Below are 56,531 nucleotides of genomic sequence, written 5' to 3' on the forward strand. Positions count from 1 at the left end.
CTGCTGGATCCCCTGGCTGCACAGGCGCCGCGCCGCCTGCTGGATGTCCAGCAAGGGGGTGGCGGTCACCAGATGGATCACCATGCCATCAGCGCGGTGAGAGAGCAGTGCCCCCTCCCCCCACTCGGCCGGCGCAAACTCTCGGCTCAACCAGACGTTCATGCGCCCACCTCCTGCAACCAGCGGGCAATGGTACGCAGACCGTGGCCCTTGGCACCGGTCGCCCACAGATCGTTGCCCGATTTTTGATAGGAGGCGGCCAAGTCCAGGTGTACCCAGCCCTTGCCTTCGTCACGCACGAAGCGCGACAGGAAGGCGGCTGCCGTGGTGGCACCGGCGGTGCCTTCGGCGGATGCCACGTTGCCCAGCTCGGCAAAGGCAGAGGTGAGCTGGCCCGCGTGCCAGGGCTCCAGCGGCAGCGCCCAGGCCTGCTCGTTTTCGGCTTTGGCGGCCGCCAGCGCGCGCGCCTGCTCGGCTTCATCGAGGGCAAACACGGCGTTGTAGTCGCGACCCAGCGCAGTCTTGGCGGCGCCGGTCAGGGTAGCGGCGTCGAGGATGTAGGCTGCCCCGCTTTCGCTGGCGGCCAGCAGGCCATCGGCCAGCACCAGACGGCCTTCCGCGTCGGTGTTCTGGATCTCGACCGAGATGCCGTTGCGATAGGTGAGGATGTCGCCGAGCTTGAAGGCGTGGCCGGAGACCAGGTTCTCGGCGCAGCAGAGGATCAGCTTGACCCGTTTGTCGAGGCCACGGCTGATGGCCAGCGCCAGCGAGCCGGTCACCATGGCGGCACCACCCATGTCGGATTTCATCGGCAGCATGTTGTCGGAGGACTTCATGGAGTAGCCACCGGAATCGAAGGTGATCCCCTTGCCCACCAGCGCTGCCAGCACGGGAGCGTTGGCATCCCCGGTCGGGTTGTAGTCGAGCTCGAGCAGCACCGGCTCGCGCTCGCTGCCACGGCCTACCGACCAGATCCCGATGTGACCGGCCTCCTGCAGCGCCTCCCCGGCGGTAATGCGGGCGGTCACCTTGTCACCGGCGAGGCTGCGAATGAGCAGCAGGGCGGACTCCGCCAGGCTCATGGGATAGATCTCCTGCGGGCAGCCGTTGGTCACCTCGCGCACCCAGCGAGCAGCCTTGAGCAGGGCTTCCAGCTCACGAGCCTCCTGCGCTGACTGCTCACCAAAGTCGAGCTCGCGCACGCCCTTGGCGGCATAAAAGCCCTGGGCGAAGGCGTAGCGACGCTCCCGATCCCAGCCCTCACCCACCAGCTTGACGCGCTTGATGCCGCTCGACTCGAGGCGTCTGGCAGCGCGCTGGATGGCGCGCAGCGCCTCCTTCTCCTGGCCGCCGCTGCCCAGATGGAGATGGGCTTCGTCGCCGTTGAAACTGAGCAGGGCACCCTCGCCCCAGTGGGCGGCGGCAGCCTGGGAAGACAACCGTACGTTCATCATGTCAGCCATGTTCTCTTGCTTCCTTTTTATTGGCACTTTCATCAACGAATAGGGAGATCGCGGGCACAAAAAAGGCCGCGCCCTCAAGGGTCACGGCCTTCACCATATCATTACTGCACCACGAGATGCTGCACGCGCAATTCACTCATGTGTAATTAAGAGGTCATCAGTGGCGCTCAGACGCCAGATTCAGGGTGTACTTGGGCAGTTCCACCACCAGATCCTCGTCCGCCAGTCTGGCCTGGCAACTGAGACGGGATTCCGGCTCCAGTCCCCACGCCTTGTCCAGCATGTCGTCTTCCAGCTCGTCGCTCGGCTCGAGGGAGTCAAACCCTTCCCGCACCACACAGTGGCAGGTGGTGCAGGCGCAGGACTTCTCGCAGGCGTGCTCGATCTCGATGCCGTTGCGCAGCGCGATGTCCAGAATGGTTTCACCGGTCGCGCCTTCGAGGGCCGCGCCGTCCGGACAGAGCTCGGGATGGGGCAGAATAATCAGTTTTGGCATATTACACCTTGTTGACGTTTTGTCCGGTCAGCACCTTGCGGATGGAGGCATCCATCCGGCGGGCTGCAAATTCACCACTGGCAGCGTCCGCCGCCTCGATGGCCTCTTTGATCTGGTTGGTGGTACCCGTGCTGCGCATGGTCAGCAGATGGGCGATGGCAGCATCCAGCTCGGCCCGCTCGGCGGCGCTCAACAGCGCCTCGCCATCGGCGGCCAGGGCGGCGTTGAGGCTCTCGACCACCCGGTCGGCCTCGACCTGCTGCTCCGCCAGCATGCGGGCGTCCATGTCCTGCTGGGCATTGGCGATGGAGGCGCTCAGCATGTTGAGGATGTCATCCTCACCCAGCCCGTAGGAGGGCTTGACCTGGATCTCGGCCTGCACGCCGGAGGATTTCTCCATGGCGCTGACCGACAGCAGACCGTCCGCATCCACCTGGAAGGTGACGCGGATATGGGCCGCCCCCGCCGCCATGGGCGGAATGCCAGTCAGGGTGAAGCGGGCCAAGGATCGGCAATCAGCCACCAGCTCGCGTTCGCCCTGCACCACGTGGATCGCCATCGCAGTCTGGCCATCCTTGAAGGTGGTGAACTCCTGGGCGCGGGCCACCGGAATGGTGGTGTTGCGCGGGATCACCTTCTCGGCGAGGCCGCCCATGGTCTCAAGACCAAGAGAGAGCGGAATGACGTCCAGCAGCAGCATCTCGGCATCGGGCTTGTTGCCTACCAGGATGTCGGCCTGGATGGCGGCACCGATGGCCACCACCTTGTCCGGGTCGATGCTGGTCAATGGCGTACGTTGGAAGAACTCGCCCACCAGCTCGCGCACCAGCGGCACCCGGGTGGAGCCGCCGACCATCACCACTTCCAACACATCCTCCTGTTCGAGACCCGCATCGCGCAGGGCGCGGCGACAGGCCAGCAGGGTGCGCTTGACCAGCGGCTGGATCAGCTCGTCAAACTGGCTGCGGGTGACAGAGCCCTGCCAGCCGGCAAAGGCGCAGGCAACGGCATCGGCATCGGTGAGGCCGTGCTTGACGGCGGCGGCGGCGTCCAGCAGCTCGCGCTGGGTACGGGCATCGAGCTGACCGGACAACCCGGCTTGCTCTTTGAGCCAGTCCGCCAGCAGGTGATCGAAATCATCGCCACCGAGGGCCGAGTCGCCGCCGGTGGCCATCACCTCAAACACCCCGCGATGCAGACGCAGAATGGAGATGTCGAAGGTACCGCCACCCAGGTCATAGACGGCGACCACCCCTTCCTGACCGGAGTCGAGGCCATAGGCGATGGCGGCGGCGGTCGGTTCATTGAGCAGGCGCAGCACGTGCAGACCGGCCAGTCTGGCCGCATCCTTGGTGCCCTGACGCTGGGCGTCGTCGAAATAGGCGGGCACTGTGATCACCACGCCGTCAAGATCGCCACCGAGGGCGGCGGCGCCCCGCTCGGCCAGTTTTTTCAGGATCTCGGCCGAGACCTGCACCGGGTTGACCAACCCCTGACGGGTCTGCAGCTGCGGCATGCCGTTGTCGGCCGCCACGAATTCGTAGGGCTGCTGGCGGGTATCGATGTCGGCCAGCGCCTTGCCCATCATCCGCTTGGCGGAGACGATGGTGTTGTGGGGATCGAGGGCGGCCTCGCGCTTGGCATCGAAGCCGACCCGGATGGTATCGGCCTGGTAATGCACGACGGAGGGCAGCAGATCACGCCCCTGCTCGTCGCAGAGGGTGTCGGCCTGACCGCTGCGCACGGCGGCGACCAGCGAGTTGGTGGTGCCAAGGTCGATGCCGACGGCACGCTTGTGCTGATGAGGTGCGGCGCTCTGGCCGGGCTCGGCGATTTGCAGTAATGCCATGGGTAATCAAACTTCCAGCGTTAAAGGATCAAGACTCGAACAGGGAGTCTTCGAATCGTTCCAGCTCCTCGAGGAGCTTGTCGACAAACTTGAGCTTGCGAACGCAGTCAGCGGCCTTCTGATCATCGCCGGTGGCGAGGCTCAGGGTCAGCTGTTGCATCAACTGCTGGTGATCATGCCTGATCTCCTGGCGAAAATCCTTGATGGCCCGCTCAGGGTCGGCTGCGCCTTTCAGATCGGCCAGCCGCTCGCGCCACTCCAGTTGCTGCATCAGGAAGGCGGGATCTTGCAGCGTCTGCTGCTCGCCGCGGATATCGGTACCACGCAGGGAGAGCAGGTACTCGGCTCGGCGCAGGGGCGCCTTGAGGGTAGTGAAGGCATCGTTGATCTGGGCGGCACGTTGCACCGCGGCCAGCTGTTCCCGCTCGGGAGCCGTGGCAAAACGATCGGGATGGAACTGGGTTTGCAACTGACGGTAGGTATCCGCCAACTGACGGGTATCGAGCTCGAAGCCTTCCACCAGCCCAAACAGCTCGAAATGATTCATGCAGACCTCTTAGACCCTGATGCGACCGCCGTCCTGCTCGCCCTCGGCAAACGGGACGGCGTGGTTGAACTGGCCGTGGCCGGCCGGTTCAACGCATGCGCAATCAGGTGTAGCAAACATCTCAGACACTGAAGCTTTCGCCGCAACCACACTCGCCCTTGGCGTTGGGGTTGTTGAACTGGAAGCCCTCGTTGAGGCCCTCCTTGACGAAGTCCAGCTGGGTACCATCCAGGTGGATCAGGCTCTTGGCATCGACGATGATCTTGACGCCGTCCTGCTCGAATACCTGATCTTCATCCGCCAGCTCGTCGACAAATTCGAGCACGTAGGCAAGACCGGAACAGCCGGTGGTCTTGACGCCGAGGCGCAGGCCGATGCCCTTGCCCCGGTTGGCCAGAAAAGAGGAAACCCGTGCCGCTGCGGCATCTGTCATGGTAATGGCCATACTGCGCTCCTGACCTTAGAGACCTTTCTTCTGCTTGTAATCGGCAATGGCGGCCTTGATGGCATCCTCGGCCAGAATGGAGCAGTGGATCTTCACCGGCGGCAGCGCCAGCTCTTCGGCGATGTCGGTGTTCTTGATGCCGGCTGCTTCGTCCAGGGTCTTGCCCTTGACCCACTCGGTCACCAGGGAGCTGGAGGCGATGGCGGAGCCACAACCATAGGTCTTGAACTTGGCATCTTCGATGATGCCGTCGTCGCTGATCTTCAGCTGCAGCTTCATCACGTCACCACAGGCCGGCGCACCGACCATGCCGGTAGCGATGCTGGGATCGTTCTTGTCGAAGCCACCTACGTTACGGGGGTTCTCGTAGTGGTCGATTACTTTTTCACTGTAAGCCATATCTAACTCCTGCTAATTCCGTTGTTCACCAAACACTTGCTCTCTTGGCAAGGATCAGTGATGAGCCCATTCGACCGTGTTCAGATCGACGCCGTCCTTGTACATCTCCCACAGGGGAGACATCTCGCGCAGACGACCGATGGAGTCACGGATAAGCTTGATTGCGTAATCAATCTCTTCTTCGGTGGTGAAGCGACCCATGCTGAAACGGATGGAGCTGTGCGCCAGCTCGTCGTTCAGGCCCAGGGCGCGCAGCACGTAGGAGGGCTCCAGGCTGGCCGAGGTACAGGCAGAGCCGGAGGAGACAGCCAGATCCTTCAGCGCCATGATGAGGGATTCCCCTTCCACATAGGCGAAGCTGACGTTGAGGTTGCCCGGCACGCGCTGTTCCAGGTCACCGTTGATGTAGACCTCTTCGATATCCTTGATGCCGTCCCACAGACGCTGACGCAGGGCCATGATGCGTTGACCTTCGCTCACCATCTCTTCTTTGGCGATGCGGAAGGCTTCGCCCATGCCGACGATCTGGTGGGTCGGCAGGGTGCCGGAACGCATGCCGCGCTCGTGGCCACCACCGTGCATCTGGGCTTCCAGGCGCACACGCGGCTTGCGGCGCACGTAGAGGGCACCAATGCCTTTCGGGCCATATACCTTGTGAGCAGACATGGAGAGCAGGTCAACCTTGAGCGCTTCCACGTCCACCGGAATTTTACCCACGCTCTGTACTGCATCCACGTGCAGCAGGATCTTGCGGGAGCGGCACAGCTCGCCGATGGCAGCAATGTTCTGCACCACGCCGATCTCGTTGTTGACGTGCATGATGCTGACCAGGATGGTGTCATCGCGCAGGGCGCCTTCGATCTGTTCCAGAGTGAACAGGCCGTTGGGCATCGGCTCGAGGTAGGTCACCTCATAGCCTTCGCGCTCCAGCTGGCGGCAGGTATCCAGTACCGCCTTGTGCTCGGTCTTGGAGGTAACGATGTGCTTGCCCTTGCCGGCGTAGAAGTGGGCGACGCCCTTGATGGCCAGGTTGTTGGACTCGGTGGCGCCGGAGGTGAAGACGATCTCGCGCGGGTCGGCACCGATCAGCTCTGCCACTTGATTACGGGCCAGGTCAACCGCCTCTTCGGCTTGCCAGCCGAAACGGTGGGAACGGGAAGCTGGATTGCCGAACAGGCCATCCATGGTGAGACACTGCATCATTTTTTCTGCGACACGCGGGTCCACCGGACAGGTTGCCGAATAATCAAGGTAAATAGGCAGTTTCATGTTTTTCTCCGTTACAGCCTGGGTCATACATCGACCGGCTGTGGAAAGCACGTTTGTTTATAGTTGGACTTTCAAGCTCACATCGCCGCGTTCTGCCCGATCAACCAGGGACAACACGGTTTTCATCTGTTCGTCTTGCTTGCCGGCAATGCGGCGCACATCCGCCTGATCAACCAGCTCGGCCAGGGTGATATCCCCCAGGAAGCTGGAGATCCGCTCGCTCAGGTCACGCCACAAGGAGTGAGTAAGACACTGGGTGCCGCCGTGGCAACCACCCTTGCCGAGGCACTTGGTGGCATCCACCGATTCATCCACCGCGGTGATCACCTGACCGACCGAGATAGCATTCGGGGCCAGACCGAGGCGATAGCCGCCACCTGGGCCACGCACGCTGCTTACCAGGCCATGCTTGCGCAGGCGGGCAAACAGTTGCTCCAGATAGGACAAGGAGATGCCCTGGCGTTCTGAAATATCAGCCAGGGGCACGGGCCCCTGCTCTGCATGCAACGCCACGTCGAGCATGGCAGTCACAGCGTAACGTCCTTTTGAGGTCAGTCTCATATGCCTTACCGTCTTGCGAACCAATCAATATGGGCATATGGTCACATACCCGACTAAATCAGTCAAGTATATGGTTGAGTAATTCAGTCGGGTTTAATCCTGCGGCCTGGGTTTTTGCACCGAGGTCAGAATGCCGCGCAGAATGTTGAGTTCCACCGCCTCCGGACGCGCCCGGTTGAACAGGCGACGCAGCTTGTTCATCACCTGCCCCGGGTGGTCATCGGTGATGAAACCGGTCTTGAGCAGCGTCTGTTCCAGATGCTGATAGAAGCCTTCCAGTTGCTCGGCACTGGGATACTCCACTGTCATTTCGCTGTCGACGGCTTGCTCTTGCTGCTGAAGCCAGTGCATTCGCACCTCATAGCAGAGGGTCTGCACCGCCATGGCCAGATTGAGAGAGCTGTACTCGGGATTGGCCGGGATGGCCACATGGTAGTGGCACTTTTGCAACTCGTCGTTGGTGAGGCCGGTACGTTCACGGCCAAACACCAGCGCCACCGGATGCTGCATCCCCTCGGCCACCAGCTTCTCGCCCGCTTCGCGGGGATCCAGCATGGGCCAGCTCAGGGTGCGGGAACGGGCACTGGTACCGATCACCAGGCCGCAATCGGCGATGGCTTCATCCAGCGTCGCCACGACACGGGCATTGGCCAGGATGTCGCTGGCACCGGCAGCCAATGCATTGGCATTGCCATCGGGCAGGGCTTGCGGATCAACCAGCACCATCTGACTCAAGCCCATGGTCTTCATGGCGCGTGCCGCAGACCCCATGTTGCCGGTGTGAGAGGTGTTTACCAACACGATACGAATCTGATCCAACATGCCCAGTCAATCTTCAGTCAAAAATGGCGCGCAATTGTAACATAGCCAATCGCTATTTTGGCACCGTAAATGGCGCTCCATTTCACAACTATCGCGCCGGTTTGTAGAACAAAGCGGCATGAGGTGGGCACAAGGGCGGGCTAAACTTGGAGGATGGGAAGGTGAAAGAGGGGAGACCACATGTGCCCGCGCTGGCTTTATGAGAAGCTGCCGGCCTGCTATCTGCTGGCAGCCATCGGCATCATCGCGCTCAGCCACTCCCCGCTGCTCTGGCTGGCGGGGGGCCTGCTGTTTGTCGCCGGGGCCGCCAGCTGGATGATGCGCTCCAGCTATCGGCGCACCGATCTGGTCATCTTCCCAAACAAGGTCTGGCTGCAACCGGAGTGGCTCTACGAGGCCCAACCTTTCCTCTGGCTGGTGCTGGGTCTGCTGTTGTCACGCCAGCAAGGTGCCGGTGCCCTGCTGGCGCTGCTGCCCTGCCTCTGGGCCCTGCGCTGCCTGTGGGCCCGCAACCACTATCGCCATCATGCCGAAGGGCTCGCCTCACAGCTGAGACGCCACCCCACCCGCCGTCGCAGAATGCGCCTATTGCGCTGAGCTGGCCCCGGCCTGCTCGATAAAGGTGGCGAGATCCATCAGCGGATAGCGCACCAGGCTCGGCAACCCGTCCAGATCCAGGCTGTCCATCAGGTTTTTCACCTCCAGTCCCAGCTCGGTATTGCCTTCAATCTTCAGCTTGCGCTGGAAGAAGAGGGAATCGGGGTCTTCCTTGCGACCGGCGATCAGGATGAGATCGTTGCTGCTGCCGCTAAAGCAGACATCGGCCTGTTCACAGTGATGGGCCACCACCAGCTTGCCCTCCTGCTCGCTGATGAACCAGCACAGCTCGAGATCCGATACCTCGACCTTGAGCCACTTGCCGGCCAGAAATGCAAAGTCGCCATCGGCGATGGCCTCCCTGAAGACGCTGGCGAGCAGGCGCTCCATCAGATGCTGTTGCAGGGCAAAGGGCACCAGCTTGAGGGGATGGCGCAAGAAGCGGGGGGCCTGTTCGACCAGGCGATGCTGCAGTTGTTTGAACACGATAAACTCCCAATTTTTTGCGCATTCAAACACAGGGTCGGCGCCATGATCCTGTTGGAAATCAAACTTGTGCCCACTTACCTCAAGAAAGGTAAAGCCACACAAAGCTGCCTCAGGTCAAAAAGTGGAAGGACGCCGGTGAATACAATCGGGCCACTTTTTTGCATTTTTGCCCTCTCGGAGCGTACCGATGGAATTACTCTGTCCGGCAGGCAGTCTGCCGGCACTGAAAACAGCCGTGGATAACGGGGCCGATGCCGTCTATATCGGCTTCAAGGATGACACCAACGCCCGCCATTTCGCCGGGCTCAACTTCACCGACAGCAAGCTGGAGAAAGCGGTCGACTACGTGCATCAACATGGCCGCAAGCTGCACATCGCCATCAACACCTTCGCCCACCCGGGCTCCGATGCCCGCTGGCAGCAGGCGGTGGACAAGGGCGCCGCACTGGGAGCCGATGCTCTGATCATCGCCGATCTCGCCGTGCTCGATTATGCCAGCCGCCGCTACCCGGATCTGGAGCTGCACGTCTCGGTGCAGGCCAGTGCCACCAACGCCGCCGCCATCCGCTTCTACCAGCAGCACTTCAACGTCGGTCGGGTGGTGTTGCCCCGCGTCCTCTCCATGCATCAGGTGAGGCAGCTGGCCCGCGAGACCGACGTCGGCCTCGAGGTGTTCGCCTTCGGCAGCCTCTGCATCATGGCGGAGGGGCGCTGCTACCTCTCCTCCTACATGACCGGCGAGAGCCCCAATACCGTCGGCGCCTGCTCACCGGCCAAGTTCGTGCGCTGGGAGGAGACCCCGAGCGGCCTCGAGTCTCGCCTCAACGAGGTGCTGATCGACCGTTACGGCCCGGGGGAAAACGCCGGCTACCCGACCCTGTGCAAGGGCCGCTTCGAGGTGGATGGCCAGACCTACCACGCGCTGGAGGAGCCCACCAGCCTCAACACCCTTGGCCTCTTGCCCGAGCTGTTCCAGACCGGTATCCAGTCGGTCAAGATCGAAGGACGCCAACGCAGCCCCGCCTACGTGGAGCAGGTCACCCGGGTCTGGCGCGCCGCCATCGACGCCTATCAAGCCAACCCGGAAGCCTATCAGGTCAAGGCCGACTGGGATGCCCAGCTCGCCCGCGTCTCCGAGGGGAGCCAGACCACCCTCGGCGCCTATCATCGCCAATGGCAATAAGGAGCCCTGTTCATGAAATTCTCTCTCGGCCCCCTGCTCTTCTACTGGCCCAAGGCCGACACCCATGGCTTCTATCAGGCGGCCGCCCAAAGCCAGGCCGACATCGTCTATCTGGGGGAAACCGTCTGCAGCAAGCGCCGCGAACTGAAAGTGGATGACTGGATTGCCCTCGCCCGCCAGGTGGCCGGCTCAGGCAAGCAGGCGGTGCTCTCCACGCTGGCGCTCATCTCCGCCCCCTCCGAGCTCAAGGAGGTCAAGCGGCTGGTCGACAACGGTGAGCTGATGATCGAGGCCAACGATCTGGGGGCAGTCCAGCTCGCCAGCGAAGCCGGGCTGCCGTTCGTCTGCGGCCCCGCCATCAACGCCTACAACGCCGACGTGCTGCGCATGCTGCTCAAACAGGGGATGCAGCGCTGGGTGATGCCGGTGGAGCTGTCCCGCGACTGGCTGGTGCAGCTCAATCAGGATCTGGGCAGTGCCCGCCAGCAGTTCGAGGTGGAGGTGTTCGCCTACGGCCACCTGCCGCTCGCCTACTCGGCGCGCTGCTTCACCGCCCGCTCCCTCGACCGGCCCAAGGACAACTGCGAACTGGCCTGCATCGACTACCCCACCGGTAGGCTTGCCAGCAGTCGCGAGGGGCAGAAGGTGTTCAACCTCAACGGCATCCAGACCCAGTCCGGTTACTGCTACAACCTGGGCAACGATCTGGCCGGCATGGAGGGTTTGGTGGATGTGGTACGGCTCTCCCCCGAGGGGTTGGATACCCTGACGATGCTGGATCGCTTCAAGGCCAACGAACGGGGTCAGGCCCCCCTGCCCCTGCAGCAGGAGCGGGACTGCAACGGCTACTGGCGCCAAATCCCCGGCATGATGCTGGCGCAGTAATTACGGCCTTACTGGCGGGCGGGCACGGTGGTCACTGGCCGATGCCGATGCCGATGCCGATGCAATGGCACCGTAAAGCCTGACACCCAAACAGCAAAAAGGCCTCGCTATGAGGCCTTTTCTATATCGTTCAAAGCAGCGACAACCAGCAGGATCAGGATGCCTGCTTGCTGCTCTTGCCCTGAGCACTCTGGGCGCCGGGCGGCAGGGGTTTGCGCGCCATCAGCTCCAGCTCGAGCAGGGCATATCTGTGCTCGATGAAGTCATACACGTTGTTGGCCAGCGCCAGCTTGAAGTAGCTGATGGCCTCCTTGCGGTTGCCCCTGGCCAGCTCGAACTTACCGAGGTAGAAGTAGGTTTCGCACAGGCGCTCGGCGAGCTCCCGGTTGTCCTTCACCCCTTTCACCACGTTGCCCATCAACTGGGTGGCGTTGAGTTCGCCGGTATAGAGGCGTACCAGATCCCAGTTCCAGGCGTCGTCGTCATACTTGTTGAGCCGCTCGCGCATCCGGCTCATGGCGGCCGGCGCATTGAGCTTCTGCTCGGCCAGATAGAGCCAGATCACCCGGTAGGGATCTTCCGGCTGCGCCTCGTAGAAGCGCTTCATATCGGCCGCGGCCAGCTCGGGGCGATTGCCGTAATAGAGCGCAATACCGCGGTTCAGATAGGCATAGTCATAATCGGGAGCCAGCTCGAGGGCGGAATCAAATGCCTCGTAGGCTTCGTCATAATTCTGCTGTTGCACCAGATAGACGCCGATGAAGTTGTAGGCTTCGGCGAAATCCGGCTTCTCCCGCAGGGCGCGGTTGAAATCCAGCCGCGCCAGAGAGCGCAAGCCTACCCGGTCAAACACGACAGCACGCTCATAAAACAGTTCGGCCCGTTGCTCGGTGGTCAATTCCATCTCACTAAGCATCTGCCCGAGTCGCGCCAACGCCAACTCGCTCTGGTAAGAGACCTGCAGGGGGGTCGCCAATACCAGTGAAGCGGGTTGCGGCTTGGGAACTTGAGGCGTTTGAACCTGACTGCTACTGCTGCAACCCCACATGGGGAGCAGCAACAGGATACCAAGGAGGTATCCAATCCCTTTCCTGACGTTCAATGAACACTCCGACGCTTACGCTTGACCCGGCATATGGTAAAGGTCAGCCGACACTTTGTCATGTGGCTGAGCCTCTCTCCCTCAAATAAATCAGGATTCGACAGGGTATCCGGCATCACACCAGCCCCGAAAGCCACCATCCACGCTGACCACCCGGCCGTAGCCCATCTTCTGCAGGTTCTCCGCCACCAGAATGGAGCGAAAACCGCCACCACAATAGAGGTAGAGCTCGGTGTCGGGATCCGGATAACGAGTCTCGATATCCCGCTCGATCACCCCGCGCCCGAGGTAGGTCGCGCCCGGCAGATGGCCCCTGGCCCACTCGCTCTCTTCCCGCACGTCGACCAGGTGAAAGGTACGCCCCTCCTCCTGCCAGCGCTTGATCTGGTGCACGTCGGTCTCCTGCACATGGGGGCGAATGGCCTCTACCAGCGCCAGAAAACGGGGATTGTGTTGCATGGCTTGCTCCTTGCCTCTTGGCCAATGGCCGTGGGTGAAACCGTCATAATGGCTCACCCGGATGATAAGAGAAAGGGCGCCTCGTGGCGCCCTTGTCATTTACGGCAGGATCTCTTGCTGATCCGCCCCCTCTTTCTCCACCTGGGTCGGCAGCATGTGCTCCCGCTTGACCCCGAAGAACATGGCGAACGAGCTCGCCACATAGATGGAGGAGTAGGTACCAAACGCCACACCGATCACCATGGCCACCGAGAAACCGTGGATCAGCGGACCGCCCTTGAGCAGCAGCGCCAGCACCACCACGAAGGTCAGGCCGGAGGTGATGATGGTCCGGCTCAGAGTCTCGGTCATGGAGAGATCCAGGATGTACTCGGTATCCCCCTTGCGCACCTTGCGAAAGTTCTCCCGCAGGCGGTCGAACACCACTATGGTGTCGTTCAGGGAGTAACCCACGAGCGTCATCAAGGCCGCCAGCACGGTCAGGTCGAATTCGTACTGGAAGTAGGCGAAGACGCCCAGGGTGATCACCACGTCGTGCACCAAGGAGAGGATGCCGCCCATGGCCAGACGCCACTCGAAGCGTACCGCCACGTAGATCATGATGCAGATGATGGAGGCCAGCATGGCCAGCGCACCGTCCGTCGCCAGCTCGTCACCCACGGAGGGGCCGACGAACTCCACGCGCTTGAGCACGGCGCCCTGATCGATCACCTTGGCGGCCGCCAGCACCTCGTTGCCCTGCTGCTCCACCTTGACCCCCTCTTTCGGGGTCAGGCGCACCAGCACGTCACGGCTGGAGCCGAAGTGTTGCAGGGTCGCCCCTTCAATCTTCTGCTCGTCCAGCACCTCATGCATCTTCTCCAGGCTCACCGACTGCTGGAAGCCCACCTCGATGGTGGTGCCGCCGGTAAAGTCCAGACCCCAGTTCAGACCCCGATCGAACAGGAAGAACAGGGAGATAACCATCAGCAGAGTAGAGAAGACCACACCCGGCTTGGCAAAGCGCATGAAGGGGATGGGCTTTTCAAAATGTAGAATCTGAAACATGTCTCTTCCTTAGATCGGCAGCTTGTCGAGGCGCCGACCACCCCAGGCCAGGTTGATGATGGCGCGGGATACCGTGATGGCGGTAAACATGGACGCACTCAGACCAATCCCCAGCGTCAGGGCGAAGCCCTTGATGGCGCCGGTACCGATACCGAACAGGATCACACAGGTGATAAGCGAGGTGATGTTGGAGTCGGCGATGGTCGAGAATGCCCGATCAAAGCCCAGATGGATCGCCTGCTGCACGCCGCGGCCGTTGCGGATCTCTTCACGAATGCGCTCGTAGATCAGCACGTTGGCGTCCACCGCCATGCCCAGCGTCAGCACGATACCGGCGATGCCCGGCAGGGTCATGGTGGCCCCCGGGATCATCGACATGATGCCGACGATCAGCACCAGGTTCATCGAGAGAGCAATGTTGGCCACCCAACCGAAGGCACGGTAGTAGATCCCCATGAACAGCACGATCACCAGCATGGCCCAGCCGATGGCTTCCATACCGCTGTCGATGTTCTGCTGACCCAGGCTCGGGCCAATGGTGCGCTCTTCCACGATCTGGATCGGGGCGATCAGCGCACCGGCACGCAGCAGCAGCGCCAGGTTGTGGGCTTCGTTGGCGTTGTCGATGCCGGTGATGCGGAACTGGCTGCCAAGGCGCGACTGGATGGTGGCGACGTTGATCACCTCCTCCTGCTTGCGGAACTTGCGCTTGCCGTCCGGACCCGGCTGACCGACCGGCTTGTATTCGATGAATACGGTGGCCATGCCCTTACCGACGTTGTCCTTGGTAAAGTTGGCCATCTTGTTGCCACCCTGGCCATCGAGCTTGATGTTGACCTGGGGACGGCTGTATTCGTCGAAACCGGACTGGGCACCCACGATGTGGTCACCGGTCAGGATGATGCGCTTTTGCAGCACCACCGGACGACCGTTGCGATCGTTGTAGACCTTGGAGCTCGGCGGTACGCGACCGTCGGCTGCAGCCTGGATGTCGGCGGTCTCATCGACCATGTGGAATTCCAGGGTCGCGGTCGCGCCCAGGATCTCCTTGGCACGGGCGGTGTCCTGAATACCAGGCAGTTCCACCACGATGCGCTCGGCACCCTGCTGTTGTACCAGCGGCTCGGCTACACCCAGTTCGTTCACCCGGTTGCGGATGATGGTGATGTTCTGCTCGAGGGCGTACTTCTTCACCTCCTTGACCTTGGCTTCACTTAAGGAGGCCAGCAGGACGAACTCGTCCCCCTTTTGCTCGGTGGTGAAGGTGAGATCCGGGTTCTGACGACGCAGGAAGGAGACCGCCTTGCTCTGATCGGCTTCGTCGCGGAAGACCACCTGTACCTGATCACCGACCCGGCGCACGCCGGAGTAACGGATCTTCTGGGTACGCAGCTCGGAGCGGAAATCCTGCACCATCTGCTCCTGCTGCTTGGCCAGCGCTTCGGCCATGTCCACTTCCATCAGGAAGTGCACGCCGCCACGCAGGTCCAGACCCAGCTTGAGCGGGTTGGCACCAATGGCTTCGAGCCAGGCAGGGGTGGAAGGCGCCAGGTTGAGTGCGGTGATGAAGTTGTCACCCAGCTTGTTGGCGACCAGATCGCGCGCCTTGAGCTGCTCTTCGGTGTTCTTGAAACGAATCAGAATGAAGCCGTGTTCGAACGCCGCATGCTTGACCGGGATCTTCGCCTCATCGAGAGTCGCTTTCACCAGGTCAAGGGTATCAAGCTTGACTTCGGCACCCCGGCTGGCAGAGATCTGCAAGGCCGGGTCTTCGCCGTAAAGATTGGGGGCTGCATATAGAAAACCGATGGCGATCACCACGATCACCATCAGGTATTTCCACAGCGGATAGCGATTTAACACGCTGTGCTCCTCGGGAGATTAGAGGGACTGGATAGAACCCTTGGGCAGAACGGCAGAGACGAAATCACGCTTGATGGTGACCTGGGTCTGATCGTTCAGGGACAGCACAATGTATTCGCTGTCGGCGGAAACCTTGGCGATCTTGCCGACCAGGCCGCCGGAAGTGAGCACTTCGTCACCCTTGGAGAGGGAACTCATCAGGTTGCGGTGATCCTTGGCACGTTTGGCCTGGGGACGATAGATCATGAAGTAGAAGATGAGACCGAACACGGCCAGCATGATGATCATTTCCATACCACCACCCTGTGCCGCCGGAGCCGCGCCTTCTGCATATGCCTTGGAGATAATGCTCATTTAACAACCTCTTATTGATGTAAATTTGATAACTAGCTTATAAATCGTTGTTATTTCACGTCATTTTCAGCTAACGGAGGCACGGGCTTCCCTTGCCGACGGTAAAACTCAGTTACAAAGTCGTCTAATTTACCCTGCTCGATCGCGTCCCGCAAACCCTGCATCACACGCTGGTAATAACGCAGGTTGTGAATGGTGTTCAGACGGGCACCGAGGATCTCGTTGCACTTGTCCAGATGGTACAGATAACTGCGGGTGTAGTTCTTGCAGGTGTAGCAATCGCAATCGGCATCCAGGGTGCTGGTATCCTCGCGATACTTGGCGTTGCGGATCTTGACCACCCCGTCGGTGGTGAACAGGTGGCCGTTGCGGGCGTTGCGGGTCGGCATCACGCAGTCGAACATGTCGATACCGCGGCGCACCCCTTCCACCAGATCTTCCGGCTTGCCCACCCCCATCAGGTAGCGTGGCTTGTCGGCCGGAATTTTCGGGCAGACGTGCTCGAGGATGCGATGCATGTCTTCCTTGGGCTCACCCACCGCCAGACCGCCGACCGCGTAACCGTCGAAACCGATCTCCAAGAGACCGTCCAGCGACACATCCCGCAGATCTTCGTACACGGAACCCTGGATGATGCCGAACAGGGCGTTCTTGTTGCCGAGCGCATCGAACTTGTCGCGCGAACGCTTACCCCAGCGCAGGGACATCTCCATGGACTTGCGCGCCTCTTCGTAAGTGGCCGGGTACGGCGTGCACTCATCGAAGATCATCACGATGTCGGAGCCCAGATCGTACTGGATCTCCATGGATTTCTCGGGGTCGAGGAAGATCTTCTCGCCGTTGATGGGGTGACGGAAGTGCACCCCCGCCTCGGTGATCTTGCGGATATGCCCCAGGCTGAACACCTGGAAACCGCCGGAGTCGGTCAGGATCGGGCCCTGCCAGTTCATGAAGTCATGCAGATCGCCGTGGGCGCGCATCACTTCCTGGCCCGGACGCAGCCAAAGGTGGAAAGTGTTGCCAAGCAGGATCTGGGCACCAGTTTCACGTACCTCTTCCGGGGTCATCCCCTTGACGGTGCCGTAGGTGCCGACCGGCATGAAGGCCGGGGTCTGCACGGTGCCGCGCTCGAATACCAGCTGACCGCGACGGGCACGGCCGTCGGTGGTTTTCAGTTCAAATTTCATTGCTACCTCGGTTTCAGTCAGAGAAACAGTCTGACAAATAGTAGGGCCGCACCGGCCCGGTACAAGAAGCCGGCCGGGATCCTGACGATCAGGTCCTGAACGGCTTCTGAAGGGCAGCCGCTTAAGCTGCTGCCCGGCGACGGGTGACGAACATGGCGTCCCCGTAGCTGAAGAAACGATACTGCTCGGCCACGGCGGCCTGATAGGCAGCCATCACGTTGTCATAGCCGGCAAAGGCGCTGACCAGCATGATCAGGGTCGACTCGGGCAGATGGAAGTTGGTGACCATGGCATCGACCACCTGGAACTGGTAACCCGGGAAGATGAAGATGTCGGTGTCGCTGAAAAACGGCGCCAGCGGCTTGCCCTGGGCCAGGGTTACCTTGGCCGCGCTCTCGAGCGAACGTACCGAGGTAGTCCCCACCGCAATCACCCGGCCGCCGCGGGCACGGGTCGCCGCGATGGCGTCCACCACCTCCTGCGGCACTTCGGCATATTCCGAGTGCATGTGGTGATCTTCAATCTTGTCCACCCGCACCGGCTGGAAGGTGCCCGCCCCCACGTGCAGGGTGACGAAGGCCGTTTCCACGCCCTTGGCACGAATTTTCTCCAGCAGCGGCTCGTCGAAGTGCAGGCCGGCGGTCGGCGCCGCCACGGCGCCCGGCTTCTGGTTGTAGACGGTCTGGTAGCGCTCCTTGTCGGCATCCTCGTCGGGACGATCGATATAGGGAGGCAGCGGCATGTGGCCGATGGCTTCCAGGATCTCCAGCACCGGGCGCGGGTCCAGGAAGTGGATCTCGAACAGGGCGTCGTGGCGGGCGCGCATCTCGGCCTCGACGGGCACGCCGTCGGCACCGGCATCCAGGATCAGGCGGGTGCCTGGCTTGGGCGACTTGGATGAGCGTACGTGCGCCAGCACGCTGTGCTCGTCCAGGATGCGTTCCACCAGCACCTCCAGCTTGCCGCCGCTGGCCTTCTGGCCAAACATGCGCGCAGGGATGACCCGGGTATTGTTGAACACCAGCAGATCACCGGGGTTGAGCTGGTCCAGCACATCGACAAATTGACCGTGGCGCAGGGCGCCGGTTTGACCGTCGAGCTGCAGCAGACGACTGGCGGTACGCTCCGCCATCGGATAGCGGGCAATCAGCTCGTCTGGCAGATCAAAATGAAAATCGGATACTTGCATCTTTCACCTCGGGGGAATCGGCGGCTAGTCTAGTTATCCCCCTCTTGCAAGGCAACCCAAAAGACCAAAAACCCAAGAGAGACAAGGGATAGCGAGCAATTATGTGAAGCAGGGCCAGTTAAGAAACCTTTAAGGTTTTGTATTGACCCTGATCATGTTTTGCCGAAGGGGGCTGGGCTAGGGTGAAAGCAGATACACAAGGAGGCCCACCATGATGACCCTATCCGAGATCATGACTGAACACCCCTTCACCCTGGGTCCGGAAAACAGCGTCAAACAGGCGATGGACCTGATGCAGCAGGAGCGGATCCGCCATATTCCCATCGTTGACGACCACCATCATCTGCTGGGCCTGGTCACCCTCTCCGATATCCTGGCCACCCGCGAATCCAAGCTGCTGCTGATCAATCCGGAGCGGGAGGCGGAGTTCACCGACAGCGTCCAGCTCGACGAGATCATGACCCGCCAGGTGGCGAGCGTGGATCCCCATGCCGGCATCAAGGAGGCGGCCCTCTATCTGCAGCGCCACAAATATGGCTGCCTGCCGGTACTCAAAGGGCACAAGCTGGTAGGCATAGTCACCGAGTCGGACTTCATTGCCGTGGCCATCAATCTGCTGGAGCTGATGGAAGAGCAGGAGCCATCTGATGACTTTTGATCTGCGCAGCATGTAATTAAATTACAATAAAAGCGTTTTCAGCCTGAATTATCGGCATAAATAGTGAAACACTTTCATTTTGACTGAAAAATTACACCATTATCTTGCTTTGTGATCTGCATCACACTATCATGACCGCCATGCAATAGTTGCCGAGGGGGAGACGAGGGATTGTGCACCCATCCTCTTCCTCTCATTTGTCTGCAAGTTTGCACACCCCGTAGTTAGTCTTTGCTGTAAAGCTTTTGTTTATATAGCCATTCCTTGTTTGATGACCCGGCCTTGTCCTTGCGACGACGCCGGGATTTTTTTATCCGCGTTGTACCCCTCCCCTTCACCTGGCACGCTCGCGCCGCCCGTTCGCTCACCCCCGACGCCCCTCTGCGCCACGACTTGACGGCCCTCTCCCCTCTCCCCTTGAAAAGCCGAGGTCGCGCACAGATGTTGAATCTCGACAAGGAGTTATCTCTGCATGCTGGCGATATTCATGTTAGGTACAGCAGAGGTGTTTTATCTAATAAGTCGATTTAAGTGATTCAAAATTGCGGCTTTGACCGATTAGGAAAAGCCCCTATGATGAACCCATCGAAAGTTAAACGCCTCGTCTGGCACGACTCTTCACTACCGGACGAGCACATGTACATCACCAAGGAGCAAATACATGTCTACCTACATCAACACTGAAATCAAGCCGTTCAACGCTACCGCCTACCACAATGGCAAATTTGTTCAGGTGTCTGACGCTGACCTGAAAGGCAAGTGGTCCGTGGTGTTCTTCTACCCGGCTGATTTCACCTTCGTCTGCCCGACCGAGCTGGGCGACCTGGCCGACAACTACGCCGAATTCCAGAAGCTGGGCGTCGAGATCTACGCCGTCTCCACCGACACCCACTTCACCCACAAGGCCTGGCACGACACTTCTGACACCATCCAGAAGATCCAGTACCCGATGATCGGCGACCCCACCGGCACCATCACCCGCAACTTCGGCGTGATGATCGAAGAAGCTGGTCTGGCTGACCGCGGTACCTTCGTCATCGACCCGCAGGGCATCATCCAGATCGTTGAAATCAACGCTGGCGGCATCGGCCGTGACGCCCTGGAACTGCTGCGCAAGGTCAAGGCTGCCCAGTACGTTGCCGCTCACCCGGGTGAAGTGTGCCCGGCCAAGTGGAAAGAAGGCGACGCCACCCTGGCCCCGTCCCTGGATCTGGTAGGCAAAATCTAAGCCTCCCCGCTCTGAAGACCGGCCCGTTCAAGGGCCGGTTTTGTTTACGGACCTCAGAAAAGGCGCCGGTCTGCTTTCTGGCCTGACAAAACGCCGACCCGCATTCAACAAGAAGGAATTCGACCATGTTAGATACCAACCTCAAACAACAACTCAACGGTTACTTGCAGTACATCGTCAATCCCATCGAGATCAGCGTGTCCGGCAACGACAGCGACAAATCCGCCGAACTGCTGGCATTGGCCAGCGAGATCGCCGAGATGTCCCCCAAAATTACCCAGACCTCTGGCACCAATGCCCACAAGCCTTCCATGAGCGTCGCGCCGAAGGGCCAGGCCCCGCGCGTTCATTTTGCCGGCATCCCCATGGGTCATGAATTCACCTCCCTGGTGCTTGCCCTGCTGCAAAGCGGCGGTCACCCCTCCAAGGCCGATGCGGCTGTGCAGGAGCAGATCCGCAATCTGAAGGGCGAGTTCCACTTCGAGACCTATATTTCGCTCTCTTGCCACAACTGCCCGGACGTGGTGCAGGCGCTCAACCTGATGGCGACCCTGAACCCCGGCATCACTCACACCATGATCGACGGCGCCCTGTTCCAGGACGAGGTCAACGAACGTCAGATCATGGCAGTACCGAACGTCTACCTGAACGGTCAGCCGTTCAGCCAGGGCCGCATTTCGCTCGAAGAGATCGTCGCCAAGCTCGACACCGGCGCCGCCGAGCGCAAGGCCGCTGAACTGAGTGAAAAAGCTCCCTACGACGTGCTGGTTGTCGGTGGTGGCCCGGCCGGTGCCGCAGCGGCCATCTATGCCGCTCGCAAAGGCATTCGCACCGCCATCGTCGCCGAGCGTTTCGGTGGCCAGGTGATGGACACCGTCGGCATCGAGAACTTCATCTCAGTGCCCTACACCGAAGGCCCCAAGCTGGCCGCGAGCCTGGAGCAGCACGTCAAGCAGTACGGCGTGGAAGTGATCACCGAGCAGCGCGCCGCCGCCATCAGCCGTGATGGCTACGTCAACGTGGATCTCGCCTCTGGCGCCACCTTGAAGAGCCGCGCCGTGATCCTGGCGACCGGTGCCCGCTGGCGCGATCTGAACGTACCGGGCGAGCTCGAGTACCGCACCAAGGGCGTGGCTTACTGCCCGCACTGTGACGGCCCCTTCTTCAAGGGCAAGCGGGTTGCGGTGATCGGTGGCGGCAACTCCGGCATCGAGGCGGCCATCGATCTGGCTGGCATCGTCGAACACGTCACCGTAGTGGAGTTCGCCGATACCCTGCGTGCCGACGAGGTGCTGCAGAAGAAGGCCCGCTCCATGAGCAACATCGATATCATCATGAGCGCCCGCACCACCGAGGTGATCGGTGACGGCAGCAAGGTGGTGGGCATGGATTACGAAGATCGCACCACCGGCGAGATCAAGCACCTGGCGGTGGCCGGCATCTTCGTGCAGATCGGTCTGGTACCGAACACCGAGTTCCTGAAAGGGAGCGAGGTGGCCCTGACCCGCTTTGGCGAGATCGAGATCGACACCAAGGGCGCCACCTCCCTGCCCGGTGTCTACGCCGCAGGGGACGCCACCACAGTGCCGTTCAAGCAGATCATCATCTCCATGGGCGCAGGGGCGACCGCCGCGCTGGGGGCGTTTGATTACCTCATTCGCAACCCGGCGCCAGAAGCCGCTGCGACCAAGGCCGATGCCGTGACCGCCTGATAGCGACCAGATGGACAAAAAGCCGACTCACAGAGTCGGCTTTTTTTATTGGTGCGAAAAGGCTCAGCCGGCTTTCGACGGTTGGCCCTCATCCGGCCCGGGCGTGGCGTAGCTGGCGGGCACCACCTCCCCGTCCAGATCCGTTCTCGGTTCCAGCTCCGCCGTCATGGGGGTATTGGGCGGCACCGGGATGAAGACCTGGTGCTCGGCCAAGGGGATGGGTGCCCGCTGCCGCCTGCGCCAGCCGAGATAACCCGCCAGCAGCAGACCGCAGAGGGCAAAGTAGACGAACAGCCCCTCTGGCCCGAACTGCGCCATGACAAACGGTGCCAGCAGCGGCCCGGTCATGGCCCCCAGGCTGTAAGCGAGCAGCAGCCCCTGATTGGCCCCCAGCACCTGATCCGGGCGCAGCTCGTCACAGGCGTGACTGAGGCTCAGGGGATAGATGGAGAACGCCATCCCTCCCAGCAGGAACACCAGCCCCCCCTCGGCGGGGCCACGCCAGGCATCCGGCAGCAGCACCATCAACAGGGCCAGCAGCGCCAAAATGGCGCCGAGCAGCAGGATCACCCCTCGCCTGTCGTAGCGATCGGAGAGGCGACCGATGGGGTACTGCAGGCACATGCCCCCCAGGATCACCAGCGCCATCATGTCCGCCACCTGGGAGAGGGACGAGCCGCTGTCGGTGAAATAGAGCGGCAACAGGCCATAGATGGCCCCCAGCACCAGACCGGAGGTAAAGCTGCTGCCCATCCCCGCCGGAGTGAGCCGCACCAGCTCCAAGACGCCGACCGGCTGGGGCGCCACCATGGCCGGGGTCGCCACTCGGGAGATGGCCAGCGGGATCACCGACAGGGTCGCCGCCATGGCGCACAGGGCGAACGGGGTCAGCACCATGGGATCCACCCACTTGAGCAGCAGCTGTCCCAGCGCCAGGGAGCCGTAGAGCAGGATCATGTAGAGGGACATCAGCCGGCCCCGGTTGGCCGGGGTACTGGAGACCAGCATCCAGGACTCCAGCACCACGAACAGGCCGCCGGTGGCAAAGCCACCCACCAGCCGCAGCGCCGCCCAGCTGAGCGGCTCCACCACCATGCCGTGCAGCAGAAACAGAAAGCAGAGCAGGGAGGCATAGGCCGCATAGGCCCGGATGTGGCCCACCCGGATGATGAGGCGGGCATTGACGAAGGCCCCCAGCACCAGACCGCCGAAGTAGGCGGCCGAGACCAGGCCGATGGCCTGGGCCGATACCTGCTCGGCAGAGAGGCGCACAGTCAGCAGGGTGTTGAACATGCCGTGACCCAGAATGAAGATCACCAGACTGGTCAGGGGTGAGAGGAACCTTGCGAGTGTCATGGGGTCTCCCTGGTTGGCGCAATTGTGAGCAAAACAGCCATGGTACCGTTTGCTTCCCGCTCGCTTCAACCCTGCGGGATCAGTCAACTCATGACACGCAGGGCCCGCGCCGGACAACTAGAATGGGAATACAGTCCACTCACCCCAGCCCCAGCAAACAGGAACGCCTTCATGTCTGCGAGCCTATCCAAGTACCCGATCGCCCCCGAGCTCGAGATCCCGGACTCCCTGCGTCTCTCCTGGCAGAAGACCGTCAACCTGATGGCTGAGCTGTTTCACGTGCCGGCCGGGCTCATCATGCGGGTACACCCTCGCGAGATAGAAGTGTTCATCACCAGCCAGACGCCGGACAACTGCTATCCGGCCGGGGCCCGCGAACACCTCGACTCCGGCCTCTATTGCGAGCGGGTCATGGATACCCGCCAGGAGCTTCTGGTGCCCAATGCCCTCAAGGATCCCGAATGGCAGCACAATCCTGACATCAAAGTCGGCATGATCTCCTATTGCGGTCTGCCGCTCTGCTGGCCCGATGGCAGACTCTTCGGCACCATCTGCGTGCTGAGCCGGGAGGAGAACGACTACGGCGGCCTCTACCGGCAACTGCTCCTGCAGTTTCGTGATTCGGTGCAGCAGGGCATGCACACCCTCTACGACAATATTCGTCTGCAGGAGACGCAAGAAGAGCTGGAACAGCACAAGTCGCAGTTGACCCACACCCTCGACAGTCTGAAAAAAACCCAGGAGGAGCTCATCCACACCGAAACCCTGGCGGCGCTGGGAGCCATGGTGGCCGGCATCTCCCATGAGCTGAACACCCCCATCGGCAACGCCCTGATCGCCACCACGGCCCTGCAGGAGAAAACCCGGCAGCTGGCCGCCCAGCTGGGGGCTCAGACTATCCGTCGCACCACGCTGGAGGAGTTTGTGCACGCCAGCCAGGAGATGAGCGAGCTGGCCCTGCAGGCCATCACCCAGTCGGCCAAGCTGATCAGCAGCTTCAAGCAGGTGGCCATCGAGCAGACCTCGGAGAGCCGGCGCAGCTTCGATCTCAGGCGCCTCATCGACGACAACCTGGCCAACCTCAAGGCCGGTCCCGGGTTTGATCAGATCGTGCTGCACAATCTCATCGACGAGGAGCTGCTCTGCGACAGCTACCCGGGCCCCCTCAGCCAGGTGCTGCTCAACCTGATCCACAACGCCCTCCTCCATGGCATCGGGGATCGCCAGGATGGACGCATCGAGATCCGGGCCCATCAGGACCAACAATCCATCCACCTGGAGGTGCTGGACAACGGTCGCGGCATGGCGCCCAACGTACTGGCCCACATCTTCGATCCCTTCTTTACCACCACCTTGGGCAAGGGGGGCTCCGGACTGGGGCTCTCCATCTGCCGCCGCATCGCCACCTCGGTGCTGGGTGGCGGCCTGACGGCTCGCTCGGCGCCGGGCAAAGGCAGCTGCTTTACCCTCTCCTTTCCCCGCATCGCCCCTGGCCGCGTCTGAGAGGCAGAACTCAGCCCCTCTCGCCGAGTGAATCGAGTTGCGATGCCGGCCAACACAAGGGCGGCGGTGAGGTCTATCCTTGCAGATGTCCACCAGTGAGGTAATCAAGATGAAACCAGCCCTGTTTCTGTTAACCCTGCTCTTTACCGGCAGCGTGCTCGCCTTTCACTGTCCCGCCGACATGAAGAAGATTGACGATGCCCTGGCCAAGTCCCCGCCGCTGAGCACCGAGCAACTGGCACAGGTGAAGAAACTGCGTGCCGAAGGCGAAGCACTGCACAATGCGGGCAAGCATCAGGAATCCGTCGATACTCTGGCCAAGGCGATGGCCATGCTGGGCCTGAACAAGGGTTAGCCCGGCGGCAACCCACTGGCAGCGAGCCGATTGCACTGCCCCCTTGCGGCCCCTCGTCCCCGATGCGAGGGGCCGCTTTTATCTGACCCGGCTACACACGACCGCTGTAGAGCAGGGTGTTGTAGTTGAAGGCAATCACACCGTTGACGGCGTGGCGCTCAAATTCCCGGGCAATCAGCGCCGTCAACTCGGTATGGGCCTGCGAACCGGCCACCGGGGCATAGGAGGAGGAGTTTAGCCGCCCCAGCACCCCGTCGAGATCGAACAGCTGACGGTTGGCGAAGCGCTCGAGCCGGTAATCTCCCTCGAAGAAGGCGGCAAAATCCACCTCCCCCAGGTTGCGATGATTGACCTCCTCATAGTCCCCCGAATAGGTGCGCAGCCCCGCCTCGTAGGCCTTGAGAAACGGGGTGTCAGTCAGCCTGTCGTTCCAGATAAGGGCCACTTTGCCACCTGGCTTTAGCAGCCGCCGACACTCCTGCTTGAAGGCAGGACGATCGAACCAGTGAAACGCCTGGGCCACCGTGATGAGATCCACACAGCCATCCGGCAGACCGGTGACCTCGGCCCGGCCGTCAGACCAGCCGACATTGGCAACCCCGGCCAGCAACTGCTGCGCCGCCTCGCGCATCTCCTGATTCGGCTCCACTGCCCAGACCCGCGCCACCCGAGGGGCCAGCAGCGCCGTCAGGATGCCGGTGCCCGCTCCTATGTCGGCCACCTGGCTAGCGGGTCCCATGGCCAGCTCATCGGCCAGAAAGTCCAGCATGGCCGGCGGGTAGCCGGGGCGGTATTTTACATAAGCCTCAACGCGAGCTGAAAATCGTTCGGTATTGTCCATTCCTCTCTCCTGCCATGTCGCCACCTGATGGCGCTGCTCGCCAGCGCCTCCATACCGATGCACCTCGTGGTCATCCGGTCGCCGCGGGCACAGATCCGCGCGGTCCCCCTCTGAGCAGGCGGCACATCATCTATCTGACCAGATTGACCTGTCATGGCGCCGGAATAAAGAGGCGCCTCACCCTTTTCCTGTCACGCCTGCCACGCACAGCTCGATCACGCAGGTCTGCTCGGCGACATGAGATCGCCATCACACTCTGCACACGACACAACTGACATTCAGGTTATTAGTCGGCGGTTAAGTAATAAGCTGGGGGCTTGCCGCGTCATTCTTCGCATGGGGCCCCCGGGCTCAACGGGCCGCCGTGTCATGAATGCTCAAGTCGTTCGGCCAACGAGGTTTTTTCTGAGCCTACACGGAGCGAAAAGATGCAACTAGGGAAAATATCGGCGGCGGTGAGCATGATCCTCTCTGCCGGCGTCATGGCAAAAACGGATAAACCGAACATAGTGGTCATCTTCGGTGACGACATCGGCTGGCAGAACGTCAGCGCCTATGGCATGGGCACCATGGGTTACACCACCCCCAACATCGACCGGATCGCCAAGGAGGGGATCAAGTTCACCGATCACTACGCCCAGCCGAGTTCGACGGCGGGCCGCGCCGCCTTCCTGACCGGCCAGTACCCCATTCGCTCCGGCATGACGACGGTGGCCATGCCAGGTGGCGCCCTGGGCCTGAAGAAAGAGTCCCCGTCTCTGGCCGAAGTGCTCAAGGCCATCGGCTACAAGACCGGCCAGTTCGGCAAGAACCACCTGGGGGATCACAACTTTGCCCTGCCGACCGTCCACGGCTTCGACGAATTCTTCGGCAACCTCTATCACCTCAATACCCAGGAAGAACACGAGCAACGGGATTACCAGAATTTTGCCAAGCAGTATTCAGGCTCGCTCGAGGCGTACAGCAAGAAGTTCGGTACCCGCGGCGTCCTGCACTGCTATGCCACCGAGACCGAAGACAAGACGGTTGACCCGCGTTTCGGCGAAGTCGGCAAACAGAAGTGCACCGATACCGGCCCGCTGGGTCAGGAGCGGATGAAGGAGTTCGACCGCGCCGAGATGATCCCGGCCGCCCTCAAGTTCATCGACGGCTCGATCAAGGAAGACAAGCCTTTCTTCACCTGGGTCAACACCAGCCGCATGCACCTCTATACCCGTCTCAACGACAAGTGGCGCTACGCAGCCGAGCAGTACACCAGCGAATACGACTACCATGGCAGCGGCATGATGCAGCACGACAGCGACATCGGCTATCTGCTCGACGAGCTGGAAAAACGGGGGCTGAAAGAGAACACCATCGTCATCTATACCACCGACAACGGTCCGGAACACTCCTCCTGGCCTTATGGCGCCACCACGCCGTTCCGCGGCGAGAAGATGACCACCTATGAGGGGGGCGTCCGGGTGCCCATGATGGCGCGCTGGCCAGCCCAGATCCCGGCGGGTGGCGTGCTCAACGGCATCCAGGGTCACCAGGATCTCTTCACCACCCTGGCGGCGGCAGCGGGCGTCCCCGACGTCAACAAGAAGATGATGGACGAGAAGAAGCAGTACATAGATGGCGTCAACAACCTCGCCTACTGGGAAGGCAAGAGCAAGGAGTCGGCTCGCAACTCCATCTTCTACTACTTCGAGGACAAGCTCTCTGCGGTGCGAGTCGGCCCCTGGAAGTTCCACTTCGCGGTGGCCGAAAACTACTATGACAACCTCACCCCGCTCTCCAAGCCCAAGCTCTACAACCTGAGAGCCGATCCGTTCGAGAGTTACGACTCCGTCGATGCCAACGGCCACTTGTTGCAGAAGATGTCCTGGATGCTGGCACCGGTCAGCGAGATGGTCGGCGAGCACGTCAACACCCTGGTCAAGTATCCGCCGGTTCAGGGGAGTACCACCTTCGACATGGCCAAGGTCATTCAGGAAGCCATGCAGAAAACTCAGCAGTAAACCACGCGGCGGAGGGTTATCCCTCCGCCATCTTCTTCATGCGGCAGAGCTGGGCACCTCGTCAGGCACCCACCCCGGACCGACCTCGCCCGCCGCCACCAGCAGAGTAACGATGAACAAGATCCGGACCCGTGACACCACACACCTGGACGTCACCCCGCTCAAAACCGCCAGCCGTGACAGCAGCGGCGCCTATGCCCGCCGCTTCCACGTCATGGCAAAACCGGGGGGCTCCAAGTGCAACATCGATTGCCAATATTGCTTCTACCTGCACAAGGAAGAGCTGCTCCATCAACCGAGACAACCCAGGATGGATGAAGAGACGCTGGATACCTTCATCCGCAGCTACATAGAGGGACAAGATGGCGACGAGATCGTCTTCTCCTGGCAGGGCGGTGAACCGACCCTGCTCGGCATCGACTACTTTCGCCGGATAGTGGCGCTGCAGCAACAGCATTGCCCGCCCGGGGTCAGCATCCGCAACGACTTGCAGACCAACGGCATCCTGCTCAATGACGAGTGGTGCCGGTTTCTCAAGGAGCACGGCTTTCTGGTCGGTCTCTCCATCGACGGGCCCCGCGCACTGCACGACAAATACCGGGTGACCCGCAGCGGCAAACCCACCTTCGATCTGGTGATGGCGGCGGCCGCGCTGCTGCGCCAGCATCAGGTTCCCTTCAATGCCCTGACCGTCATCAACCGGCACAATGCAAAATATCCCCTTGAGGTGTATCGCTTTCTGACCCAGGAGCTGGGGGCCAGCTACATCCAGTTCACCCCCTGCGTCGAGGCCAGCGACTTCAAACGCACGGCCCCGCAATTCTGGAACGACAGCATGTTGCCCCTGGTCGGCAGCGAGCTGAGCAAACCCGGTCACCCCATGTCGATCGTCACTGACTGGTCGGTGGATCCCGATGACTGGGGCACCTTTCTGGCAGCCGTGTTCGAGGAGTGGGTCAACAACGACCTGGGGCGAGTGCTGGTCAATCTGTTCGAAACCGCCGTGGCCCAGACCATGGGATACCCCTCCCAGCTCTGCGTCACCGCCGAGTTTTGCGGCAAGGCCCTGGCCATCGAGCACGATGGCAGCGTCTTCTCCTGCGATCACTTCGTCTATCCGGAGTACCGGCTGGGGGATATCAAACAACGCCCCTTGAGCCACATGGCCTTCTCCACCCGCCAGGAGGCCTTTGGCATGTCCAAGCGGGACAGCCTGCCCGAATATTGCCGCCAATGCCCCTACCTGACGCTCTGCTGGGGCGAATGCCCCAAGAATCGTCTGATCAGGGCCCCGGATGGCGAGCTTGGCCTGAACTACCTCTGCCCCGGGATCAAGCACTTCTTCGACTACGCCGCCCCCATACTGGCAGGCATAGCACAGGTGTTGACAACGCAGCAGCAGAGCAGATAAGCCGGCCGGCTCCGGGTCTGCCAAATGCCCATAAAAAAATCCGAAACCCGCCAACGGGTTTCGGATTTTGACACCTTGATAGCTCTGCTCAGCCCTATTGCCCGACCAGGCCATTGTCTGCCAGGTCACACCGAGCACCTGATCATGACCATTTAGGATGGAAACTAGCAGATCAAGTGTAGTGATCTAATCATCCGGACACCATTTTAGGTGGTAGAGTCGCCACCATAATCTGAGGTGTTCCATGACAGGATTACGTCGCTCGTTTACTGCCGAATTCAAACAGGAAGCTGCATCCCTGGTGCAAACGCTGACTCCGGAGCAGCAGAAAATCCTGGAGCTGGAAGCCCCATTAACCTGCTCGAGCGCGAAAAGGGCATACTAGAAAAGCTACTGCCCTCTTGATAGCGGACGATTAACCGTGAGCGGATGAAACAACGAAGCGAGTTGTGCCGTTTGTTTAAAGCGAGCCGGGACTCGGCAAGCAGCCCTGCTTTGATGTCGATGATGCGGAGTTGGGGGTCTCAGATTGGCCGATTCAACGTCCATAACCTGATGAAGGAAGCTGGGTTGGCATCCAAACAGCCGGGCGCACACCGTTATAAGGTCGCATGTTCTGAACGACCGGATATCCCGAATCTGCTGGCCCGCGAATTTGATGTTCCGCAACCCAATCAGGTGTGGTGTGGCGATATCACCTACGTCTGGGCGAGTGCTCGTTGGCATTACCTAGCAGTGGTGCTTGACCTTCATACCCGGCGAGTCGTGGGCTGGACGATGTCTGACAAGCCTGATGCAGAGCTGGCAATCAAAGCACTGAAGATGGCCTATCAGCAGCGGGGTTGCCCATACGGTGTGCTGTTTCACTCTGACCAAGGCAGTCAATATGGCAGCCGGGCATTTCGGCAACAACTGTGGCGCTATCGCATGATTCAGAGTATGAGTCGGCGTGGAAATTGCTAGGATAACGCCCCAATGGAGAGACTGCTCAGGAGCTTGAAGTCAGAGTGGCTTCCTGCGACGGGACACATGAGTCTGCGGGGAGCGAAGCGGGATATCACTTATTACCTGATGGATTACTACAACTGGTGGCGTCCACATCAACGCAATGATGGAATACCGCCAGCAAAACCAAGGATCGGCCTAATCAAGTGTATGGTTTTAGTTGATTACTTTAATCGAGCAGCATTGTGTCTGAAGCAGTTCATCTAGGTTGTACGCCAGCGAATAGCAAATGGCATGCTCACTGGCACACCCAAAATCACAGATACAAAAATACCCAACCGAATCAATCATATAAATGGCGGAGGAGGTGGGATTTGAACCCACGGATGGTCGCCCATCGCCGGTTTTCAAGACCGGTGCATTCAGCCGCTCTGCCACCCCTCCGAACGGCGTGCATACTACGTCAGCCCCTTGTTCATATGCAATACATATTTGATTTGGGATAGTAGGGAGCAACAGGCTGGGGTGGGGCTTGAAATCAGCGCTCGTCATCCCGACATTCAGTGCATACAATGCGTTAACGAAGCGGATTGCCGCTTCACCCCGGAAATCAAGAGGACACCCAAGATGGATACCCGTTCTATCTATACCGGCACCCAGAGTGCCGCACGCGATACCAACAAGGTACTGCGCAACACCTACATGCTGCTCTCCCTCACTCTTGGCTTCTCTGCCGTGGTGGCCGGGGTAGCCACCGTGATGAACATGCCGCCCCTGCACTGGGCCATCTTCCTCATCGGCGTCTACGGTCTGATGTTCCTGACCGAGAAGAATCGTGACAACGGTATGGGGCTGGTGTTCACCTTCGCCCTGACCGGTCTGCTGGGCTATAGCCTGGGCCCCATCATCAACATGTACATGAACAACGGCGGCGGCGAGATAGTGATGACCGCGCTCGGCGGCACTGCGCTCACCTTCTTCGGTCTGTCGGCCTATGCCCTGACCACCAAGCGTGATCTCTCTTTCATCGGCGGCATGCTGTTCGTCGGTTTCTGGGTGCTGCTGGTGGCCATGGTCGCCAACATCTTCCTGCAGATGAGCGCCCTGAGCCTGGCCCTCTCCGCCATGTTCATGCTGTTCTCCTCCGGCGCCATCCTGCTGACCACCCAGCAGATCGTGCGCGGCGGCGAGACTAACTACATCTCCGCCACCGTCACTCTGTATGTCTCCATCTACAACATCTTCCTGAGTCTGCTGAGCCTGCTCGGCGGCAACCGCAACTAATCAAACACCCCGCTTCGGCGGGGTTTTTATTGGCGCCTGTTTCTGTCAGGATAAGTTGCAAATCAAGGATATGAAGCGAAGTGGCCCTGATCCAAATCAGGGCCGTTTCGTTGTTGACCGGTTATGCTCTCGCTTTCGTTTCGCTCAAGGGTTGCGCTCTCCCATGCCCACGGATTTCTCTGGCCTGCTGCGCCGGCTGCTGACTGACAGTCATATCTATTTCGCCCTCAAGGTGTTGCTGGCCATCATGGGACTGCTCGCCTTCACCCTGGCGACCGGCGACATCCAGCTCACCGTGCTGCTCTCCCTCGGGGTGGTGGCTGGCGCCATCGCCGAGACCGACGACAGCCTGTGGGGCCGGGTCAAGAACCTCGCCATGACCCTGCTCTGCTTCCTGTTCGCCTCCCTCTGCGTGCAGTACCTCTTCCCCACCCCCTGGCTGTTTGCCATCGGGCTCGCGAGCTCCACCTTCATCTTCGTGATGGTGGGAGCGCTCGGTCAGCGCTACGCCACCATCAGCTTTGGCTCCCTGCTTATCGCCATCTACACCATGCTGGGAGCCGCCAAGGCGCCGGATCTCTTCTATCAGCCGCTGGCCCTCGGCGCCGGGGCGCTCTGGTATGGCCTGGTGTCGCTGGTCTGGCTCTGGCTGCTGCCCTACAAGACCCTGCACGAGCAGCTGGCCCAGAGTTACTTTGCTCTCTCCCGCTATCTGCTGGAAAAATCCCGCTTCTTTCCGGCCGACGAGCACGGCGCCCAGGCCATTCGCCACAACCTGGCCCAGCTCAACATCAATCTGGTCAATGCCCTGACGCTCACCAAGTCGGCGCTCAACGCCCGCCTCAGCACCCGTCACCGAGCCTCCCCCGAGCTGGCGAGCCTGCTGCGCCTCTACCTGCTGGCGCTGGAGATCCACGAGCGGGCCACCTCCAGCCACTACCCCTACAGCAAGCTGGAAGCCGAGCTCAAGCAGGGCATCGTGCTGGATGGCTTCCAGGAGGTCTTTTTGCAACTCTCCGAGGCGTGCCAACGGCTCGGCTACGCCATCCTGGTGCACAAGCCCTATGCCCACAACAAGCGCATCCACTGGACGCTGGAGGCCCTCGGTGATCAGTTGGAGTTCACTCACCTCAAGCAGCACTACCCGAAAACCCTGCTGACGCCGATGAAGTTTCTGCGCCGCAACCTGGCCAGCATCAACCAGCTGCTGCAAAGCGCCGAGGAGCTGCAAAACCCCGAGCAGGCCCCGCAGAGCCTGCCGCCCCTGGCCAGGCCCGCCCGCCTGCCACTGCTGATCCAGCTCAAGCAGCACCTGACCCCCAACTCCATGGTGTTTCGCCATGCCCTGCGGCTGTCGCTCGGGTTGGTGGTGGGCTACGGCATTCTGCAGGCCTTCCAACTGGACAAGGGCTACTGGATCCTGCTGACCGTGCTATTCGTCTGCCAACCCAGCTACAGCGCCACCCGCCGCCGGCTGGTGCAGCGCATGCTCGGCACCTTCGCCGGCCTGCTGGTGGGGATCCCGGTACTCTGGCTCTTCCCGGAACTGCACGTGCAGCTGGTGGTGATGGGGCTGGCCGCCTTCCTGTTTTTCACCCAGGTGCGCAGCAACTACAGCGCCGCAGTCTGCTTCATCACCCTCTACGTGCTGATGGCGTTCAACCTGCTGGACGGCATCGGCTTCGCCATTCTGGGACCGCGCATGCTCGATACCCTGCTCGGCTGCCTGCTCTCCTACGCCCTGGTGGCCTGGCTCTGGCCGGACTGGCAGTACAAACGGCTGCCGACCCTTATCGCCAATTCGCTGTCGGCCAACGCCCGCTACCTCTCGGCGGTGCTCGCCAGCCTGCAGCAGCAGCGGGATGAGTCACTCGACTACCGGGTGGCGCGCAAGAGCGCCCATCTGGCGGACAGCGAGCTGGCCATGGCTTGGCAGAGCATGCTGGTGGAGCCGCAAAAGCGCCGCCGTTTCCTCGACCTCTGCTTTACCCTCACCTGGCGCAACCATGCCCTGCTCTCCTACATCTCGGCGCTGGGCGCCCATCGCGACAAGCTGGAGGCCATCGGTGAGCTGGACGAGATCAGCCGCCACCTGAGCCACACCCTGGAGCGGGCCGCGGGCCATCTGGCGGGAGAGATGCCGGAGCAGATCGAGGGGCAGTGCCCTGTCATCACCCCGGACAGCAGCGAGGAGCAGCTGATGCTGACCCAGCAGCTCAATCTCATCAGCCAGCTGGCGGACGAATTGCTCGCCCTGGCCAACGAGAGCCGGTTGCTCACCCGGGAACAAGGCGCTACCATGCCCGCCCAATCCTGACAGGCCACAAGGAGCCCACCATGTCCGAGCACCACCAGCTGGAATTCAACGGCCAACTCATCGAAACCGATGCCAAGGGTTATCTGCTCAACAGCAACGACTGGAGCGAGGCGCTGGCACTGGTACTGGCCGAGCAGGAAGGCATAGTACTGGAGGAGCCGCACTGGGAAGTGGTGCGCTTCGTGCGCGCCTTCTATCTGGAGTTCAACACCTCCCCCGCCATTCGCGCCCTGGTCAAGGCGATGGAGAAGCAGTACGGCCCCGAGAAGGGCAACAGCCGCTACCTCTACAAGCTGTTCCCGGAAGGCCCCGCCAAGCAGGCCACCAAGATTGGCGGCCTGCCCAAACCGGTGAAATGCATCTAAAAAAATACCGCGCCCATCCAGAATGAAGCGCGGTATTTTTTTATCTTGTGGTCCCTCTTAGGGGTTGTAAGCCACCACGGAACCACTCAGGCCGGTCATCTGGCCGATGCGGCTCTGCATGCCCTGCAGCTTGGTCTTGGAGACATCCGGTCCGATGAAGACCCGGTTGAGCTGACCCTGCACCGGCGTGCGTGGCGAGGTGTGAGCCGAGTAGCCCGCCGCCCGCAGCTTGCCCACCAGCGCGTTGACGCTGTCGACGTTCTTGAAGGCGCCGAGTTGCAGGATCCAGCTGCCCTGGGCCGGGGCCGTCGCTGCCGGGGCTGCGGTCGTGGTCGCTTGCCCCATCTTGCTGGCGATGAGATCGTCCATCGACCTGATCTGGCCCGCCTGCGGCTTGCTCTCCACCGGTTTTTGCACCTCTACCGGCTTGGGCGGCACCACTTTGGGCTTGGGCTGCTCCACCGGTTTCTTGGCGATCACTTCAGGCTTGGGTTGGGGCTTGACCGCCGGCGGTGTAACGGGCTGGGTCACCGGCTTGGCGGCCGGCTGCTGCACCTGCGGCTGGCCCTGCTTGGCCCCCAGGGTGACCGGCTCGGGCACCTCTTCCACCTGCCACTGTTCGGCAGCCGACGCCTGCTGCTGGCTGGCCAGATGTTCCGCCGGCAGGGTGCTGGCGGCCGATACCTGCAAGGCGGGCTTGGCGGGTTCCAGCTCGGGGCGCAGCGGGATCTTGGCAAACGCCTCTTCCTTCTGCTCCAGCTTGTGGCCGTCCATCAGATCCGGCAGAAAAATGACTACCAGGGCCACCAGGATGACGGTCCCCACCAGACGGTTTTGAAACTTAGAGGCCAAGTTGAATCCTACCTTTACGTAACTCAATATGCGATCTGGCTCCCCGCCAAAGGGCCGGGGAGCCGGGGTGTGGCCTAGATGGCGCCACCCGCCAGAATGTCGGCGACAGTGTAAAACGAACCAAACACAATGACCATATCATCAGGACTCGATGCGGCCAACGCGGCAGCATAGGCCTGCCCCACATCGTCAAAGGGGGTCGCCGGCCCCCGCTCGCAGCCAAGGGCCGCCGCCAACTGGGCCGCGCTCGCCGCCCGCGGGCCGCTCAGGCTAGCCAGATACCACTCGCCGATGAGGCCATCGAGCTCGGCAAGCGACCCCGCCATGTCCTTGTCCTTGAGCATGCCGACCACGGCGCGGCGCACGCCGCTGCAGGGCAGCTTGCGCAACTGGGCTGCCAGATAGGCTGCCGAATGGGGGTTGTGGGCCACATCGACGATGACCAGCGGCGCGCTTTGCAGTTGCTGCATCCGGCCAGCCAGCCTGGCGTTGGCCAACCCGTCACGGATGGCGGACTCCGGCAACGGCAGACCGAGGGACTCCAGCGCCGCCAGCACGGTGACCGCGTTCATCAGCGGCAGGGCCGGCTTGGGCAGGTCGTGCCACTGATGAAGGCCGTGATAATCCCAGCCGGTTTCGTGCTCATCGCCACGAAAATCGATGCCAACCTGACGCAGGCAGGCGCCGAGGCGGGCCGCCTCGCTGGCGATGGTGACGGGCGGGTTGGGCTCACCGCTGATGGCGGGTTTGCCGGCGCGATACACTCCCGCCTTCTCCACCGCCACCGCCTCGCGGGTATCCCCCAGCCAGTCGCAGTGATCGAGCGCAATGGAGGTGATCATGGCCACATCGGATTCCACCACATTGGTGGCATCGAGCCGGCCGCCCAACCCCACTTCCAGCAAGAGCACATCCGGCGCGGCGCGCCGGAACAGCCACAAACCGGCCAGGGTGGCGAACTCGAAGAAGGTAAGGGCTATCTCGCCGCGGGCCGCTTCCACCTCGGCAAAGGCGGTGCAGTGATCGCGGTCGGCCAGCTCGGCCCCGTTGATCCGCACCCGCTCGGTGAAGCGCAGCAGATGGGGAGAGGAGTAAACGCCGACCTGGTAACCGGCGGCCATCAGGATGCTGGCCGCCATGGCGCAGCTGGAGCCCTTGCCGTTGGTGCCCGCCACCGTGATCACCTTGAACGGCAGTTGGGTAAGACCCATGCGGCGGGCCACGGCGCCGACCCGATCCAGTCCCATGTCGATGTTGACCGGGTGGATCTGCTCCAAATAAGAAAGCCAGTCGACCAGCGACCGGCTTTGGGATTGTTGCATGTTGGAACTCATCTTCACTCTTCGATGACGTGAGTATTCAGCATTTTGGCGATCAGGCTGGCCAGACGGTTGCGCATGTCGCGGCGGTCGATGATGAGATCGATGGCGCCCTTCTCCAGCAGGAACTCGGAGCGCTGGAAGCCTTCCGGCAGCTTCTCCCGCACGGTCTGCTCGATGACGCGGGGACCGGCAAAGCCGATCAGCGCCTTGGGCTCGCCCACGTTGATGTCGCCCAGCATGGCCAGACTGGCGGAGACGCCACCCATGGTGGGGTCGGTCAGCACCGAGATATAAGGCAGGCCGGCTTTGGAGAGTCGGTCCAGCGCCGCACTGGTCTTGGCCATCTGCATCAGGGAGAACAGCGCCTCCTGCATGCGGGCACCACCCGAGGTGGAGAAACAGACCAGACCGCGACCTTCCTTGATGCTCTCCTCGACGGCGCGCACGAAGCGGGCGCCCACCACGGAGGACATGGAGCCACCGATGAAGGAGAACTCGAACGAACAGGCGACGACCGGCACCCCCTTGAGGGTCCCCTTCATCACCACCAGCGCATCTTTCTCGCCCGTATCCTTCTGGGCGGCTGACAAACGATCCTTGTAGCGCTTGGAATCCTTGAATTTCAGTACATCCTGCGGCTCCAGCTCGGCACCGACTTCGGTGCGGCCCTGCTCGTCGAGAAAGCTCTCGAGGCGGGCACGGGCGCTGATGCGCATATGATGATCACACTTGGGGCACACTTCGAGATTGCGCTCCAACTCTGCCCGGTAGAGCACCTGTTCACAAGCACTGCACTTGGTCCACACCCCTTCCGGAATGTTGTGGCGACGCGGGGCAGTGATCTTGCTCTTGGGAAGGATCTTCTCAAGCCAGCTCATGGAATTCCTTAATGCTTTTGTGCCTGACAAAACGCATCGAGCCTAGATTGTTCAATGACTTAATAGCTCGATGGCAATAAATGACGGATCATTAAACCACAAATTTTCGGGCCCAGTTACTAAAAACTGGTCGTACCCGGTGCCGAGTCCGGCAGCCACAACGGGCCGATCGGCACCCGCGGCAAGCCCAGTTCCAGCGGGTAATCCACGTCCACCAGATAGAGTCCCCCCGCCTTGGCGGTGGGGCCTGCCAGGTTGCGATCCCGGGCCGCCAGCACCTCGGCCACCCACTCCACCGGTTTGAGCCCCTGCCCCACCAGCAGCAGGGAGCCAGTGATGTTGCGCACCATGTGATGCAGGAAGGCATTGGCCCGGATATCCAGCACGATATAGGGGCCCTGGCGGCTGACGCACAGGTGGGTCACATTGCGCCACGGGGTCTTGGACTGACAGCCGACGGCCCGAAACGAGCTGAAGTCCTGCTCACCCAGGAGGCACTGGCCCGCCTGGTGCATCAGCGTCGCGTCGATCGCTTCGTGGTAGTGGCTGACGCCGCTGCCGAGGATGGCCGGCCGGTAGTTGTGGTTGTAGATGACGTAGCGGTAGCGACGGGCGGTGGCGCTGAAGCGGGCATGGAACCCCTCGTCCACCTCCTTGACCCAGCGCACCGCGATGTCGGGCGGCAGGTTGGAGTTGAGCCCCAGGGTCCAGGCCCCTTCGGCACGGTTCGCATCGGTATCGAAGTGGATGACCTGGCCGGTGGCGTGGACGCCGGCATCGGTGCGTCCTGCACACTGGATGGAGACGGGGTGATTGGCGATCCGGCTGAGGGCCTTCTCCAGCTCCTCCTGTACGCTGATCACTTCGCGCTGACGCTGCCAGCCGAAATACCGGCTGCCGTCGTATTCAATACCTAGGGCAATTCGCATGGATAAACTTGTCTTCTGATGAAAGGATGCGGTGAAAGAAACGGGGCGGATTATACCCATCTCGCCTCAAAAATCCCAAATCACAGCGCCCAGGCCAGACCAGGCGCCAAAAAGAAGGGGCAGCCCATCGGCTGCCCCTGCTGTCATCATGGTGCTGTGGCTACCTAGCCAAGGCGCTTGAGCAGCTTCTCGGCCTCGGCCCGCTGATGCTCGGTGCCCTGCTCCGCCGCCTCCTGCAGCAGCTCGCGGGCGCTATCCTTGTCGTCGATCTCGAGGTAGGCGCGCGCCAGATCCAGCTTGGCCCCCACTCCGCCATCGTCGGCATCCACGTCAAATCCGGTGGACTCCGGCAGCACCTCGGGGAAACCATCCAGCCCCACATCCAGCGAGAAGCCCTGATAGGGTTCCTGCTCCGTGGTGGTGGCATCGGCCTCGGCCAGCAACTTGTCGATCTCGACATAACCGCTCTCCTGGGCCTGCTCGCGCGGCTTGACCTCGCCCTGATGGGGCTCCACTTCGGCGAAGGCATCCTCAAAATCGGAGAGGGCCATCTCGTTGGGATCCCAATCCGGTTCTGCCTCTTTCTTACCTTTGACCGGCTCGGGCTCCAGCCCCAGCTCAGCCAGCATCTCGTCGGCACCGGCAGCGGCAGCCTGGTCGGCCCCCGGCTCGGCAAAGGCGGTCTCAAAGTCGCTCAGATCGAAGGAGGCGAGATCCTCATCGCTCACCACCGCCTCGGCGTCCGGCTGGCCGTCATCGGCGCCATCCAGCGTCAGGTCGGCCTCCAGATCCGCATCCAGCTCGGCGAACAGGGCAGCCTGCAGCTCCTCTTCACTCATGACCTCGTTGTCAGCCTTGGGCTTGGGATTGAACTCGCTGGCGAGATCGAGATCCGGCTCGGTGTCGAGGGTGATGGGATCGTCATGGGCCAGATCCAGATCGGGCACCAGATCCGGATCCCGGATGGCGGCCTTGGCGGCTGGTGCCGGCTCGGCATCGAAGCTGGCCAGATCCATCTCGCCATCATCGCTGAACACCAGATCGGCCGGCGCGGCGGGCTCTTCCACCGCCATGTAGCCATCCGGCGTATTGAGATCCGGTGTCGGCCGCATCGGCTCCTCGTCGGCTATGCCGACCGTCATCAGCTCGTCAAACTCGCTGCTCTCCTGATCCATCACCATGGCGGTGGATTCGGACAGGCTCTTCTCCTGCTCTTCCAGCTCGCGACGAGCACGAGCCCGCAGCCACAGGGTCACCAGCGCCAGCACCAGCAGCACCGGCAACAGGATGATCATGGCGAGGTTGAGCGGCGAGGAGAGCAGGTCCATCAGCCAGTTCTGCTTGGGCTCGGGGGCCGGCGCCGCCGGCGGAACCGGCTTGGCCTTGAGCTCGGCAATCTCTTTTTGCAGGGCGGTCTGATCCTGCAGCTGGGCCTTGAGGGTCTCCACCTCTTCGGTCAGCGACTGCAGTCGCAGCTTGAGCCTGTGGTTCATCTCGGTGACCTGACCGAGCTGGGCATTGGCATCTTCCAGCGCCAACGCCATCTCGGTGGAGGGCTTGCCGACCGGCTTGTCGAGGTCGGCCGGCAGCGGGGCCGGTGCACTGGCGGTGGCGGCACTGGTTGCCGCGGCCTGGCTCGCGACCGGCTCGGGGGCCTTGGCGACCTCCTTGACCTCGGTGGCCGGCTGGGGCGCCTCCACCTTGGGTACCGGAGCCGGAATGGGCGCCGCCTTGGCGGGCGCTACCTTGGCAACCTCGGGCTTGGCCGGCTCGGCTGCCTTGGTGGGAGTCGCCTTGGGCTGGGCCGGCTTGGTGGCCACCGGTTTGGCAGGTTGAACATGCTTGTTGGCCAGGTATTTCGGGCTCAGCCCTTTCCAGCTTGCGTTGTCACTGCGGAATTTGGCGCGGGCCTCGGCATCGGTGATGACGCTGGCCTCGGCGGCGGTGGGCAGCAGGATGCGCGAGCCCACCAGAATGTGGTTGATGTTGCCGTCAGCGAAACTGCGGGGATTCTTCTCGTAGATCGCCACCATGGTCTGGTAGACGCTGACACTGCTGGAGGGACGGTACTTGCTCGCCAGGCTCCAGAGGGTGTCGGTGGGACGAATGGGACCATAACTGCCGGCATTGCTCGCAACCTGCCGCACGATGGGCTGGGCCGTCGCTCGGCTGGGTTGGGGCGTGGCGCTGGGAGTGGCGACGGGTTGTGCCAGCGGCTGGGAATTGACGGCGGGCGGAGCCGGCTCGTCGGGGCCTTTGAGCTCAACAAAAAAGGGCTCCCGCGCCGAGTCTTCGGCCTGGGCCATGCCCAGCAGACCCAATGCGAGTAGCGTTGCCAATGTTATGCGGGAATGTCCCATATTCGTTCCTTCGTATGACGGCCCTATCACATTGAAAAATCTGGATAGTTACCCCAAAACAGTCGGTTCAATATAAATCAGGCTCAGGTTGCAAGCCAGCAGTCCGACACATTTAGCACCCAACTTGCCCCTGAGTGTAGGAAAAAACTTAATCAGTTGATATCGCGAAACATTCCAGAAGTCGCACTGTGCGCCCCCGGTCACATCTGCCTCGCGCTCGGCGGTGCCATCTCTGGCGGGCATCCCTCCCCGCCAGCCCCATGGACTCGCCGATCAGAGGTAATCGCGCACCAGCAGTTCGGCAATCTGCACGCTGTTGGTCGCGGCGCCCTTACGAACGTTATCGGCCACGATCCACATATTTATACCGCAGGGGTGAGAAATATCCTGGCGAACCCGGCCCACTTGTACTTCGTCCTTGCCGGTTGCGTCGCGCACCGGGGTCGGATAGTCATTTTCGTCGTCAAACAGGGTAACGCCCGGCGCCTGGCGCAGCAGCTCCTTCACCTGCTCGGCGTCGAGCGGCTGATGCAGCTCGACGTGGACCGCCTCGGCATGGCCGTAGAACACCGGCACCCGCACGCAGGTGGGGTTCACGGCGATGCTGGCATCCCCCAGGATCTTCTGGGTCTCCCACACCATCTTCATCTCTTCCCGGGTGTAGCCGTTGTCGGTGAAGCTGTCGATCTGCGGGATCAGGTTGAAGGCGATCTGCTGCGGGTAGAGGCTGGGCTCCACCGGACGACCGTTGAGCAGATGGGCGGTCTGGCTGGCCAGCTCGCTCACCCCCTCCTTGCCGGAGCCGGAGACGGACTGATAGGTCGCCACGTTGATGCGAGCGATACCCACCTCATCGTGCAAAGGCTTCAGTGCCACCATCATCTGGATGGTGGAGCAGTTGGGGTTGGCGATGATGTTGCGGTTGCGAAAATCGGCCAGGGCGTCCGGGTTCACTTCCGGAATCACCAGCGGGATCTCTTCGTCGTAACGGAAGCAGGAGGTGTTGTCGATGACGATGCAACCGTGCTCGGCGGCAATCGGCGCCCACTTGGCAGAGACCTCGGCCCCGGCGGAGAAGAGGGCGATCTGCACCTGGCTCCAGTCAAACTCCTCCACGTCCAGGATCTCGACGTTCTTGCCGGCAAAACGCACCGTGTCGCCGGCGCTGCGGCTGGAGGCCAGCGGATAGAGGGTGGCGACCGGGAAGGCACGCTCTTCCAGGATCTCGATCATCGCCTCGCCCACGGCGCCGCTGGCGCCCAATACCGCTACGTTGAATTGCTGACTCACTGCTGTTCTCTCCTATGATGGTGCCGGTGACGCGCGCTGGCATCACCGCTGGCAGGCGGACCTGCCTGATAGCGGGTCTGGCGTCAGCCAGACCGGGTATGGGCGGGACAAGGCTCCCCCCCTTCAAGTATGTAGAGCGCTCAGCCGGGCTGGCAGACAAACCCGAGCCGGGCCAGGGCATCGCTGGCAAACGGCCCCTTTAGCTGCAGGGCCGAGAGCTCGCGCCGCTCCGGATAATCTTTGCGCTGCTCATCGAAGCTGCCCGCCACACCGAGCCGGTTGCGAAAACGGGCATCATCGCGGCGCACGTCATAAATAAGGTGGACCAGTTGCTTGATCAATGCCTGATCCGCCGGCTGGCCCGGCGTCACCTCGCGCACCTCGGGGATGGGCAGCAGACTCTGCAGATCCTGGCGCGGCGTGCGCCCCAGCTGGCGGCAGAGCGCCTCATAGAGCATCCAGGTGCCGCGGGCCTTGCCTTCCAGGCTGTAACCTGCAATGTGCGGTGTCGCGAGCTCAGTGTGGGGTACCAGGGCCTGCAGCGGCTCCGGCTCCCCTTCCCACACATCCATCACCAGTCGCAGCGGCGCCTGGCTCTGCTGGCGCGCCAGCAAGGCCTGGTTGTCCCACACCTCGCCGCGGGAGGCGTTGATGAGGATCTGCCCGGCCGGGCGGGCGGCAATCTGCGCCGCATCCAGCAGATGGAAGGTGGCATCCGGCCCCTGACGGGTAATGGGAACGTGGAAGCTGACGATGTCGGCCTCAAGGGCCTGCTGGTAATCGACAAACTGCACCGCCTCGTTGGCTTCGGCGGCACGGGCCCGGGGCGGATCGCAGCGCAACACCCGCATGCCGAGGGCCTCGGCCTTGCCTGCCACGCACTCGCCGGTGTTGCCGGCGCCGATGACCGCGAGGCTCATCTCGCTCAAGTTGAGCTCATGGCGCTCGGCCAGCACCAGCAGGGCGGAGAGCACATAGTCGCCGACCGAATATTTGTTGCAGCCGGGGGCACTGAAGAAGGGAATGCCTCGTTCGGCCAGCAGCGCCTTGTCCACGTGATCGGTGCCGATGGTGGCGGTGCCGACGAAGCTCAGCTGCGGACAGCTGGCCAAGAGGGCGGCGTCCACCCGGGTGACGGAGCGCACCAGCAGCACGTCGGCCTCTTGCAGATCCGCCGCCTGCATCTGCCTGCCGGGCAGCGGGACGACCTCGCCAAACTCGGCAAACAACTCACGGGCGTGGGGCATATTTTCATCAACGACGATCTTCATCGGGCTCTCTCACTTCGCTAGCGGCCACAAGCGCGCCATTCTAGCCCAAACAGACCGAAGTTTCAGATGCTTATTCACCCATACGCGGCCGTCGCCGCGACTTTCTGCCGGGGTGGGTGCGCGATTGCCTCATCTGCGCCCGATGAAGCGCCCTGCCTGGGCAATATCTGCTGACCGCCCCCGTCATCAGCAGGCCTTGGTCAACAATCAAACCATCACCACACTCATTTGTAACCCCGTGTTACAGGGAGCGGGGCACGACTTGACCGACCGGGTTGGGCTGGCACAATGGCGCCTCTTTTTTTGCTGCCCAGGAATGGGCACCTTGCCGAGCCCCGTTATGCCGACTCACGCCTCTTCCCTACCGCGCCGCCAGGTGCTGTGTTTCAGTGCCGCCCTGATCCTGCCGCTGCTCCTGCTGGCCTGCCTGCCCTGGCAACCGTTCATGAGCCAGGCCCTGCACTCGGACTGGCTCTGGTGGCCCTACGCCCTCACCCGCATGGTGGATGTACCCGGCATCGGCGTCAGCATCCTGGCCCTGCTGCTGCTGACCCGACACAAGCTGACGCTGAGCCTGCCGGCGCTGCTGGCCCTCGGCGGCGCCCTGTTTGCCGTACTGGCCGGCGACTGGCTCATCAAGAGCCTGATCAAGCATCTGACAGAGGAGCCCCGCCCCTACCTGCTCTGGCTGGAGAGCCAGCAGCTGATCCCCGCCATCCAGCAGTTCTACGCCGGCAAGGTGGAGGTGCGCAGCGAGCAGGTCCATGCGGCCAGCCAGCTGCTGGCACTGCCCGAGTGGCTCGCCAACCACTGGCAGGCGGAGGTGAACTACGCCTTCCCCTCCGGCCACAGCATCGCCGCCATGAGCCTGGCCCAGTTCTTCGGCCTGATCTGGCTGGCACGCGCCCCTGCCGGCGCCTGGCTGCTGCCGCTGTGGGCCATCGGTGTCGGCCTGTCGCGCATGCTGATCGGCATGCACTGGCCGCTGGATGTGCTGGCGAGCGCCCTGCTCGGCAGCCTCACCTCGCTGTTCGCGGTGCGCTGGTGGCTGCGCCGTTACTAACATCCGCACGATACAAAAAAACGGGCACCCGCGGGTGCCCGTTTTTGTTCTCTGCTCTCTGCCGTGGTGGCTCAGTTGCTGGCGCTCGCGCCCTGCCACCCTTGCGGGTACTTGTAGCCGACGAAGCGCTTGGCGGCATAGGCCTTGAAGGCGGCCGAGTTGTAGGCCTCTGCCACATCTTTGGCGAAGGGCTTGTCCGCATCGGCACTTTTTACCACCACCCAGTTGATGAAGTCGTAGCTGCGCTCAAGGAACAACCCGGAACTGAAGGGAATGCCGCTTGAGGCGGCAAAATTGCCGTTGATGACCGAGAAGTCCACGTCTTCGCGCGAGCGGGGCAGCTGGGCCGCCTCCAGCAGCACCAGCTTGAGGTTGTGCGGGTTTTGCACCACGTCGAACTCGCTCGCCTTGAGCGGGTTGATCCCCTCCTTGAGGGTCAGCCAGCCCAGATCCTGCAACATTAGCAGCGCCCGCGCCTGATTGGTGGGGTCGTTCGGTATGGCCACCGTGCTCCCCTCCTGCACCGCCTTCAGATCTCCCAGCTTGCCGGCATAGAGCCCCATGGGGCCGGTCGGTACCTGGGTAATGGGGGCGAGCGACAGCCCCCGATCCTTGGCAAAGCTCTCCAGATAGGGCTTGTGCTGGAAGCAGTTCACATCGAGCGAGCCGTCGGCCAGCGCGATATTGGGGGTCACGTAGTCGGTGAACTCCACCAGTTTGACCTGATAACCCTTGGCTTCGAGCTGGGGCTTGATGGAGTCGGTCACCATGTCGGCAAAATCCCCTACCGTGGTGCCGATGACGATCGCCTGTTTGGCCGGATCGGCGGCCAGCGCGGCCAATGGCAGAGTACCGGCCAGCAGGGCCAGGGCGGAAAGGGTAAAGAAGAAACGACGCTGCATAAAAACTCCCTGTAAAGATCTCAACGGCTGGCGCGATGGCAGAGTCGTGCTTGAATCACCACAACCATCTAGCCATCCAAACGGCTAATTAAACACACCATAACAGAGCCGTTTCTCTTCGCCAAGCAACAAAACCGGGCAAGGTTTGCCGGATGCTTGCTAACCCCGGCTTTCAACCTTGCTGGGTACCCAAACAAGAAATCTTTGATAAACCACACAGTTATTACTTGACCCCCTCCCCAAGCCGGCCTCAAGTGACTTATTGTGGTCATTCGGTACCATTTTGCGTCAGGGTGCCAGGTTCGCTTTGTCAGGCTCACCCTGTGGAAGAAGGCGCGTGCTGACAGCGTCATTCAGGCACGGTAGCGGCGATGTGAACACCAGACCCTCATGCTCGCAGTTAACAGAGGAGATAGTTTTATTCAGCCAGCCAAGGAGTTGCCGTGATCGATCACGTTGAAATCAAGACAATGCATTTTGACGACTGCAAGCGCTTCTACCAAACCGTGCTCCGCCCACTGCACATGGAACTCAAGTGGGCAGATGACGCCGCTGCCGGTTTTGGTCTGATCGGTCGTGACAAGGTGAGCTTTTTGATCGAGAAATTCGACCGACATACGCCCTGCCATCTTGCCTTCAGCGCCACGACATCAGCACAAGTCGATGCTTTTCACTTGGCAGGTATTCAAGCGGGCTTTCGCTGTAACGGAAAACCGGGACCTCGCGTTCACTATTCCCCTGATTATTACGCTGCATTTTTGCTTGACCCGGATGGGAATAATATAGAGGCGGTGGCACATATTTAATTATCATAAATGTCGATATTGAGCAGACCTAAATAGCTTAACCAGAAGATAAGGTTATAAATAGGGACAAGGAATATGTCAAAAGCGATTCAAGGATTTGAGTATTCAATTAAAGATGCCGAAGAGCTGCTAGCTCATTTCGACGGCATCAATGCCAATCCCCCACCACCCAGCAGTGAAGTGTTAAAACGCGCGGGACTGGTAATGGCGCTTACTGCTTGGGAAACCTATGTGGAAGATCGGTTGATTGAGGAAATGCATAAAAAGCTAGCCATAGTACAGGGCAGTTACTTGGGTGATTTTATCCTGAAGAAACTGCATACAGATTTAAAGTCATTTCATAATCCAACCTCAGATAAAACGAAAAAAATATTTATGGATTATCTTGGGTTTGATGTCACAGAGGGGTGGCGCTGGTCGAACTATGAGCCAGATAAAGCGCGCTCAACACTCAATCAATGGATTAAAAAACGTGGTGAAGCTGCGCATCGTTCAAAGCCTATCAGCACGGGTGTACCGGTTCCCCATCTTATAAAACGGGACGAGCTGGAAAAAGTAATCAGATTTATCAGAGACCTGGTCAAGTCTACCGACTGTTATATAAATGAGAAGATTGATCTGCACCACGCTGCAATTTTGAACGCCAAAACCAGCTTTCAAGCTGATTGAGGAGCCAATAAATGGAGTGGTTAGTTGCATTAATTATTTTTGTCGTGATAGGTGCCATTTTTGGAAAGCCATCATCTTGCAGTATCTGTGGCCAGTCTATAAAAAAGACATATTATAAATGGACCATCAGTGGAAAGAAGCAGACTCTTTGCCCTAAATGCAATTCACAGATGGAAAGAAAAATTAGCAAAGAAGCGTTTAATCGCCGCTTTGGTTAATGAACAACCTCTTGTTAGCGGGCTGATATTGAGTGCTTCAACTGGCGGCCCATCGTTTAACTGTCACAACATTTACAATTTGAATTACTTTATTTTTGACCTGCTCCGGCCCTGCCGGTAGGTTTATGCCTTATCGACACAGTGCCGTGACTCATATTTTATACGTCACCTTGTCAGTCGCGAACGACATGGAGAGTTCGCTAACCCACCAGCAGGGAGCACGACCACACCCTATTCAAGGAGTATTCATGACCCCCAAACAACATCTGCTCGCCAAGGCCATCTTTATCCTTGCCACTCTGTTCTCCCTGGCCATGATCGCCTTCGTTGCCTGGGCCGTCGTCATGGTCAGCCCGCTCCACCCGGCTGACATGGCACCGTCGCAGAGTCTCAGCCTTGGCCTGGCAACCGCCATCGCCCTGTTTGTGCTCGCCTTCAACTATGTGGCTTATCGCGGGCTCACCGAACAGGTGACGGCCTTCAAGGTGGTCTTCTGGTGCTTCGTCGCCCTGCAGTTGTTCGCCTTTCCGATCGGTACCGTCATCGCGCTGACCCTCATCTATCTGTGGAACCAGTCGCGCGCCTCCCTCGCCCGCCCACTCGGCGCCACTGTCTCACTCTGATCCGGGAGAGTATCCATGCTGACCACCACGAACACCGGCCTGCTGGTCGTCGATATTCAGGGCAAACTGGCCCGTCTGGTCGAGGGGAGCGATGCCCTCATCGCCAACACCGCCAGGCTGGTGGCGGGGGCCAGACTGCTGGGCCTGCCGGTTGTCTGGCTGGAGCAGAACTCGGACAAGCTTGGGGCCACAGTGCCCGAGCTGCAGCTGATGCAGGCAGGCGATCTGGTGCTGGCCAAGCACAGCTTCGGCGCGCTGGGGGAGCCGGTACTGGCCGACGCCCTCGCCCGCCAGGGCGTCAGCCACTGGCTGGTGTGCGGCATAGAGGCCCATATCTGCGTCTACCAGACGGTGTTGGGATTGCTGGAGGCGGGCAGCCAGGTGTCGCTGGTGGTGGATACGGTGTCATCGCGCAGCACCGCCAACCGGGAGCTCGCCATCCACAAGCTGGCGGCGCACGGGGCCGAACTCACCTCGGTGGAGATGTGCCTCTACGAGCTGCTGGGCGATTGCCGCCATCCGGCCTTTCGATCCATTCTGGCGTTAATCAAATAGCTCTCCTGCCAGCCATCCGGCGTTTCGTACCATATTGCTGGCGCTGATCAAATAGCCTCCCCTGCTTTCATCGCAGCGGCGCTCCCGCCAGCGCGAAGATTCCCCCCATCCTGCGCAGATCCGCCCCGCCTCTCTCACACCGGTAACGGCCCGTCAGACGTTAACAAATGGTTACTAATTGATTGATATAAAAAGATAAATATCAATAGCGCCAAACTGAGAAAAGTTCTCAATACAGCACAGAAAAGGATTCACAGGAACCCCCACATGGTCTGTCGATTATTTGTTGTGAGATTTCTTTGAGCCTTATCTCAGAATGAAAATGAGTGCTTTTTGACTCTGTTCTTCCCATGTATAGATGCCAGTCGCACCCAGGACGGTGCGATATAAGATGGAGTTTATGAATGAGAAAAACATCGTTAGCGTTGGCAATCTCGGCCCTGCTCTCGGCCCTGCCCATCGCTTCAGTTCAGGCGAGTGAGAGTTGCACCCCATTGACCGGCAAGGAAGCCGGCCTCGATACCGGCCGCAGCAGCGCAGCGCGCTGCCTGCCCGGCATCAACCCGCTGCAGGATCAGCAGTGGCACCTGCTCAACAGCGGCCAGAATGCCTTCAGCCCCCGCGGCGGCGTGGCAGGCAACGACCTCAACCTCTGGTGGGCACACCGTACCGGCGTGCAGGGTCAGGGCATCAACGTGGCCGTGGTGGATGACGGCCTGGCCATCGCCCACCCGGACCTGGCCGACAACGTACGCCCCGGCTCGAAGAACGTGGTGACCGGCAGCAGCGACCCCACCCCGACCGATCCAGACAGTGCCCACGGCACCTCGGTCTCCGGCCTGATCGGGGCGGTCGACAACCGCATTGGCACCCTGGGGGTGGCGCCCCGCGTCCAGCTGCAGGGGTTCAACCTGCTGGACGAGCGCAGCAAGCAGCTGCAGAAAGACTGGCTCTATGCGCTGGGCGGCAGCCCCGCCACCGCCGACAACCGGGTCTTCAACCAGAGCTACGGCATGAGCCTGGTGGATCCGCAAAGCGCCAGCGGGCTGGATCAGGTACAGCTCGATCGCCTGTTCGAGCAGCAGACCCAGCAGGCACAGGGCGCGGCCTACATCAAGGCGGCAGGCAACGGCTTCAACCGCATCGCCGCGGGTGACTACATGTTCAGCCGCACCGGCGTCCTGCCCAAGCTGCCGTTCGAGAACAGCAACATAGACCCCTCCAACAGCAACTTCTGGAACCTGGTGGTGAGCGCCATCAACGCCGATGGAGTACGTTCCTCCTACTCCAGCGTCGGCAGCAACGTCTTCCTGAGTGCCCCCGGCGGGGAGTACGGTACCGATGCGCCGGCCATGGTGACCACGGATCTGCCCGGCTGCGACATGGGCTACAACCGCACCGACGATCCCAGCACCAACCGGCTGCACAACAACCCGCAGCTGGATGCCACCTGTGACTACAACGGCGTGATGAACGGCACCTCGTCGGCCACCCCCAACACCTCGGGCGCCATGGCCCTGCTGATGTCCGCCTACCCGGACCTGTCGGTGCGGGATCTGCGCGATCTGCTGGCCCGCAACGCCACCCGCATCGATGCCGGCCAGCAACCGGTCCGGGTCAGCTATACCGCCGCCAACGGTCAACCCCGCCAGGTCACCGGCCTGGAAGGGTGGGAGCGCAACGCCGCCGGCCTCTGGTACAGCCCCACCTATGGCTTTGGTCTCATCGACGTGAACAAGACCCTGACCGCCGCCGCCAACCACACCCCGCTGCCACCGCTGGTGCAGTTGCCGGCTCAGAAGGTGACTGTGCCGCGCAGTGAAGGGAGCATCGCGGATGTGGGCAGCAGTGCCACCCGCTCCAGCACCCAGGTGGCGCAGGCCTTGACCGTGGAAGCGGTCCAGGTCACGGTGAGCCTGGATCATCAGCGCCTGCCCGACCTGCTGATCGAGCTGGTCTCCCCCTCCGGTACCCGCAGCGTGCTGCTCAACCCCAACAACAGCCTGGTGGGGCAATCCCTCGACCGGCAGCAGCTGGGTTATGTGCGCACCAAGGGGCTGCGCGACATGCGCATGCTCTCCCACAAGTTCTATGGCGAAGCGGCTCAGGGCGAGTGGCGACTGGAGGTGACCGACGTCTCCAACAGCAGCCGCCAGCTGACGCTGGTTGACCTCAACACCAACCGCCGCAGCACCCTGACCGAGCGCAACAACAGCCAGCCGGGTCAACTGCTCAACTGGTCCCTGCGGGTTATCGGCCACGATGCCGCCCGCTCATGATCACAAGGAGTCACAAGATGAAACACAGCTTACTCGGCCTGGCCCTGGCCGGCTTTCTGGCTTCGGCCGGCGTGCACGCCGCCGATGAATCGGTGGTGATCGACGGCAAGCAGTACCGCACCATAGAGGTGAACGGTCAGACCTACCTCACCCCGGACAACGGCAGCAAGCAGCGGGTCGCCCGCAGCGCAGACGGCAAGGCGCCCCGGCAAACCCTGCGCAGCGGCGACGTGCTGCTGCAAGGGGTGGCCAGCCCGGAACTCACCGCCAGCGGCACCCTGCTGGTGGAGGCCGATGACAACCAGGCCAGCGCGCTGGCCAGCCGGCACGGCCTGCGCTTCAAGCAGAGCAGCGGCGGCATCGCCCTGCTGGAGGCCAAGCCGGGCACCGATCTGAACGCCGTCGCCACGGCGCTCAAGCAGGAGGGGGTCAAGGTACAGATTGAACTCGCCGGGGCCCTCAAACGGCCCAAGTAAACCGCTCCGGGCCATTGTCCGGGCATATCAGCTGATCTTCGAGGGGGCCAGTGGCCCCCTCGCGTGTTGCCCGCGGCCAGCGTCATTGGCCATCAGGCCACCCCTTTTTCCCATCTCCCCTGCCCCTTTCCCCTCTTGCCACCTTCCACCCTTGCTTTGGCACCGCCTTTCGATGCGACCTTGCTCACAACTCTGTCCCCTTGCTCCCGCCGGCACATTTCTCGCTCCCCCGGGGCAAGGCGGCCATCGCCCGGCTTGTTAACCTGCCTGCAGCCAAACGCCGGCCCACGGGCCCGTTCGGTCTTCCTTGCGATATCCAATGGCAGCCGCCAGCAGAGCGGCCCAGCCCGGGCGGATGCCTTGCGCCCGGTGTCGATATCTCCTTTTTATTTTTATTCAGACAGTTACGAGGACGTCTTCATGTCTATCACCACAAAATTGAAAGCGGTTTCACTGGGTGTCAGCCTGGCGCTGGCCGGCCTGCTGGTCGGTTGCAACCAGAATGACTCGGATCCCCTGATCAAGGACGATGCCTATTACCGCGGCCAGGCCGAGGCCATGGTGGCCAGGCTGACCCTGAGCGAGAAGCTGGACCTGCTCTCCGGCCCCGGTTACGGCAGTGCCAACGGCGCCATCAACGTCAAACAGGACGTGCCCGGCGTGGCGGGTTACATCAACGGCGTGCTGCGCAGCGCAGACGGCATCGACATTCCGGCCCTTAAACTGGCCGACGGGCCGGCCGGGGTGCGGATCAACGCCAACCGCGACGGTGACAGCGCCAGCTACTACGCCACCGCCTGGCCCATCGGCTCGCTGCTCGCCTCCAGCTGGGACGTCAAGCTGGTCAAGGCCGTCGGCGAAGCCATGGGGGACGAGGTGCGCCAGTACGGGGTCGACATCCTGCTGGCCCCGGGCATGAACATCCAGCGCAACCCGCTCAATGGCCGCAACTTCGAGTACTACTCGGAAGACCCTCTGCTCACCGGCAAAATCGGCGCTGCCATGGTCAACGGGGTGGAGAGCAACGGGGTGGGCACCACCATCAAGCACTACTTCGGCAACAACTCAGAGACCAACCGCAACCAGATCAACGACATCGGCGAACCGAGAACCTTCCGAGAGATCTATCTGCGCGGCTTCCAGATAGCGGTGGACGAGGCCCAGCCCTGGGCGGTGATGACCTCCTACAACAAGGTCAACGGCACCTATGTCAACGAACGCAAGGATGCGGTGACCGACCTGCTGCGCGGCGAATGGAAGTTCGACGGCCTGGTGATGTCCGACTGGTTTGCTGGCGATGTGGCCAACAACGCCTACAAGCAGGTGCTGGCGGGACAGGATTTGATCGAGCCGGGCAACGTCAAGGAGCAGTTGCAGCAATCCATCGAGCACAGCGATCTCGACGAGGCCAAGGTGAACGAGGCAGCCATCCACATCCTGACCCAGGTGATGAAGAGCCCCTCCTACAACCAGCTGGCCATCAGCAACAGCCCGGATCTGACCGCCCACGCCAAACTGGCCCGTCAGGCCGGCGCCGAGAGCATGGTGCTGCTGCGCAACGAGGCCGCGGCCCTGCCGCTGGCGACAAGCAGCACCCTGGCCAGTTTTGGCATCAACCAGATCAACACCTACAAGGGCGGCACCGGCAGCGGGGATGTGAACGCCGCCAGCACCACCACCATCGCGCAGGGACTGGCGGCACGCTTCCCGGTCAACGAGGCGTTGCAGAGTTACTACCGCGATTTTTACGAGAACAACAAGGTCTATCACGAGGGGCAATTTGGCGCCAAGGGCTACTACACCTGCGCCGAGGCGCCGATCAGCGGCGAGCTGGTGGCCCTGATCGCCAATGCGGCCGCCACCCAACAAGCCGCCGTCATCAGCATCGGCCGCCAGGCTGGGGAAGGGGCGGATCGCAGCAGCGGCAAGGGGGACTATCTGCTCGGCGATGACGAACGCGCCCTCATCGACGCGGTGAGCAGCGCCTTCCACGCCCAGGGCAAGAAGGTGGTGGTGGTGCTCAACGTCAACGGCGTCATCGACACCGCCCAGTGGGGCGACAAGGTGGATGGTATCCTGCTGGCCTACATGGCTGGCCAGGAGACCGGCCACGCGGTGGCGGATGTGCTCTCAGGCGCGGTCAACCCGAGCGGCAAGCTGGCCCAGAGCTTCCCGCAAAGTTACGCCAGCGTCCCCTCCGCCGGCACCTTCCCGGGTGAGGACACCGACGGAGATGGCGAACCGGACGATCTCTACTACAACGAGGGGATCTACGTGGGCTATCGCTACTACAACACCTTCGAGCAGGCGGTCTCCTACCCGTTCGGCTTCGGTCTCTCCTACACCAGCTTCAGCTACACCAGCCCCGCCATCGCCAGCAATACCCTGGAGGGTGGCAGCGCCGGCAACCTGGTGCTGACCGCCACCATCACCAACACGGGTGCCGTGGCAGGCAAGGAGGCGGCCCAGGTCTATGTGACCGCCCCCGAGGTCAAGCTGAAGAAACCGCTCATCGAGCTCAAGGCCTTTGCCAAGACGGCGCAACTGGCACCGGGGGCCAGCGAACAGCTGAGCTTCACCATTCCGGCCAGCATCCTCGCCAGCTTCGATGAGGCCAGCAACCAGTGGATCGTGGAGCCGGGTCGCTACAGCGCCTACATCAGCCCCTCGTCGGATGTCTCCAGCAGTACGCCGGTCAGCTTCACGGTGAGCAAGGAGATAGTGGTGAGCAACACCACGCCAGGGGCACTGGCACTGCCGGCCGGAGTGGATCCCGCCAGCGTCACCACAATCACTCGCTAATAGAGGCAGGCACGGCCGGGCTCCCAGCCTGGCCTTGCCTGACAGTTGCTCGACAATGACCCGACCACGGGACCGGCCTTGCGCCGGTCCCGTTCTTATTGGCGGGCGTTGCGATAGGCCAGCGGCGTCATCCGGGTGTTGGCCTTGAAGAAGCGGTTGAAGGCGCTCTGGGACGAGAAGCCGACCCGATCGCTGATGTTCTGCAGCGGCTGATCCCCCTCGCCCAGCAAGCGACAGGCTTCGCTCACCCTCGCCTCCCTCAGCAGGGTCGAGAAGCTGCTCCCCTCCCCCTGCAACTTGCGATTCAAAGTCCAGCGGCTGACATTCATGGCCGCGCACACCTCCTTGAGCAGGCTCTCGTCGCTCTCCAGCTCCCCTTCCCGGATCTTGTGGCGGATCCGCTCCCCCACCAGATAGGCAAAGGGGGCCCGCTCGGCGATGTCGGCGCAGATCTGCGCCAGCTGGGCCAGTTGCAGACGACCCAGCGGTTCGTTGTAGCAGTGGCTGGGGCAGTCGAGCTGGGCGTTGTCGATGGTCAGGGTGTTTTCCCCCTGCTCCCAGCGACAACGGGTTCCAAAGAATTGATCCAGCAGCTGATGGCGCGGTGGCGGTCGCCCCGTGAAGCCCACCGAGACCCGGGGATCCGCCAGATAGACCCGCAAAATCCGGTAGAGCATGATGAAGTTGGGGATGGCCTGGCTCGCCCCCAGGCTGGCAGGCCCCTGATTGACATACAGGTATTGGCTGGCCTGCGCACCCCGCCGCACCCGCAGCTCGTCACAACTGCCGATGATGGGACGATAGGCCAGCAGCACCTCGAGCGCCGCCCGTGGCGAGGGCTGGTTCAGGCACAGGCTGATGAGGGGTGGATAGTGCTGGTAGAGCTGGCCGATGTCGTAGGAGAGGATGGTCTCGTGAAAACTGGCCAGATAGGGCTGCATCAGTTGCAGCATCCGGTAGTGGCTGTGGGCCGGCAGCCGGCCCTGCTCCCGCTCGATGTCGAACGACGTGAGGCCGCCCGCCATCAGAATGGCATCGGGATCGCCCCCCTGCTGCTGGCAGGCGCCCAGCATTCGTCTGATCACCTGGTTTGATACGCTCTGTGACATCTGCCGTCCTGGCCTCCGTGCTGGCAAGAAACTGCTCGTGATCCCCCGGCCCGCCGCTGATAGCGGGTCTGCCACCCCGTGCAGCGGGCTGGTGCGACCATTATGGGGCGGTTGCAAAGCGAGCAGATGTAACGGAGTGTAAAAGCACGCGTCAGCGCGCCATTTTGGGCACATCTGGCCGCCATATCGGACCAGTTGCGTCAGGTTCGGTCATGAAAAATGGCGCCCGTGGGCGCCATTTTGATGGGGGCTGTGCAGCCTGCGTCAGTTCGCCTTGTGCTGCTCGGCCAGATAGAGCCAGGTATCGACCACGGTATCCGGGTTGAGCGACACCGAGTCTATGCCCTGCTCGACCAGCCAGGCGGCGAAGTCCGGGTGATCGGACGGCCCCTGGCCGCAGATCCCCACGTACTTGCCCGCCTTGCGGGCAGCGGCAATGGCCATCGCCAGCAGCGCCTTGACCGCCTCGTTGCGCTCGTCGAACAGGTGGGCGATAAGGCCCGAGTCCCTGTCAAGTCCAAGGGTGAGCTGGGTCATGTCGTTGGAGCCGATGGAGAAGCCGTCCACGTGCTCGAGGAACTTGTCTGCCAGGAGGGCATTGCTCGGGATCTCGCACATCATGATCACCTTGAGCCCCCGCTCGCCACGGCGCAGACCGTTCTCACCGAGGATGTCGATCACCTGCTCCGCCTCGCCCACGGTGCGCACGAAGGGGATCATCACCTCGACGTTGGTCAGCCCCATCACATCGCGCACCCGCTTGATCGCCTCGCATTCGAGGGCAAAACAGGGGCGGAAGCTGTCGGCGATGTAGCGCGACGCACCGCGGAAACCGATCATTGGGTTCTCTTCGTGAGGCTCGTAGTCACGACCGCCCACCAGGTTGGCGTACTCGTTGGACTTGAAGTCCGACATCCGCACGATCACCCGCTCCGGCCAGAAGGCGGCGGCCAGGGTGGCGATGCCTTCGGTCAGCTTGGCGACATAGAACTCGCGCGGGCTCTCGTAGCCGGCGATCATCTTGCCGATGGTGGCCTTGAGCTCGGGGCTCTGCTGGTCGAATTCCAGCAGCGCCTTGGGGTGCACCCCGATCATCCGGTTGATGATGAACTCCAGGCGGGCCAGACCGACACCGGCGTTCGGCAGCTGGGCGAAGTCGAATGCCCTGTCCGGGTTGCCGACGTTCATCATGATCTTGATGGGCAGGCGCGGCATGTTGCCCACCTCGGTCACCGCCACGTCAAAGTCGAGTTCGCCGTCGTAGATGAAACCGGTGTCCCCTTCCGCACAGGAGACGGTAATGAGCTGGCCTGGTTCGATGCGCTTGGTGGCATCACCGCAACCCACCACCGCCGGAATACCCAGTTCGCGGGCAATGATGGCGGCGTGACAGGTACGCCCGCCCCGGTTGGTGACGATGGCTGAGGCCCGCTTCATGATGGGCTCCCAGTCCGGGTCGGTCATGTCGGTGACCAGCACGTCGCCGGGCTGCACTTCGTCCATCTGGCTGATGGAGGAGATGACCCGCGCCGGGCCCGCCCCGATCTTGTGGCCGATGGCGCGCCCCTCGATCAGCACCTTGCCCGCTTGCTTGAGGGCGAAGCGCTCGAGGGTGTTGGCCTCCTGGCGGCTGCGCACGGTTTCCGGGCGAGCCTGCACGATGTAGAGCTTGCCATCCTGCCCGTCCTTGGCCCACTCGATGTCCATCGGGCGGCCGTAGTGCTGCTCGATGATGAGGGCCTGCTTGGCCAGCTCCATCACCTCGGCATCCGTGATGCAGAAGCGGCTGCGCTCGGCCTCATCGGTATCGACGATCTGCACCTGACGGCCGTGGCTGGCATCGCCGGAATAGGTCATCTTGATGAGCTTGGAGCCGAGGGTCTTGCGCACCACCGCCGGGCGTCCTGCCTTGAGGGTCGGTTTGTGCACGTAGAACTCGTCGG

General features: G+C 61.6%; 52 protein-coding genes, 1 tRNA gene and 1 pseudogene (2 of these 54 running past the window's edge). 23 read left to right on the plus strand and 31 right to left on the minus strand.

The features are described 5' to 3' along the window. The 10 genes from pepB (ACB033_RS10130) to trmJ form a co-directional block, all read right to left on the minus strand. A protein-coding gene (pepB, locus tag ACB033_RS10130; RefSeq protein WP_010634294.1) for an aminopeptidase PepB crosses the window boundary here: on the minus strand, positions 1–162 show its 5' end (the start). It extends 1,122 nt beyond the left edge of the window; the window shows 162 of its 1,284 coding nt (coding positions 1–162); its start codon is at positions 160–162; its stop codon lies beyond the left edge, outside the window. Then, on the minus strand, positions 159–1,463 hold the full coding sequence (gene pepB / locus ACB033_RS10135) for an aminopeptidase PepB (RefSeq protein WP_371140502.1): 1,305 nt from the start codon (positions 1,461–1,463) through the stop codon (positions 159–161). The genes pepB (ACB033_RS10130) and pepB (ACB033_RS10135) overlap by 4 nt, the downstream gene beginning before the upstream one ends. 157 nt (positions 1,464–1,620) lie before the next feature. Further along, positions 1,621–1,959 (minus strand): ISC system 2Fe-2S type ferredoxin, encoded by a 339-nt coding sequence (gene fdx / locus ACB033_RS10140; RefSeq protein WP_005299781.1) that lies wholly within the window; start codon positions 1,957–1,959, stop codon positions 1,621–1,623. A 1-nt stretch (position 1,960) separates the two neighbouring features. Beyond that, entirely contained in the window at positions 1,961–3,808 is a 1,848-nt protein-coding gene (gene hscA / locus ACB033_RS10145; RefSeq protein ID WP_139724620.1) for a Fe-S protein assembly chaperone HscA, read from the minus strand. A 28-nt stretch (positions 3,809–3,836) separates the two neighbouring features. Then, on the minus strand, positions 3,837–4,355 hold the full coding sequence (hscB, locus tag ACB033_RS10150) for a co-chaperone HscB (RefSeq protein ID WP_139724618.1): 519 nt from the start codon (positions 4,353–4,355) through the stop codon (positions 3,837–3,839). Positions 4,356–4,476: 121 nt separating this feature from the next. Further along, positions 4,477–4,800 carry an iron-sulfur cluster assembly protein IscA gene (gene iscA / locus ACB033_RS10155; protein ID WP_005299772.1) on the minus strand — a complete coding sequence of 108 codons (324 nt, stop codon included), beginning with the start codon at positions 4,798–4,800 and terminating at the stop codon, positions 4,477–4,479. Between the two features lie 15 nt (positions 4,801–4,815). Continuing rightward, on the minus strand, positions 4,816–5,199 hold the full coding sequence (gene iscU, locus ACB033_RS10160; protein ID WP_005299770.1) for a Fe-S cluster assembly scaffold IscU: 384 nt from the start codon (positions 5,197–5,199) through the stop codon (positions 4,816–4,818). 54 nt (positions 5,200–5,253) lie between these two features. Further along, on the minus strand, positions 5,254–6,468 hold the full coding sequence (locus tag ACB033_RS10165) for an IscS subfamily cysteine desulfurase (RefSeq protein ID WP_005299763.1): 1,215 nt from the start codon (positions 6,466–6,468) through the stop codon (positions 5,254–5,256). 57 nt (positions 6,469–6,525) lie between these two features. After that, entirely contained in the window at positions 6,526–7,029 is a 504-nt protein-coding gene (gene iscR / locus ACB033_RS10170; RefSeq protein WP_011705634.1) for a Fe-S cluster assembly transcriptional regulator IscR, read from the minus strand. A gap of 93 nt (positions 7,030–7,122) precedes the next feature. Next, on the minus strand, positions 7,123–7,851 hold the full coding sequence (trmJ, locus tag ACB033_RS10175) for a tRNA (cytosine(32)/uridine(32)-2'-O)-methyltransferase TrmJ (RefSeq protein ID WP_117404188.1): 729 nt from the start codon (positions 7,849–7,851) through the stop codon (positions 7,123–7,125). A gap of 180 nt (positions 7,852–8,031) precedes the next feature. Between trmJ and ACB033_RS10180 the strand changes: the two genes are divergently transcribed. Next, positions 8,032–8,448, plus strand: a complete 417-nt coding sequence (locus ACB033_RS10180) for a hypothetical protein (protein WP_010634300.1) — start codon at positions 8,032–8,034, stop codon at positions 8,446–8,448. On the opposite strand, the gene ACB033_RS10185 is transcribed toward ACB033_RS10180, so the two are convergent. After that, positions 8,437–8,934, minus strand: a complete 498-nt coding sequence (locus ACB033_RS10185; protein WP_139724616.1) for an SCP2 domain-containing protein — start codon at positions 8,932–8,934, stop codon at positions 8,437–8,439. The two genes, ACB033_RS10180 and ACB033_RS10185, sit on opposite strands and share 12 nt — an antisense overlap. A gap of 190 nt (positions 8,935–9,124) precedes the next feature. Here ACB033_RS10185 and ACB033_RS10190 point away from each other — a divergent pair, with 190 nt between their 5' ends. Both ACB033_RS10190 and ACB033_RS10195 read left to right on the plus strand, forming a co-directional pair. Continuing rightward, positions 9,125–10,120: a peptidase U32 family protein gene (locus ACB033_RS10190; RefSeq protein ID WP_139724614.1), complete on the plus strand. Its 996-nt coding sequence runs from the start codon at positions 9,125–9,127 to the stop codon at positions 10,118–10,120. A gap of 12 nt (positions 10,121–10,132) precedes the next feature. Beyond that, the gene (locus ACB033_RS10195) at positions 10,133–11,005 is read left to right on the plus strand and encodes a U32 family peptidase (protein ID WP_139724612.1); all 873 of its coding nucleotides are present in this window, start codon (positions 10,133–10,135) and stop codon (positions 11,003–11,005) included. Between the two features lie 154 nt (positions 11,006–11,159). On the opposite strand, the gene nlpI is transcribed toward ACB033_RS10195, so the two are convergent. The 7 genes from nlpI to queA form a co-directional block, all read right to left on the minus strand. Next, entirely contained in the window at positions 11,160–12,107 is a 948-nt protein-coding gene (gene nlpI, locus ACB033_RS10200; RefSeq protein ID WP_005299750.1) for a lipoprotein NlpI, read from the minus strand. A 90-nt stretch (positions 12,108–12,197) separates the two neighbouring features. Beyond that, positions 12,198–12,566, minus strand: coding sequence for a rhodanese-like domain-containing protein (locus ACB033_RS10205; protein WP_017765920.1), 369 nt, complete (start codon positions 12,564–12,566; stop codon positions 12,198–12,200). A 99-nt stretch (positions 12,567–12,665) separates the two neighbouring features. Further along, complete coding sequence (gene secF, locus ACB033_RS10210) at positions 12,666–13,613, minus strand: protein translocase subunit SecF (protein ID WP_005299746.1); 948 nt, start codon at positions 13,611–13,613, stop codon at positions 12,666–12,668. 9 nt (positions 13,614–13,622) lie between these two features. Then, positions 13,623–15,476, minus strand: a complete 1,854-nt coding sequence (secD, locus tag ACB033_RS10215) for a protein translocase subunit SecD (protein ID WP_005299734.1) — start codon at positions 15,474–15,476, stop codon at positions 13,623–13,625. Positions 15,477–15,494: 18 nt separating this feature from the next. Then, the gene (gene yajC, locus ACB033_RS10220; protein ID WP_005299732.1) at positions 15,495–15,830 is read right to left on the minus strand and encodes a preprotein translocase subunit YajC; all 336 of its coding nucleotides are present in this window, start codon (positions 15,828–15,830) and stop codon (positions 15,495–15,497) included. 50 nt (positions 15,831–15,880) lie between these two features. Then, positions 15,881–17,017: a tRNA guanosine(34) transglycosylase Tgt gene (gene tgt, locus ACB033_RS10225; RefSeq protein WP_010634306.1), complete on the minus strand. Its 1,137-nt coding sequence runs from the start codon at positions 17,015–17,017 to the stop codon at positions 15,881–15,883. Between the two features lie 121 nt (positions 17,018–17,138). Next, a complete protein-coding gene (gene queA / locus ACB033_RS10230) occupies positions 17,139–18,206 on the minus strand; it encodes a tRNA preQ1(34) S-adenosylmethionine ribosyltransferase-isomerase QueA (protein ID WP_010634307.1) in 1,068 nt (355 codons plus the stop codon). A 211-nt stretch (positions 18,207–18,417) separates the two neighbouring features. Between queA and ACB033_RS10235 the strand changes: the two genes are divergently transcribed. From ACB033_RS10235 to ahpF, 3 genes are all read left to right on the plus strand, one after another. Continuing rightward, on the plus strand, positions 18,418–18,864 hold the full coding sequence (locus tag ACB033_RS10235) for a CBS domain-containing protein (RefSeq protein ID WP_017765922.1): 447 nt from the start codon (positions 18,418–18,420) through the stop codon (positions 18,862–18,864). Positions 18,865–19,525: 661 nt separating this feature from the next. Next, a complete protein-coding gene (gene ahpC, locus ACB033_RS10240; RefSeq protein WP_005299724.1) occupies positions 19,526–20,092 on the plus strand; it encodes an alkyl hydroperoxide reductase subunit C in 567 nt (188 codons plus the stop codon). A gap of 125 nt (positions 20,093–20,217) precedes the next feature. Continuing rightward, the gene (gene ahpF / locus ACB033_RS10245; protein WP_371140503.1) at positions 20,218–21,804 is read left to right on the plus strand and encodes an alkyl hydroperoxide reductase subunit F; all 1,587 of its coding nucleotides are present in this window, start codon (positions 20,218–20,220) and stop codon (positions 21,802–21,804) included. Between the two features lie 63 nt (positions 21,805–21,867). On the opposite strand, the gene ACB033_RS10250 is transcribed toward ahpF, so the two are convergent. Then, a complete protein-coding gene (locus ACB033_RS10250) occupies positions 21,868–23,160 on the minus strand; it encodes an MFS transporter (RefSeq protein ID WP_139724606.1) in 1,293 nt (430 codons plus the stop codon). 171 nt (positions 23,161–23,331) lie between these two features. Here ACB033_RS10250 and ACB033_RS10255 point away from each other — a divergent pair, with 171 nt between their 5' ends. Together ACB033_RS10255 and ACB033_RS10260 are read left to right on the plus strand one after the other, a co-directional pair. Then, positions 23,332–24,663, plus strand: a complete 1,332-nt coding sequence (locus ACB033_RS10255) for a GAF domain-containing sensor histidine kinase (RefSeq protein ID WP_139724604.1) — start codon at positions 23,332–23,334, stop codon at positions 24,661–24,663. 109 nt (positions 24,664–24,772) lie between these two features. Further along, positions 24,773–25,018, plus strand: coding sequence for a hypothetical protein (locus ACB033_RS10260; RefSeq protein WP_005299713.1), 246 nt, complete (start codon positions 24,773–24,775; stop codon positions 25,016–25,018). A gap of 91 nt (positions 25,019–25,109) precedes the next feature. Here the strand turns inward: ACB033_RS10260 and ACB033_RS10265 are convergent, their stop codons facing one another. Then, on the minus strand, positions 25,110–25,859 hold the full coding sequence (locus tag ACB033_RS10265; RefSeq protein WP_065018572.1) for a class I SAM-dependent methyltransferase: 750 nt from the start codon (positions 25,857–25,859) through the stop codon (positions 25,110–25,112). Between the two features lie 461 nt (positions 25,860–26,320). Between ACB033_RS10265 and ACB033_RS10270 the strand changes: the two genes are divergently transcribed. The 3 genes and pseudogenes from ACB033_RS10270 to ACB033_RS10280 all read left to right on the plus strand — a co-directional run bounded on the left by ACB033_RS10270 (position 26,321) and on the right by ACB033_RS10280 (position 30,442). After that, complete coding sequence (locus tag ACB033_RS10270; protein WP_139724803.1) at positions 26,321–27,862, plus strand: arylsulfatase; 1,542 nt, start codon at positions 26,321–26,323, stop codon at positions 27,860–27,862. Between the two features lie 112 nt (positions 27,863–27,974). Then, positions 27,975–29,273 (plus strand): anaerobic sulfatase maturase, encoded by a 1,299-nt coding sequence (locus tag ACB033_RS10275; RefSeq protein ID WP_139724602.1) that lies wholly within the window; start codon positions 27,975–27,977, stop codon positions 29,271–29,273. A 244-nt stretch (positions 29,274–29,517) separates the two neighbouring features. Further along, a pseudogene (locus ACB033_RS10280) lies at positions 29,518–30,442 on the plus strand (IS3 family transposase). Between the two features lie 132 nt (positions 30,443–30,574). Here ACB033_RS10280 and ACB033_RS10285 read toward each other — a convergent pair. Further along, positions 30,575–30,662 (minus strand) — tRNA-Ser (locus ACB033_RS10285). A 183-nt stretch (positions 30,663–30,845) separates the two neighbouring features. Between ACB033_RS10285 and ACB033_RS10290 the strand changes: the two genes are divergently transcribed. The 3 genes from ACB033_RS10290 to ACB033_RS10300 all read left to right on the plus strand — a co-directional run bounded on the left by ACB033_RS10290 (position 30,846) and on the right by ACB033_RS10300 (position 34,184). Beyond that, complete coding sequence (locus ACB033_RS10290) at positions 30,846–31,502, plus strand: Bax inhibitor-1/YccA family protein (RefSeq protein ID WP_005302492.1); 657 nt, start codon at positions 30,846–30,848, stop codon at positions 31,500–31,502. A 163-nt stretch (positions 31,503–31,665) separates the two neighbouring features. Further along, on the plus strand, positions 31,666–33,819 hold the full coding sequence (gene yccS / locus ACB033_RS10295; protein ID WP_139724599.1) for a YccS family putative transporter: 2,154 nt from the start codon (positions 31,666–31,668) through the stop codon (positions 33,817–33,819). A 20-nt stretch (positions 33,820–33,839) separates the two neighbouring features. Beyond that, positions 33,840–34,184 carry a TusE/DsrC/DsvC family sulfur relay protein gene (locus tag ACB033_RS10300; protein WP_011706490.1) on the plus strand — a complete coding sequence of 115 codons (345 nt, stop codon included), beginning with the start codon at positions 33,840–33,842 and terminating at the stop codon, positions 34,182–34,184. Positions 34,185–34,241: 57 nt separating this feature from the next. Here ACB033_RS10300 and dedD read toward each other — a convergent pair whose 3' ends face one another. From dedD to ACB033_RS10335, 7 genes are all read right to left on the minus strand, one after another. Further along, the gene (dedD, locus tag ACB033_RS10305; protein ID WP_017783038.1) at positions 34,242–35,036 is read right to left on the minus strand and encodes a cell division protein DedD; all 795 of its coding nucleotides are present in this window, start codon (positions 35,034–35,036) and stop codon (positions 34,242–34,244) included. Between the two features lie 74 nt (positions 35,037–35,110). Then, positions 35,111–36,370 (minus strand): bifunctional tetrahydrofolate synthase/dihydrofolate synthase, encoded by a 1,260-nt coding sequence (gene folC / locus ACB033_RS10310; RefSeq protein WP_162519821.1) that lies wholly within the window; start codon positions 36,368–36,370, stop codon positions 35,111–35,113. Between the two features lie 2 nt (positions 36,371–36,372). Further along, positions 36,373–37,236, minus strand: a complete 864-nt coding sequence (gene accD / locus ACB033_RS10315) for an acetyl-CoA carboxylase, carboxyltransferase subunit beta (RefSeq protein WP_139724595.1) — start codon at positions 37,234–37,236, stop codon at positions 36,373–36,375. A gap of 119 nt (positions 37,237–37,355) precedes the next feature. Further along, positions 37,356–38,165 (minus strand): tRNA pseudouridine(38-40) synthase TruA, encoded by an 810-nt coding sequence (gene truA, locus ACB033_RS10320; protein ID WP_139724593.1) that lies wholly within the window; start codon positions 38,163–38,165, stop codon positions 37,356–37,358. A 164-nt stretch (positions 38,166–38,329) separates the two neighbouring features. Further along, positions 38,330–40,525, minus strand: a complete 2,196-nt coding sequence (locus ACB033_RS10325; RefSeq protein ID WP_139724591.1) for a FimV/HubP family polar landmark protein — start codon at positions 40,523–40,525, stop codon at positions 38,330–38,332. Between the two features lie 273 nt (positions 40,526–40,798). Beyond that, on the minus strand, positions 40,799–41,815 hold the full coding sequence (locus ACB033_RS10330; RefSeq protein WP_139724589.1) for an aspartate-semialdehyde dehydrogenase: 1,017 nt from the start codon (positions 41,813–41,815) through the stop codon (positions 40,799–40,801). 140 nt (positions 41,816–41,955) lie between these two features. After that, on the minus strand, positions 41,956–43,086 hold the full coding sequence (locus ACB033_RS10335; RefSeq protein ID WP_139724587.1) for a 4-phosphoerythronate dehydrogenase: 1,131 nt from the start codon (positions 43,084–43,086) through the stop codon (positions 41,956–41,958). A 316-nt stretch (positions 43,087–43,402) separates the two neighbouring features. On the opposite strand from ACB033_RS10335, the gene ACB033_RS10340 reads away from it, so the two are divergent. Further along, complete coding sequence (locus ACB033_RS10340) at positions 43,403–44,149, plus strand: phosphatase PAP2 family protein (RefSeq protein WP_139724585.1); 747 nt, start codon at positions 43,403–43,405, stop codon at positions 44,147–44,149. A 71-nt stretch (positions 44,150–44,220) separates the two neighbouring features. Here ACB033_RS10340 and ACB033_RS10345 read toward each other — a convergent pair whose 3' ends face one another. After that, positions 44,221–45,051 carry a MetQ/NlpA family ABC transporter substrate-binding protein gene (locus ACB033_RS10345; protein WP_139724584.1) on the minus strand — a complete coding sequence of 277 codons (831 nt, stop codon included), beginning with the start codon at positions 45,049–45,051 and terminating at the stop codon, positions 44,221–44,223. A gap of 443 nt (positions 45,052–45,494) precedes the next feature. On the opposite strand from ACB033_RS10345, the gene ACB033_RS10350 reads away from it, so the two are divergent. The 8 genes from ACB033_RS10350 (at position 45,495) to ACB033_RS10385 (ending at position 53,479) form a co-directional block, all read left to right on the plus strand. Beyond that, entirely contained in the window at positions 45,495–45,857 is a 363-nt protein-coding gene (locus ACB033_RS10350; protein ID WP_139724582.1) for a VOC family protein, read from the plus strand. 75 nt (positions 45,858–45,932) lie between these two features. Further along, on the plus strand, positions 45,933–46,526 hold the full coding sequence (locus ACB033_RS10355; protein WP_065017950.1) for a HEPN domain-containing protein: 594 nt from the start codon (positions 45,933–45,935) through the stop codon (positions 46,524–46,526). Positions 46,527–46,537: 11 nt separating this feature from the next. Continuing rightward, complete coding sequence (locus ACB033_RS10360) at positions 46,538–46,744, plus strand: hypothetical protein (protein WP_081013134.1); 207 nt, start codon at positions 46,538–46,540, stop codon at positions 46,742–46,744. Between the two features lie 248 nt (positions 46,745–46,992). Continuing rightward, positions 46,993–47,367 (plus strand): hypothetical protein, encoded by a 375-nt coding sequence (locus ACB033_RS10365; protein ID WP_005302519.1) that lies wholly within the window; start codon positions 46,993–46,995, stop codon positions 47,365–47,367. A 15-nt stretch (positions 47,368–47,382) separates the two neighbouring features. Further along, on the plus strand, positions 47,383–47,922 hold the full coding sequence (locus ACB033_RS10370) for an isochorismatase family protein (protein WP_371140504.1): 540 nt from the start codon (positions 47,383–47,385) through the stop codon (positions 47,920–47,922). Positions 47,923–48,326: 404 nt separating this feature from the next. After that, positions 48,327–50,201 carry a S8 family serine peptidase gene (locus ACB033_RS10375; RefSeq protein ID WP_139724578.1) on the plus strand — a complete coding sequence of 625 codons (1,875 nt, stop codon included), beginning with the start codon at positions 48,327–48,329 and terminating at the stop codon, positions 50,199–50,201. A 17-nt stretch (positions 50,202–50,218) separates the two neighbouring features. Further along, a complete protein-coding gene (locus tag ACB033_RS10380) occupies positions 50,219–50,677 on the plus strand; it encodes a hypothetical protein (RefSeq protein WP_139724576.1) in 459 nt (152 codons plus the stop codon). A 420-nt stretch (positions 50,678–51,097) separates the two neighbouring features. Continuing rightward, a complete protein-coding gene (locus tag ACB033_RS10385; protein WP_162519820.1) occupies positions 51,098–53,479 on the plus strand; it encodes a glycoside hydrolase family 3 protein in 2,382 nt (793 codons plus the stop codon). Between the two features lie 95 nt (positions 53,480–53,574). On the opposite strand, the gene ACB033_RS10390 is transcribed toward ACB033_RS10385, so the two are convergent. Both ACB033_RS10390 and ppsA read right to left on the minus strand, forming a co-directional pair. Further along, positions 53,575–54,552 (minus strand): AraC family transcriptional regulator, encoded by a 978-nt coding sequence (locus ACB033_RS10390; RefSeq protein WP_139724799.1) that lies wholly within the window; start codon positions 54,550–54,552, stop codon positions 53,575–53,577. A 300-nt stretch (positions 54,553–54,852) separates the two neighbouring features. Then, positions 54,853–56,531: the 3' portion of a phosphoenolpyruvate synthase gene (ppsA, locus tag ACB033_RS10395; RefSeq protein ID WP_162519819.1), read on the minus strand. The gene runs 700 nt beyond the window's last position; the window shows 1,679 of its 2,379 coding nt (coding positions 701–2,379); its start codon lies off the right edge, out of view; the stop codon is at positions 54,853–54,855.

The sequence above is a fragment of the Aeromonas sp. S15(2024) genome (assembly GCF_041402265.1).
Lineage (GTDB): Bacteria > Pseudomonadota > Gammaproteobacteria > Enterobacterales > Aeromonadaceae > Aeromonas > Aeromonas dhakensis.

What these genes read in the sequence shown, in the direction of transcription:
- hscA (WP_139724620.1), bottom strand. Translation starts at nt 3,808, where the DNA reads ATGGCATTACTGCAAATCGCCGAGCCCGGCCAGAGCGCCGCACCTCAT.
- folC (WP_162519821.1), bottom strand. Translation starts at nt 36,370, where the DNA reads ATGAGTTCCAACATGCAACAATCCCAAAGCCGGTCGCTGGTCGACTGG.
- ahpF (WP_371140503.1), top strand. Translation starts at nt 20,218, where the DNA reads ATGTTAGATACCAACCTCAAACAACAACTCAACGGTTACTTGCAGTAC.
- ACB033_RS10325 (WP_139724591.1), bottom strand. Translation starts at nt 40,525, where the DNA reads ATGGGACATTCCCGCATAACATTGGCAACGCTACTCGCATTGGGTCTG.
- ACB033_RS10390 (WP_139724799.1), bottom strand. Translation starts at nt 54,552, where the DNA reads ATGCTGGGCGCCTGCCAGCAGCAGGGGGGCGATCCCGATGCCATTCTG.
- accD (WP_139724595.1), bottom strand. Translation starts at nt 37,236, where the DNA reads ATGAGCTGGCTTGAGAAGATCCTTCCCAAGAGCAAGATCACTGCCCCG.
- ACB033_RS10250 (WP_139724606.1), bottom strand. Translation starts at nt 23,160, where the DNA reads ATGACACTCGCAAGGTTCCTCTCACCCCTGACCAGTCTGGTGATCTTC.
- ACB033_RS10205 (WP_017765920.1), bottom strand. Translation starts at nt 12,566, where the DNA reads ATGCAACACAATCCCCGTTTTCTGGCGCTGGTAGAGGCCATTCGCCCC.
- ACB033_RS10355 (WP_065017950.1), top strand. Translation starts at nt 45,933, where the DNA reads ATGTCAAAAGCGATTCAAGGATTTGAGTATTCAATTAAAGATGCCGAA.
- ACB033_RS10275 (WP_139724602.1), top strand. Translation starts at nt 27,975, where the DNA reads ATGAACAAGATCCGGACCCGTGACACCACACACCTGGACGTCACCCCG.
- iscU (WP_005299770.1), bottom strand. Translation starts at nt 5,199, where the DNA reads ATGGCTTACAGTGAAAAAGTAATCGACCACTACGAGAACCCCCGTAAC.
- ACB033_RS10180 (WP_010634300.1), top strand. Translation starts at nt 8,032, where the DNA reads ATGTGCCCGCGCTGGCTTTATGAGAAGCTGCCGGCCTGCTATCTGCTG.
- ACB033_RS10335 (WP_139724587.1), bottom strand. Translation starts at nt 43,086, where the DNA reads ATGAAGATCGTCGTTGATGAAAATATGCCCCACGCCCGTGAGTTGTTT.
- queA (WP_010634307.1), bottom strand. Translation starts at nt 18,206, where the DNA reads ATGCAAGTATCCGATTTTCATTTTGATCTGCCAGACGAGCTGATTGCC.
- ACB033_RS10360 (WP_081013134.1), top strand. Translation starts at nt 46,538, where the DNA reads ATGGAGTGGTTAGTTGCATTAATTATTTTTGTCGTGATAGGTGCCATT.
- ACB033_RS10340 (WP_139724585.1), top strand. Translation starts at nt 43,403, where the DNA reads ATGGGCACCTTGCCGAGCCCCGTTATGCCGACTCACGCCTCTTCCCTA.
- ACB033_RS10375 (WP_139724578.1), top strand. Translation starts at nt 48,327, where the DNA reads ATGAGAAAAACATCGTTAGCGTTGGCAATCTCGGCCCTGCTCTCGGCC.
- ACB033_RS10265 (WP_065018572.1), bottom strand. Translation starts at nt 25,859, where the DNA reads ATGGACAATACCGAACGATTTTCAGCTCGCGTTGAGGCTTATGTAAAA.
- ACB033_RS10380 (WP_139724576.1), top strand. Translation starts at nt 50,219, where the DNA reads ATGAAACACAGCTTACTCGGCCTGGCCCTGGCCGGCTTTCTGGCTTCG.
- ACB033_RS10365 (WP_005302519.1), top strand. Translation starts at nt 46,993, where the DNA reads ATGACCCCCAAACAACATCTGCTCGCCAAGGCCATCTTTATCCTTGCC.
- ACB033_RS10195 (WP_139724612.1), top strand. Translation starts at nt 10,133, where the DNA reads ATGAAATTCTCTCTCGGCCCCCTGCTCTTCTACTGGCCCAAGGCCGAC.
- iscA (WP_005299772.1), bottom strand. Translation starts at nt 4,800, where the DNA reads ATGGCCATTACCATGACAGATGCCGCAGCGGCACGGGTTTCCTCTTTT.
- yajC (WP_005299732.1), bottom strand. Translation starts at nt 15,830, where the DNA reads ATGAGCATTATCTCCAAGGCATATGCAGAAGGCGCGGCTCCGGCGGCA.
- ACB033_RS10290 (WP_005302492.1), top strand. Translation starts at nt 30,846, where the DNA reads ATGGATACCCGTTCTATCTATACCGGCACCCAGAGTGCCGCACGCGAT.
- secF (WP_005299746.1), bottom strand. Translation starts at nt 13,613, where the DNA reads ATGTTTCAGATTCTACATTTTGAAAAGCCCATCCCCTTCATGCGCTTT.
- ACB033_RS10165 (WP_005299763.1), bottom strand. Translation starts at nt 6,468, where the DNA reads ATGAAACTGCCTATTTACCTTGATTATTCGGCAACCTGTCCGGTGGAC.
- fdx (WP_005299781.1), bottom strand. Translation starts at nt 1,959, where the DNA reads ATGCCAAAACTGATTATTCTGCCCCATCCCGAGCTCTGTCCGGACGGC.
- trmJ (WP_117404188.1), bottom strand. Translation starts at nt 7,851, where the DNA reads ATGTTGGATCAGATTCGTATCGTGTTGGTAAACACCTCTCACACCGGC.
- ACB033_RS10190 (WP_139724614.1), top strand. Translation starts at nt 9,125, where the DNA reads ATGGAATTACTCTGTCCGGCAGGCAGTCTGCCGGCACTGAAAACAGCC.
- ACB033_RS10255 (WP_139724604.1), top strand. Translation starts at nt 23,332, where the DNA reads ATGTCTGCGAGCCTATCCAAGTACCCGATCGCCCCCGAGCTCGAGATC.
- ahpC (WP_005299724.1), top strand. Translation starts at nt 19,526, where the DNA reads ATGTCTACCTACATCAACACTGAAATCAAGCCGTTCAACGCTACCGCC.
- ACB033_RS10270 (WP_139724803.1), top strand. Translation starts at nt 26,321, where the DNA reads ATGATCCTCTCTGCCGGCGTCATGGCAAAAACGGATAAACCGAACATA.
- iscR (WP_011705634.1), bottom strand. Translation starts at nt 7,029, where the DNA reads ATGAGACTGACCTCAAAAGGACGTTACGCTGTGACTGCCATGCTCGAC.
- pepB (WP_371140502.1), bottom strand. Translation starts at nt 1,463, where the DNA reads ATGGCTGACATGATGAACGTACGGTTGTCTTCCCAGGCTGCCGCCGCC.
- tgt (WP_010634306.1), bottom strand. Translation starts at nt 17,017, where the DNA reads ATGAAATTTGAACTGAAAACCACCGACGGCCGTGCCCGTCGCGGTCAG.
- ACB033_RS10370 (WP_371140504.1), top strand. Translation starts at nt 47,383, where the DNA reads ATGCTGACCACCACGAACACCGGCCTGCTGGTCGTCGATATTCAGGGC.
- ACB033_RS10300 (WP_011706490.1), top strand. Translation starts at nt 33,840, where the DNA reads ATGTCCGAGCACCACCAGCTGGAATTCAACGGCCAACTCATCGAAACC.
- ACB033_RS10235 (WP_017765922.1), top strand. Translation starts at nt 18,418, where the DNA reads ATGATGACCCTATCCGAGATCATGACTGAACACCCCTTCACCCTGGGT.
- ACB033_RS10260 (WP_005299713.1), top strand. Translation starts at nt 24,773, where the DNA reads ATGAAACCAGCCCTGTTTCTGTTAACCCTGCTCTTTACCGGCAGCGTG.
- ACB033_RS10385 (WP_162519820.1), top strand. Translation starts at nt 51,098, where the DNA reads ATGTCTATCACCACAAAATTGAAAGCGGTTTCACTGGGTGTCAGCCTG.
- truA (WP_139724593.1), bottom strand. Translation starts at nt 38,165, where the DNA reads ATGCGAATTGCCCTAGGTATTGAATACGACGGCAGCCGGTATTTCGGC.
- yccS (WP_139724599.1), top strand. Translation starts at nt 31,666, where the DNA reads ATGCCCACGGATTTCTCTGGCCTGCTGCGCCGGCTGCTGACTGACAGT.
- hscB (WP_139724618.1), bottom strand. Translation starts at nt 4,355, where the DNA reads ATGAATCATTTCGAGCTGTTTGGGCTGGTGGAAGGCTTCGAGCTCGAT.
- ACB033_RS10345 (WP_139724584.1), bottom strand. Translation starts at nt 45,051, where the DNA reads ATGCAGCGTCGTTTCTTCTTTACCCTTTCCGCCCTGGCCCTGCTGGCC.